General features: G+C 59.3%; 59 protein-coding genes (2 of these 59 running past the window's edge). 12 read left to right on the top strand and 47 right to left on the bottom strand.

Annotated elements, in window-relative coordinates; all coding sequences use genetic code 11:
• Together GS611_RS01425 and GS611_RS01420 are read right to left on the bottom strand one after the other, a co-directional pair.
• Positions 1–95: the start of an RNA polymerase sigma factor gene (locus GS611_RS01425; RefSeq protein ID WP_171631179.1), read on the bottom strand. Its footprint begins 523 nt before the window's first position; 95 of the gene's 618 nt are visible here — the first part of the coding sequence; its start codon is at positions 93–95; its stop codon lies off the left edge, out of view.
• Positions 96–101: 6 nt separating this feature from the next.
• On the bottom strand, positions 102–572 hold the full coding sequence (locus tag GS611_RS01420) for an EF-hand domain-containing protein (RefSeq protein ID WP_171631177.1): 471 nt from the start codon (positions 570–572) through the stop codon (positions 102–104).
• 220 nt (positions 573–792) lie between these two features.
• Between GS611_RS01420 and GS611_RS01415 the strand changes: the two genes are divergently transcribed.
• Both GS611_RS01415 and GS611_RS01410 read left to right on the top strand, forming a co-directional pair.
• Positions 793–1191 (top strand): DUF983 domain-containing protein, encoded by a 399-nt coding sequence (locus tag GS611_RS01415; RefSeq protein ID WP_171115058.1) that lies wholly within the window; start codon positions 793–795, stop codon positions 1189–1191.
• A gap of 25 nt (positions 1192–1216) precedes the next feature.
• On the top strand, positions 1217–1918 hold the full coding sequence (locus GS611_RS01410) for an NUDIX hydrolase (RefSeq protein ID WP_171633770.1): 702 nt from the start codon (positions 1217–1219) through the stop codon (positions 1916–1918).
• Between the two features lie 10 nt (positions 1919–1928).
• Here the strand turns inward: GS611_RS01410 and GS611_RS01405 are convergent, their stop codons facing one another.
• From GS611_RS01405 to GS611_RS01255, 32 genes are all read right to left on the bottom strand, one after another.
• Positions 1929–3596 (bottom strand): ribonuclease J, encoded by a 1668-nt coding sequence (locus GS611_RS01405; RefSeq protein ID WP_171631175.1) that lies wholly within the window; start codon positions 3594–3596, stop codon positions 1929–1931.
• Complete coding sequence (locus GS611_RS01400; RefSeq protein ID WP_171631173.1) at positions 3593–4372, bottom strand: type III pantothenate kinase; 780 nt, start codon at positions 4370–4372, stop codon at positions 3593–3595. The genes GS611_RS01405 and GS611_RS01400 overlap by 4 nt, the downstream gene beginning before the upstream one ends.
• Positions 4373–4383: 11 nt before the next feature.
• Entirely contained in the window at positions 4384–5133 is a 750-nt protein-coding gene (locus tag GS611_RS01395; RefSeq protein ID WP_171631171.1) for a biotin--[acetyl-CoA-carboxylase] ligase, read from the bottom strand.
• A gap of 54 nt (positions 5134–5187) precedes the next feature.
• A complete protein-coding gene (nuoN, locus tag GS611_RS01390) occupies positions 5188–6630 on the bottom strand; it encodes an NADH-quinone oxidoreductase subunit NuoN (protein ID WP_171631168.1) in 1443 nt (480 codons plus the stop codon).
• A 15-nt stretch (positions 6631–6645) separates the two neighbouring features.
• Positions 6646–8190, bottom strand: coding sequence for an NADH-quinone oxidoreductase subunit M (locus GS611_RS01385; RefSeq protein WP_171631166.1), 1545 nt, complete (start codon positions 8188–8190; stop codon positions 6646–6648).
• Positions 8190–10340, bottom strand: a complete 2151-nt coding sequence (gene nuoL / locus GS611_RS01380) for an NADH-quinone oxidoreductase subunit L (RefSeq protein WP_171631164.1) — start codon at positions 10338–10340, stop codon at positions 8190–8192. The genes GS611_RS01385 and nuoL overlap by 1 nt, the downstream gene beginning before the upstream one ends.
• A 7-nt stretch (positions 10341–10347) precedes the next feature.
• Entirely contained in the window at positions 10348–10653 is a 306-nt protein-coding gene (gene nuoK / locus GS611_RS01375; protein WP_005984024.1) for an NADH-quinone oxidoreductase subunit NuoK, read from the bottom strand.
• A gap of 544 nt (positions 10654–11197) precedes the next feature.
• On the bottom strand, positions 11198–11800 hold the full coding sequence (locus tag GS611_RS01370) for an NADH-quinone oxidoreductase subunit J (protein WP_171631162.1): 603 nt from the start codon (positions 11798–11800) through the stop codon (positions 11198–11200).
• Positions 11797–12207, bottom strand: a complete 411-nt coding sequence (locus tag GS611_RS01365) for a carboxymuconolactone decarboxylase family protein (RefSeq protein WP_010442761.1) — start codon at positions 12205–12207, stop codon at positions 11797–11799. Before GS611_RS01365 ends, GS611_RS01370 begins: the two co-directional genes overlap by 4 nt.
• A complete protein-coding gene (nuoI, locus tag GS611_RS01360) occupies positions 12204–12698 on the bottom strand; it encodes an NADH-quinone oxidoreductase subunit NuoI (protein ID WP_170397042.1) in 495 nt (164 codons plus the stop codon). Before nuoI ends, GS611_RS01365 begins: the two co-directional genes overlap by 4 nt.
• 1 nt (position 12699) lies before the next feature.
• Entirely contained in the window at positions 12700–13737 is a 1038-nt protein-coding gene (gene nuoH / locus GS611_RS01355; protein ID WP_152458581.1) for an NADH-quinone oxidoreductase subunit NuoH, read from the bottom strand.
• The gene (locus GS611_RS01350; RefSeq protein WP_171631160.1) at positions 13730–13948 is read right to left on the bottom strand and encodes a hypothetical protein; all 219 of its coding nucleotides are present in this window, start codon (positions 13946–13948) and stop codon (positions 13730–13732) included. Before GS611_RS01350 ends, nuoH begins: the two co-directional genes overlap by 8 nt.
• Positions 13945–15966, bottom strand: coding sequence for an NADH-quinone oxidoreductase subunit NuoG (nuoG, locus tag GS611_RS01345; RefSeq protein ID WP_171631157.1), 2022 nt, complete (start codon positions 15964–15966; stop codon positions 13945–13947). Before nuoG ends, GS611_RS01350 begins: the two co-directional genes overlap by 4 nt.
• 5 nt (positions 15967–15971) lie before the next feature.
• Positions 15972–16376 carry a DUF5333 domain-containing protein gene (locus tag GS611_RS01340; RefSeq protein ID WP_171631156.1) on the bottom strand — a complete coding sequence of 135 codons (405 nt, stop codon included), beginning with the start codon at positions 16374–16376 and terminating at the stop codon, positions 15972–15974.
• Positions 16377–16474: 98 nt separating this feature from the next.
• The gene (locus tag GS611_RS01335) at positions 16475–16825 is read right to left on the bottom strand and encodes a hypothetical protein (protein WP_171631153.1); all 351 of its coding nucleotides are present in this window, start codon (positions 16823–16825) and stop codon (positions 16475–16477) included.
• 37 nt (positions 16826–16862) lie between these two features.
• The gene (locus tag GS611_RS01330) at positions 16863–17279 is read right to left on the bottom strand and encodes an MAPEG family protein (protein WP_171115040.1); all 417 of its coding nucleotides are present in this window, start codon (positions 17277–17279) and stop codon (positions 16863–16865) included.
• 5 nt (positions 17280–17284) lie between these two features.
• On the bottom strand, positions 17285–18583 hold the full coding sequence (nuoF, locus tag GS611_RS01325) for an NADH-quinone oxidoreductase subunit NuoF (RefSeq protein ID WP_171631150.1): 1299 nt from the start codon (positions 18581–18583) through the stop codon (positions 17285–17287).
• Between the two features lie 12 nt (positions 18584–18595).
• Positions 18596–18817, bottom strand: a complete 222-nt coding sequence (locus tag GS611_RS01320) for a DUF5337 domain-containing protein (RefSeq protein WP_171115038.1) — start codon at positions 18815–18817, stop codon at positions 18596–18598.
• 30 nt (positions 18818–18847) lie between these two features.
• Positions 18848–20005, bottom strand: a complete 1158-nt coding sequence (locus tag GS611_RS01315; RefSeq protein WP_171631147.1) for an NADH-quinone oxidoreductase subunit E — start codon at positions 20003–20005, stop codon at positions 18848–18850.
• Positions 20005–20481 carry a hypothetical protein gene (locus tag GS611_RS01310; protein WP_171631143.1) on the bottom strand — a complete coding sequence of 159 codons (477 nt, stop codon included), beginning with the start codon at positions 20479–20481 and terminating at the stop codon, positions 20005–20007. The genes GS611_RS01315 and GS611_RS01310 overlap by 1 nt, the downstream gene beginning before the upstream one ends.
• Positions 20478–21701, bottom strand: coding sequence for an NADH-quinone oxidoreductase subunit D (locus tag GS611_RS01305; protein ID WP_171631140.1), 1224 nt, complete (start codon positions 21699–21701; stop codon positions 20478–20480). Before GS611_RS01305 ends, GS611_RS01310 begins: the two co-directional genes overlap by 4 nt.
• Positions 21701–21826, bottom strand: a complete 126-nt coding sequence (locus GS611_RS21240; RefSeq protein WP_256368965.1) for a hypothetical protein — start codon at positions 21824–21826, stop codon at positions 21701–21703. The genes GS611_RS01305 and GS611_RS21240 overlap by 1 nt, the downstream gene beginning before the upstream one ends.
• Entirely contained in the window at positions 21826–21999 is a 174-nt protein-coding gene (locus tag GS611_RS01300; RefSeq protein ID WP_010442775.1) for a hypothetical protein, read from the bottom strand. Before GS611_RS01300 ends, GS611_RS21240 begins: the two co-directional genes overlap by 1 nt.
• Positions 21999–22604: an NADH-quinone oxidoreductase subunit C gene (locus GS611_RS01295; protein WP_171631137.1), complete on the bottom strand. Its 606-nt coding sequence runs from the start codon at positions 22602–22604 to the stop codon at positions 21999–22001. The genes GS611_RS01300 and GS611_RS01295 overlap by 1 nt, the downstream gene beginning before the upstream one ends.
• A gap of 11 nt (positions 22605–22615) precedes the next feature.
• Positions 22616–23149: an NADH-quinone oxidoreductase subunit B family protein gene (locus tag GS611_RS01290; protein WP_010442777.1), complete on the bottom strand. Its 534-nt coding sequence runs from the start codon at positions 23147–23149 to the stop codon at positions 22616–22618.
• Positions 23140–23505, bottom strand: a complete 366-nt coding sequence (locus GS611_RS01285; RefSeq protein ID WP_050602775.1) for an NADH-quinone oxidoreductase subunit A — start codon at positions 23503–23505, stop codon at positions 23140–23142. The genes GS611_RS01290 and GS611_RS01285 overlap by 10 nt, the downstream gene beginning before the upstream one ends.
• Before the next feature lie 194 nt (positions 23506–23699).
• Positions 23700–24482, bottom strand: coding sequence for a crotonase/enoyl-CoA hydratase family protein (locus GS611_RS01280; RefSeq protein ID WP_171631133.1), 783 nt, complete (start codon positions 24480–24482; stop codon positions 23700–23702).
• 1 nt (position 24483) lies between these two features.
• Positions 24484–25335: a hydroxymethylglutaryl-CoA lyase gene (locus GS611_RS01275; protein ID WP_171631130.1), complete on the bottom strand. Its 852-nt coding sequence runs from the start codon at positions 25333–25335 to the stop codon at positions 24484–24486.
• A gap of 78 nt (positions 25336–25413) precedes the next feature.
• Positions 25414–27348: an acetyl/propionyl/methylcrotonyl-CoA carboxylase subunit alpha gene (locus GS611_RS01270; RefSeq protein WP_171631128.1), complete on the bottom strand. Its 1935-nt coding sequence runs from the start codon at positions 27346–27348 to the stop codon at positions 25414–25416.
• 5 nt (positions 27349–27353) lie between these two features.
• Positions 27354–27779: an ASCH domain-containing protein gene (locus GS611_RS01265; protein ID WP_171631125.1), complete on the bottom strand. Its 426-nt coding sequence runs from the start codon at positions 27777–27779 to the stop codon at positions 27354–27356.
• Between the two features lies 1 nt (position 27780).
• Positions 27781–29385 (bottom strand): carboxyl transferase domain-containing protein, encoded by a 1605-nt coding sequence (locus tag GS611_RS01260; protein ID WP_171631123.1) that lies wholly within the window; start codon positions 29383–29385, stop codon positions 27781–27783.
• Positions 29386–29746: 361 nt separating this feature from the next.
• On the bottom strand, positions 29747–31207 hold the full coding sequence (locus tag GS611_RS01255; RefSeq protein WP_253284941.1) for an AMP-binding protein: 1461 nt from the start codon (positions 31205–31207) through the stop codon (positions 29747–29749).
• A 205-nt stretch (positions 31208–31412) separates the two neighbouring features.
• On the opposite strand from GS611_RS01255, the gene GS611_RS01250 reads away from it, so the two are divergent.
• A complete protein-coding gene (locus GS611_RS01250) occupies positions 31413–32015 on the top strand; it encodes an OmpW family protein (RefSeq protein ID WP_171227945.1) in 603 nt (200 codons plus the stop codon).
• Between the two features lie 52 nt (positions 32016–32067).
• Here GS611_RS01250 and GS611_RS01245 read toward each other — a convergent pair whose 3' ends face one another.
• The 3 genes from GS611_RS01245 to GS611_RS01235 all read right to left on the bottom strand — a co-directional run bounded on the left by GS611_RS01245 (position 32068) and on the right by GS611_RS01235 (position 35297).
• Positions 32068–33231, bottom strand: coding sequence for an isovaleryl-CoA dehydrogenase (locus GS611_RS01245; protein WP_171115013.1), 1164 nt, complete (start codon positions 33229–33231; stop codon positions 32068–32070).
• A 164-nt stretch (positions 33232–33395) separates the two neighbouring features.
• Entirely contained in the window at positions 33396–34586 is a 1191-nt protein-coding gene (locus tag GS611_RS01240) for a DegT/DnrJ/EryC1/StrS aminotransferase family protein (protein WP_171631117.1), read from the bottom strand.
• A gap of 39 nt (positions 34587–34625) precedes the next feature.
• Positions 34626–35297, bottom strand: a complete 672-nt coding sequence (locus GS611_RS01235) for an HAD-IA family hydrolase (RefSeq protein WP_171631115.1) — start codon at positions 35295–35297, stop codon at positions 34626–34628.
• A 134-nt stretch (positions 35298–35431) separates the two neighbouring features.
• On the opposite strand from GS611_RS01235, the gene glmU reads away from it, so the two are divergent.
• From glmU to GS611_RS01215, 4 genes are read left to right on the top strand one after another with little or no spacing between them, the layout of a single operon-like run.
• On the top strand, positions 35432–36784 hold the full coding sequence (gene glmU / locus GS611_RS01230; RefSeq protein WP_171631112.1) for a bifunctional UDP-N-acetylglucosamine diphosphorylase/glucosamine-1-phosphate N-acetyltransferase GlmU: 1353 nt from the start codon (positions 35432–35434) through the stop codon (positions 36782–36784).
• A 3-nt stretch (positions 36785–36787) separates the two neighbouring features.
• Complete coding sequence (gene glmS, locus GS611_RS01225; protein WP_171631110.1) at positions 36788–38611, top strand: glutamine--fructose-6-phosphate transaminase (isomerizing); 1824 nt, start codon at positions 36788–36790, stop codon at positions 38609–38611.
• Positions 38612–38614: 3 nt separating this feature from the next.
• Positions 38615–39157, top strand: coding sequence for a pyridoxamine 5'-phosphate oxidase family protein (locus tag GS611_RS01220; RefSeq protein WP_171631107.1), 543 nt, complete (start codon positions 38615–38617; stop codon positions 39155–39157).
• A gap of 5 nt (positions 39158–39162) precedes the next feature.
• Positions 39163–39849: a DNA alkylation repair protein gene (locus tag GS611_RS01215; RefSeq protein WP_171631105.1), complete on the top strand. Its 687-nt coding sequence runs from the start codon at positions 39163–39165 to the stop codon at positions 39847–39849.
• Here the strand turns inward: GS611_RS01215 and GS611_RS01210 are convergent.
• Positions 39837–40217: a hypothetical protein gene (locus tag GS611_RS01210; RefSeq protein ID WP_371732209.1), complete on the bottom strand. Its 381-nt coding sequence runs from the start codon at positions 40215–40217 to the stop codon at positions 39837–39839. The genes GS611_RS01215 and GS611_RS01210 overlap by 13 nt on opposite strands.
• A 142-nt stretch (positions 40218–40359) precedes the next feature.
• Here GS611_RS01210 and moaA point away from each other — a divergent pair, with 142 nt between their 5' ends.
• On the top strand, positions 40360–41367 hold the full coding sequence (moaA, locus tag GS611_RS01205) for a GTP 3',8-cyclase MoaA (protein WP_171631101.1): 1008 nt from the start codon (positions 40360–40362) through the stop codon (positions 41365–41367).
• A gap of 1 nt (position 41368) precedes the next feature.
• Positions 41369–42667, top strand: a complete 1299-nt coding sequence (locus tag GS611_RS01200) for a 3-deoxy-D-manno-octulosonic acid transferase (protein ID WP_171631098.1) — start codon at positions 41369–41371, stop codon at positions 42665–42667.
• A 71-nt stretch (positions 42668–42738) separates the two neighbouring features.
• Here GS611_RS01200 and GS611_RS01195 read toward each other — a convergent pair whose 3' ends face one another.
• Genes GS611_RS01195 through GS611_RS01175 form a run of 5 tightly spaced genes read right to left on the bottom strand, consistent with a single transcriptional unit; the run spans position 42739 to position 49307 of the window.
• Complete coding sequence (locus tag GS611_RS01195; protein WP_171631096.1) at positions 42739–43902, bottom strand: M20 aminoacylase family protein; 1164 nt, start codon at positions 43900–43902, stop codon at positions 42739–42741.
• Between the two features lie 22 nt (positions 43903–43924).
• Complete coding sequence (locus tag GS611_RS01190; RefSeq protein ID WP_171631093.1) at positions 43925–45088, bottom strand: M20 aminoacylase family protein; 1164 nt, start codon at positions 45086–45088, stop codon at positions 43925–43927.
• Between the two features lie 16 nt (positions 45089–45104).
• Positions 45105–46271 carry a M20 aminoacylase family protein gene (locus tag GS611_RS01185; protein WP_171631091.1) on the bottom strand — a complete coding sequence of 389 codons (1167 nt, stop codon included), beginning with the start codon at positions 46269–46271 and terminating at the stop codon, positions 45105–45107.
• A 40-nt stretch (positions 46272–46311) separates the two neighbouring features.
• Entirely contained in the window at positions 46312–47481 is a 1170-nt protein-coding gene (gene argE, locus GS611_RS01180; RefSeq protein ID WP_171631089.1) for an acetylornithine deacetylase, read from the bottom strand.
• Positions 47482–47486: 5 nt separating this feature from the next.
• On the bottom strand, positions 47487–49307 hold the full coding sequence (locus GS611_RS01175; protein WP_171631087.1) for an ABC transporter ATP-binding protein: 1821 nt from the start codon (positions 49305–49307) through the stop codon (positions 47487–47489).
• A gap of 285 nt (positions 49308–49592) precedes the next feature.
• Here GS611_RS01175 and GS611_RS01170 point away from each other — a divergent pair, with 285 nt between their 5' ends.
• The 3 genes from GS611_RS01170 (at position 49593) to GS611_RS01160 (ending at position 53374) form a co-directional block, all read left to right on the top strand.
• Positions 49593–51299 carry a peptide ABC transporter substrate-binding protein gene (locus GS611_RS01170; protein WP_171631085.1) on the top strand — a complete coding sequence of 569 codons (1707 nt, stop codon included), beginning with the start codon at positions 49593–49595 and terminating at the stop codon, positions 51297–51299.
• Positions 51300–51393: 94 nt separating this feature from the next.
• Entirely contained in the window at positions 51394–52401 is a 1008-nt protein-coding gene (locus GS611_RS01165; RefSeq protein WP_171114986.1) for an ABC transporter permease, read from the top strand.
• Positions 52394–53374, top strand: coding sequence for an ABC transporter permease (locus GS611_RS01160; protein WP_171631083.1), 981 nt, complete (start codon positions 52394–52396; stop codon positions 53372–53374). The genes GS611_RS01165 and GS611_RS01160 overlap by 8 nt, the downstream gene beginning before the upstream one ends.
• A gap of 6 nt (positions 53375–53380) precedes the next feature.
• Here the strand turns inward: GS611_RS01160 and GS611_RS01155 are convergent, their stop codons facing one another.
• From GS611_RS01155 to GS611_RS01140, 4 genes are all read right to left on the bottom strand, one after another.
• Positions 53381–54517 (bottom strand): MFS transporter, encoded by a 1137-nt coding sequence (locus GS611_RS01155; RefSeq protein ID WP_171631080.1) that lies wholly within the window; start codon positions 54515–54517, stop codon positions 53381–53383.
• A 68-nt stretch (positions 54518–54585) separates the two neighbouring features.
• Positions 54586–55863: a DUF3422 family protein gene (locus GS611_RS01150; RefSeq protein ID WP_171631078.1), complete on the bottom strand. Its 1278-nt coding sequence runs from the start codon at positions 55861–55863 to the stop codon at positions 54586–54588.
• Between the two features lie 107 nt (positions 55864–55970).
• Positions 55971–56327, bottom strand: a complete 357-nt coding sequence (locus tag GS611_RS01145) for a VOC family protein (protein WP_171631075.1) — start codon at positions 56325–56327, stop codon at positions 55971–55973.
• Between the two features lie 162 nt (positions 56328–56489).
• On the bottom strand, positions 56490–57040 hold the final stretch of the coding sequence (locus tag GS611_RS01140; protein ID WP_171631073.1) for an NAD(P)(+) transhydrogenase (Re/Si-specific) subunit beta. Its footprint extends 904 nt past the window's final position; 551 of the gene's 1455 nt are visible here — the last part of the coding sequence; its start codon lies beyond the right edge, outside the window; it ends in the stop codon at positions 56490–56492.

Genomic DNA, 57040 nt, shown 5'->3' with positions numbered 1-57040 from the left:
TCAGCGAATTGCCTCAGCAACGCATCGTCGCTGAGTGTGTTCGCGGCGCAATCCGCGCCGCGAACATCTTGTGGGTGGGAGGTCAGATCCTCCATCCTGCATCAGTTATCGCTTGTATCCGATTTTTGATGCTTTTTCTTATGGTGCCGTCCCATCCGATCTTTGGCATCGGCAAATTCCTGTTCCGAGATTCCGCCACTGTTGTCCGCATCCATCCGATCAAACATCTTGTCAGCCCGGCGCGGTTTCGGCAACTCATCCTGGCTGAGGAAGCCATCTTTGTTCGCGTCGTTGTTTTCGAACATCCTGGCAACCCGATCACTGGCTTTCTTCTGGGCGGCAGCCTGCATTTCTTCCTGGCTCAGCTTTCCATCCCCATTGGTGTCCGCCTCGGTGAAACGAGCGGTTCGGTGCGCCTCCATCTCTTGTTGCGTAACCTGACCATCGCCATCGGCGTCCAGTTCCTGAAAGGACACCGGCTCGCGGCCACCCGAGCCAGCGGCCAAAACAGAAGTACCGGTAATCGCAACCGCCGACATGACAATGGCCGAGATGAATGTAACGTTTTTCATTTCCGTTTCCTTTTGTTGACGCGGCCCGAGTGCCGCCGCTCATACCCATTCAAACGGGTCGCGCCAGGAATTCCGTCGCTGAATTCGATATTATTTTTTGAAAGGTTCGGGACCGCCCCAAGACGAGGTGCCGGGCAGACGTTGCAAAGCGACGCACCCCCCTTTTAAATTTCCACGATCAGGCCCATTATCCGCAAAAGATTACTGCGCGAGTTACATTATGACGGATCAGACGATCGAGACGACCTCTGAAGATGAGCGTGAGACATGGCCAGCCCTGGTCAAGGGGTTTCGCTGCAAATGCCCCAACTGCGGGGAAGGCAAGCTGTTGCACAGCTATCTCAAGGTCAATGACTCCTGCTCGAACTGCGGGCAGGAGTTGTTTCACCATCGCGCAGATGATGGGCCCGCCTACCTGACAATCCTGCTGGTCGGCCACCTGCTGGCGCCTGCTCTGCACGTGTCGTACGTGCATTGGCGACCCGATCCGTGGACGATGGCCATCGGCTTTTCCGTCGCCTGCGTCGCCCTGTCCCTGTACCTGTTGCCACGCCTGAAAGGTGCAGTGGTGGCGTATCAGTGGGCACGCCGCATGCATGGCTTTGGAAAAACCGCGTGACCCGACCCAGTTGACCAGTTTGGACATGACACCCGACAAAACCGCCATCCGGGACGCAGCGACGGTTATCGTGCTGCGGGACAGATGGACAAACCCCTCGATCCTTATGGGGCAGCGCGGGTCCAAAGCGGCCTTCATGCCGAACAAGTTCGTCTTTCCCGGTGGCGCGGTTGATCCGGCTGACGCGGATGTTCCATTGGCAACGGATTTGCCGGATCTGTGCTTTGAACGTTTGGGCGAACAGGCCGAGCCGGGGATTCAACACGCCCTCGCCGCGGCCGCCATACGCGAGCTTTGGGAAGAAACCGGTCTTGTTCTCGGCCAGCCGGGCACATGGCCCGGTCAGGTACCTGGCGATTGGCAGAGCTTTGCCGCGTTGGGTTACCTGCCAACTGCGGCTGCGCTTCAGTTCGTCTTTCGCGCGGTAACTCCACCGGGCCGTCCCCGCCGGTTCGATGCGCGGTTCTTTCTGGTCGACGCCGACGCTCTGCAAGGTGATGTGGATGATTTCAGTCACGCCTCGGATGAGCTGTCGCACCTGCAATGGGTGCCACTGGATCGGGCACGGGATCTGGATCTGCCGTTTATCACCGAGGTCGTTCTGGCGGAAATAGCGGCCCGGGTTACGTCCCCCGAGCCGCCATCGTCAGTTCCATTCTACAAAAACAACGAAGAAGCCAACCTGTTCCTGCGTCTCAGGGGCTATCCGATGCCAACCCACGACTGACGGATCGGTTTCACCGCATCCGGCTGACCACCACCGTCACTTCGGGCTTTTTGCCAATTTCCGCTTTGGCTGTCTGCCGCACGATGCGGCGCATTTCATCTTCCAGCTTGTCGTCATCGCGCAGGGTCTTGGCAGCGGCCCGCATCAGGAACTGGTTCAGATCCTCTTCCAGCACTTCGACCAACGCGGCACGGGACGTGCCGGTTTCGGGCAGCCCCATGGTATCGCACCACGGCTCGCCCAGCGGTTCGTCTTCTTCGTCCAGAACCACCGTCACTGTAACATGGCCGTTCAAAGCCATGCGGATACGGTCCCGCACCACGCCGTCAAGGGCACCAATCTTCACGGTGCCGTCCAGATATGTGCGACCGGTTTCAACATAATCGACGACCACAGGCGCATTGCCGCTGAGATCCAGCATGGTGCCGTTCACCGCCAGCACTCCGGTTCTGCCGCCCTGCTCTGCCAGTTTGACATGCTCGCGCAGGTGCCGGTGTTCGCCGTGCATCGGGATCACGAATTGCGGATCAGTCAGTGCGTGCACTTTCTCGAGGTCCGGCCGGTTCGCATGGCCCGAGACATGATAAAGGCCCGAACTGTCATCAACGACATCCACGCCCTTTTCGCTGAGCTGGTTCATGATGAAGATCACGCCCCGCTCGTTCCCGGGAATGGTTTTCGAGGAAAACAGGAACAGATCGCCCTCGGCCAGTTCCAGACCACGGTACTTGCCACGGGCCAGTTGGGCGCTTGCGGCCCGTCGTTCCCCCTGGCTGCCGGTCACGATCAGCATCAGGTTCTGGCGCGGAAGGTCCAGAGCCTCTTCGGCGCTGATCACCTTTGGAAAATCCGCAAGAATACCGGTTTCGGTCGCGGCTTCGATCATCCGACGCATCGCGCGCCCCAGCAGAACGACGGAACGCCCGGCCCGCGCACCTGCTTCGGCCAGCGTTTTGACCCGCGCGACGTTTGACGCAAAGGTGGTCGCCACGACCATACCTTCCGCGCCTTCGACCAGCTTGACAATCTCGGGGCCAACTTCGGATTCTGAACGCCCCGGATGGGTCGAAAACACATTCGTACTGTCACAGACCAGCGCCTTGATGCCGGGCTTGGCAACCTCGGCCCACAGGTCAGGGTCAAAGGCCTCTCCAACGACGGGTGCAGCATCCAGCTTGAAGTCGCCCGAATGCACGACACGCCCTGCGGGTGTGTCGATGACCAGTGCGGCACTTTCGGGAATCGAGTGCGAAACAGGAAGGAAGCCAACCGTGAACGGCCCGACGGACACCTGTTCAGGCCAGGCGGAAACAGTCGTGACCGCCTCGGTCGGGTGCGCGTGTTCTTCCATCTTGCGGCGCGCGATATTGGCCGTGAAGGCGCGCGCATAGACCGGCGCGCCCAAAGCTTCATAACAATGGGCCACGGCACCGACGTGGTCTTCATGGGCGTGCGTGATGAAAACACCATCCAGCCGGTCGGCACGCTCTTTCAGCCAAAAGATATCGGCATGGATAAGGTCAACGCCCGGCGTTGTGTCCATATCAGGAAAAGTGACGCCCAGATCCACAAGGATCAGGCGTTCCTTTCCCGGTTCACCGTAGCCGTACACATAGGCGTTCATGCCAATTTCGCCCGCGCCACCCAGCGGCAGGTAGATCAATCTTTCACTGCTCATACGGAGCCATTATCCTTGTTGTAGCGATGGATCACGGTCAGGCCGTGCATCGTCAGATCATCTTCGATTGCGTCGAACCCCACGTCGGCCTGATCGAACAAGGGGGCCAGCCCTCCGGTTCCAACGACTTTCATCGGCATTCCATACTCGGCCTTGATCCGGGCGATCAGCCCCTCGATCAAACCGGAATATCCCCAATACACGCCCGATTGAATACAACCAACCGTATTTGTACCGATCACCTTCTCGGGACGCGTGATGTCGATATGCGGCAGTGCGGCTGCGCCCTGATGCAAAGCCTCAAGGCTGAGGTTCACACCCGGAGCGATAACGCCCCCCACATAGGCACCGTCCGCGGCGACAACGTCGAAATTTGTTGCGGTACCAAAGTCCACGACAACCACATTGCCACCATGGCGGTCAAAAGCGCCCACGGCATTGGCCAGTCGATCCGGGCCGGGCACCGTGCCTTCATCCACACGCGGAGGGACAGGCAACAGGCAATCGGGCTTGCCCACAACCAATGGTCTGCAACCAAAAAAGCGATCGGCAAAGATGCGCAGGTTGAACACGACACGTGGCACGGTCGAGGCAATGATGACATCCGAGATATTCGCCTCGATCCCATAATGTTTCACCAGCGTCGAATACCAGGTGAAATACGCGTCTGCCGTGCGCGCATGGTGGGTCGAGGTGCGCAGGGTGCACAGAAATTCCTCACCGTCCCAGATCGAGAAGACGGTATTGGTATTGCCGCAATCGATGGCCAGAAGCATCCGCGCCCCTCTCAGAAATAGACATCCGCCGCAGGAATGCTCACGCGGCCTTTGGCGGTGTTTAAGACAAGGTTACCACCTGCGTCCACCGTTTCGAAGGTTCCAACCGTTTCCGACGTACCGGTCCGCGCAGTGATGACCTCGCCCAACCGGGCCGCGCGGGACAGCCAGGCAGTGCGGATCGGTTCGAACCCATAGGTGACGAATTGGGTTTCATACCCGGCATAGGCCGCGGCCAGTTCGGTCAGAAAATCCTCGGGCGAGACATGTGCCCCGGTTTCCGAAAGAAGTGAGACGGGACGAACCGCGCCGGGCTCTACCGCGTCCGCATCCGGGGCATTGGCCAGATTCACTCCGATGCCGATGGACAGATGCGCCACGCCATGCCCCTGCCCCGTGCTTTCCAGCAGGATACCGGCAAGCTTGCCGCCGTTCAGCAGCACGTCATTGGGCCATTTCAGCGACAGTCCGGCAGCCCGCCCGGTAACGGCGACACACGCGTCAAAAAGGGCCAGCGCCGCCACGAAACTGCGCAAAGCCGCCTGTTCCGGCGCGCCCTGAGGACGCATCAGCAAGGTCGCCGCCAGGTTGCCCATCGGGTTGGCCCAGCTTCGTCCGCGCCGCCCGCGCGCCGCCGTCTGGTGATGCGCCATGATCCAGACGGGACCACGCGCATTCGGAGCAATCCGCGCCGCTTCATTCAGCGTGCTGTCGACTTCCTGCACCTCGTGCAGGCCATAGCCTTGGGGCCATTTTGTCATATCAAAAAGGCCCGGTCGCGCGACCGAGCCCCTCTTTCCGGATGTGTGAAACGATCAATTGACAAGCGTGGCCGCCGCGGCAGCTGCCGCGCCCTCGACGCCGAACTGATAGAAGATGCCGACCAGCATTAGGGCCGCAGACCCCATCAATGCCACCCACAGAACAGGGGTCGACCGGGTTTCGATCGGCTCTTCGTTCTCGGCCCCGAAATACATGTAGAACACGATCCGCAGGTAATAGAAGGCACCGATGACCGAAGCGATGGCCGAGACGACGACCAGACCGGTCAGACCCGCACTGACGCCCGCCTGCCAGACGCCGAATTTCGCAAAGAAACCAAGCATCGGAGGCACGCCCGCCAGGCTGAACATCAGGATCAGCACCGCCAGCGCCTTGCCCGGATCACGCTTGGAGTATTGCCGCAGAGCGTCAATATCGGTGATGGGTTTGCCGTCACGTTCCATCATCAGAATGAAGGCGAAGGTGCCGATATTCATGGTCACGTAGATGGCCAGATACATGAGCATGGCCTTGATACCCAGCTCGGTACCAGCGGCCAGGCCAATCAGCGCATAGCCCATATGGGCAATCGACGAAAACGCCATCAGTCGCTTGATGTCGCGCTGCCCGATCGCGGCCACGGCCCCCAGCAACATCGACAGCACGGACAGCAGGACAATCACTTGCTGCCAGTCTTGGACAATGCCGCCAAACGCGTCATGCAACAGGCGCGCGAACAACGCCATCGCCGCAACCTTGGGTGCCGTGGCAAAGAAAGCCGTGATCGGTGTCGGAGACCCCTCGTAAACGTCCGGCGTCCACATATGGAACGGTACGGCCGAGACCTTGAAGGCCAGACCCGAGATCAGGAAGATCAGGCCAAACAGCAGCCCCAACGAAACATCGCCATGGTGAACTGTCTGGATGATGCCCGAGAACAACGTGGTGCCGGTGAAGCCATAGACCAGCGACGCGCCATAAAGCAGCAGACCCGAGCTCAGCGCACCCAGCACAAAATACTTCAGACCTGCCTCGGTCGATTTCGCGCTGTCACGACGCAGAGCGGCCACGACATAGAGCGACAGCGATTGCAGCTCGAGCCCCATGTAAAGCGACATCAGATCGCCTGCGCTGACCATCATCATCATCCCCACGGCGGCCAGTGCCACCAGCAAAGGATATTCAAAACGCAGCAGATCGCGGCGCGCCATGTATTCCTGGCTCATGACCAGTACTGCACCCGCCGACAAAAGGATAGCAACCTTGGCAAAGCGGGCAAAGCCGTCATCGACGAACATGCCGTTGAAGGCCACGTTTGTACCCCCGCCCTGAGTTGCAATCCAGATTGCCAGAAGGGCCATAAGACCTGCCGTGGTCCAGACCAGCAAAGGCGCCAGTCCGTCCTTTGTCGTGTAGACAGCCCCCAGCAGCGCCGCCATCGCATAAAGCGCCAGAACGATTTCCGGCAGGATGATTGTCAGATCAGCCTGGATCATGTCTCCAAAGCTCCCTTAATGCGAAGCGGCTGTCTGGGTCGCAGCCTCAGCCGCGGCCAGAGCCGTGTCATAGTTCGAAATCAGAGCCGCTGTGGATTGCCCGATTACATCGGTCACCAGCGACGGGTAGACACCCAGCAGGATGGTCATCACGATCAGCGGGGCGAAGATCAATCGCTCGCGCGAGCTCATGTCGGTCATCGCCTTAAGGCTTTCCTTGATCAGATCGCCAAACACGACCCGGCGGTAGAGCCACAGCGCATAACCCGCCGAGAAGATCACACCGGTCGCTGCCACCGCCGTTACCCAGGTGTTGACCTGGAACGCGCCCATCAGGGTCAGGAATTCACCGATGAAGCCACTGGTGCCCGGCAGGCCCACATTGGCCATGGTAAACAACATGAAGACCAGCGCGTAGGCTGGCATCCGGATCACCAGACCGCCATAAGCCTCGATATCGCGGGTGTGCATCCGGTCATAGATCACGCCAACGCACAGGAACAGCGCGGCCGAGATGAACCCGTGGCTGAGCATCTGGAAGATCGCGCCATCGATGCCCTGCTGGTTTGCCGCGAAAATACCCATGGTCACAAAGCCCATATGCGCGACCGAGGAATAGGCGATCAGTTTCTTCATATCCTCCTGCACCAGCGCCACCAAAGAGGTATAGACAACCGCGATGGCAGACATCCACAGCACCAGATCGGTCATCACGGCCGAACCCACCGGGAACATCGGCAGGCTGAACCGCAGGAAGCCATAGCCGCCCATCTTCAGAAGGATCGCGGCCAGTACGACCGATCCCGCCGTGGGCGCCTGAACGTGGGCGTCCGGCAACCAGGTATGCACCGGCCACATCGGCATTTTCACTGCGAACGAGGCAAAGAAGGCCAGGAACATCAGGGTCTGCATGCCACCGACAACATAGATGCCCAGCACGCTGAAGCCCTCGGACGAGAACTGGTGCGTCATCAGCGCGGCAATATCCGTAGTGCCCGCATCCGCATACATTGCAACCATGGCGACCAGCATCAAGACCGAGCCGAGGAAGGTGTAGAGGAAGAACTTGAAGCTGGCGTAGATCCGATCCTTGCCGCCCCATATCCCGATGATCAGGAACATCGGAATAAGACCTGCTTCGAAGAACAGGTAGAACAGTACCAGATCAAGCGCCATGAAGACGCCCAGCATCAGCGTTTCCAGCAGCAGGAAGGCAACCATGTATTCCTTGACACGGTCCGTGACATTCCAGCTGGCCAGAATGGTCAGCGGCATGATGAAGGTCGTCAGCAGAACGAACAGGACACTGATGCCATCAACACCCATCTTGTATTTGAGGCCCATCAGCCACTCACCCTCTTCCACCATCTGGAAACCGGGGTTCGACGGGTCAAAGCCTGTATAGATGCCGATGGAAACCAGGAAGGTCACAGTGGTGGCCAGCAGAGCAATCCACTTGGCGTTCCGCTGTGCCGCCGCATCGTCACCTTGCAGGAACAAGGCCAGAATGCCTGCGGCGATGGCGGGGATAAACGTGACGATCGAAAGGATATAATCCATTACTGGGCCCCTCCGCCGATCGACATCCAGGTGACAAGGGCCGCGATGCCCAGCACCATCCAGAAGGCATAGGTAAAGATGTACCCGGTCTGCGCCTTGCCGGCGAGGCGGGTGAAGAAGGGAACAACGCCCATTGCTACTCCGTTCAGGAAGCCATCGATTGTATTGCCGTCACCGCGTTTCCACAGGAAGCGGCCAAGCGCCACAGTGGGTTTTACGAAGACCGCATCGTAGATTTCGTCGAAATACCACTTGTTCAGAAGGAACAGGTACAGCGGACGCTGATTTGCAGCCAGACGTGCCGGCAGCGACGTATTCACGATGTAGAACCAATAGGCCACGACAAAGCCAAGCAACATGGCGACGAAGGGTGAAACCTTGACCCATTTCGGAGCCGCATGCGCATCGTCCAGAACATGGTTGTCCGGCGCCATGTAAAGCGCGCCCTCGCCGGGCTGGCCCGCAAAGACATAGTGATGATCGCCACCCTTTGCATCCTTCTCACCATGACCTTCATCGGCATGACTGTCAGCCGCGTGGCTTTCATCCGCATGGCTGTCTTCACCGTGCGAAGCATCCGCCGCCGCATGATCACCGGCCTCGGCATGTTCTGACGCTTCGGCAACCGGAATACCGTAGAACTTGCCGACCTTGTCCGCATGGCCAAAGAAATTGCCATACCAGATCATCCCGGCAAACACCGCACCCAGCGACAGAACGCCAAGCGGCACCAGCATGGTCATCGGGCTTTCATGTGCGTGGTCATGCGTATGCTTGTCGCCACGCGGTTTGCCATAGAAGGTCAGGAAAATCAGACGCCAGCTATAGAACGAGGTGAACATCGCCGCGATCACCAGCATCCAGAAGGCGTAGCCGGTTCCGCCCGCATAGGCGCTTTCGATGATCGCGTCTTTAGACAGGAACCCGGCAAAACCGATTGTGGTAAGCGGAATGCCGACACCCGTGATGGCCAGCGTTCCGATCATCATTGCCCAGAAGGTGTAAGGGATCTTTTTGCGCAGACCGCCATATTCCGTCATCTCCTGCTCGTGATGCATGGCGTGGATTACGGAACCGGCACCGAGGAACAGCAGCGCCTTGAAGAAAGCGTGCGTGAACAGGTGGAACATCGCCGCCGAATACATGCCGACGCCCGCGGCCACGAACATGTATCCCAGCTGGGAACAGGTCGAATACGCAATGACGCGCTTGATGTCGGTCTGTACCAGACCCACGGTCGCCGCGAAGAACGCTGTCGAGGCCCCAAGGAAAGTGATGAACCCGGTCGCACCCGGCGCGAACTCCATCAGCGGCGACATGCGGCAGACAAGGAACACGCCCGCTGTCACCATGGTGGCCGCGTGGATCAGGGCCGACACCGGCGTCGGGCCTTCCATCGCGTCCGGCAACCAGGTGTGCAGGATCAGCTGCGCGGATTTACCCATCGCACCGATGAACAGCAGAACACAGATCACCTCGACCGCGGTCCATTCGCCCCACAGGAAATGCAGCTTTTCTTCTGCAAGCGCGGGTGCCGATGCGAAAATGTCCGAAAAGTTGATGCTGTCGGTCAGGAAGAACAGCGCGAAGATGCCCAGAGCAAAGCCGAAATCGCCCACACGGTTGACGATGAACGCTTTCATCGCCGCCGCATTTGCCGACGGCTTGCGATAGTAGAAGCCGATCAGCAGATACGAGGCAACACCCACACCTTCCCAGCCAAAGAACATCTGCACAAGGTTGTCCGCCGTCACCAGCATCAGCATCGCGAAGGTAAAGAAGGACAGATAGGCAAAGAAACGCGGCTTATAGCTTTCGCCTTCGCGCCATTGCGGGTCGTGATCCATGTAGCCAAAGCTGTAGAGATGCACGAGCGCCGAAACCGTGGTGACCACGATCAGCATGATGGCGGTCAGCCGGTCCAGACGGATGGCCCACGAGGTCGAGAGCGACCCGCTTTCGATCCAGCGCATGATCTCGATCTGTTGTGTGTGCCCGTCGAACGAGAAGAACACGAGCCATGACAGCAGACAAGCCAGAAACAGCAGGCCCGTGGCCGTCCACATGGCGGCCTTCTCGCCAATGAACTTCCAGCCGAACCCGCAGAGCAGCGCGCCCACCAGCGGGGCAAAGAGGATGGTGGTTTCCATGGTTCTCTTAGCCCTTCATCATATTGACGTCTTCAACCGCGATGGTGCCGCGGTTGCGGAAGAAGCAGACCAGAATGGCCAACCCGATCGCCGCCTCGGCCGCCGCCACGGTCAGAACGAACAGCGTAAACACCTGCCCGACCAGATCGCCGAGGAAACTGGAAAACGCCACGAGGTTGATATTCACCGCCAGCAGCATCAGTTCGATGCTCATCAGCAGGATGATGACGTTCTTGCGGTTCAGGAAGAGACCGAAGATGCCGATGACGAACAGCGTCGCCGCGACCGTAAGATAGTGTTCAAGTCCGATCATAGCTTCGCTCCTGGCGAGTCGGGGTAGTAGAGTTTGCAGCCGCAAGTGGGTTCGGGCCGTCGATGGCGAGGAATTTCACTCAATTGATCCTCAATCCTCCCAGCTTTGGCCGTAATCCCATTCTTCTCTGCTGATGCGATCAATTGAGAAAGCGTGGAAGACTGCGTCATCTCCAGCAATCCATCCGGGCCATCGAAGCAACCAACGGACGTGTGAGGTATTGTTAGTGCAGCACCGCCACAAAGTGTTCCGTGGAAAGTCGCCGTATCGCCCGTTGCGCAGTCGGCCACCCAGAGTTCATTAACAGCTCCGCATGACAAATCAGTAATTGGCTGAGCGACAAGTGAATCCGAGAACGCGGTGACCGGACCACCTTCAACCGGTGCCTTCCATGAACCCGCGTTTTCAAACTCGCAACGTTCCCCAATCGTTAAAGGCGCGCGACCTAAGGCATCTTGGAACCAATTTGGCTGAAGGCACTCACCAGCCGCTGCGGCTCCTGCACCAAGAACCGCGGCGACGGCAGTTATAGTAACCAAAAGCTTCACAACCCCTGCCCCGGTTTTACGTCTTTCAATTCCATCGCCTTGGCCGGGTTGCGCATCATCTGGCCGACGATGTCCTGACGCTTGATGTCCTGACGGTGGCGCAGCGTCAGAACGATGGCGCCGATCATGGCCACCAGCAGGATCAGACCCGCAAGCTGGAACAGAAGGAAGTATTGATCATAAAGGATGACGCCAAGCGCCTCGGTGTTGTGGCGGTCCGCTGGCACTGGTTGTGCCAGATTGGCCGCGGCACCCTGTGCGCTATCCCATGCCCCGAAGGCCATGACGAACTGCATCAGGATGACCAGACCGATCAGCAGGGCCAGGGGCATATAGCGCGCCATTTCGGCCTTGAGCTCGGCAAAGTCCACGTCCAGCATCATCACCACGAACAGGAACAGCACCGCGACCGCGCCCACATAGACGATGATCAGCAGCATCGCCACGAACTCGGCCCCCAGCAGCACGAACAGCCCCGCCGAGGACAAGAAGGACAGGATCAGCCACAGCACCGAGTGCACTGGCTGGCGGCTGATCACCGTAAACAGCCCGCCGGTGATGGCGCTGATGGCAAACAGGTAGAAGGCAAAGACGGTCATTGATCCTCATCCTCGTTGTCGCCCATGACCTCTTGCGCCAGATCCAGCGCGCGGGTCATGGCCGGAATGCCGGCAAAGACCGACATCTGACCGATCGTTTCCACGATCTCTTGTTTCTTGGCACCCGCCTCCAAAGCGTGGCGCACGGTCTGACGCACCGCCGAATCCGCCTGCGCGCCCTGGCAGGTCAGCCCGGCCAGCGTCAGCAGCAGGCGGGTCTTGGCATCCAGACCGTCCTTGTTGACGGTGTTGCCGAACATCATCTCCATGACCTCTTTCGGCATGGTCGGCCACAGCGCCTCGAACCCCTTGGGCGAGAAATTCTCCATCGCCGGGTTCATCGCCTTGGCCATGTCCTGAGCCTGCTTCATCATCAGCTCGAACGGATTTGTCGGGCTGTCACTCATCGGTAAGGCGCGTCCATTTCCAGATTGCGGGCAATCTCGGCCTCCCAGCGTTCGCCGTTGTCCAGCAGTTTCTGCTTGTCATAGAACAGCTCTTCGCGGGTTTCCGTTGCGAATTCGAAATTCGGGCCTTCGACGATGGCATCGACCGGGCAGGCTTCCTGACAGAAGCCGCAATAGATGCACTTGGTCATGTCGATGTCATAGCGCGTGGTGCGGCGGCTGCCGTCCTCACGCGGTTCAGCGTCGATGGTGATGGCTTGGGCCGGGCAGATCGCCTCGCAGAGTTTGCAGGCGATGCAGCGTTCTTCACCATTCGGATAGCGGCGCAGAGCGTGTTCGCCGCGGAAACGTGGGGACAGAGGCCCCTTTTCGTGCGGATAGTTCACCGTGGCCTTGGGCGCGAAGAAATACTTCAGCCCCAGCTTCATGCCGACCCAGAAGTCTTGCAGAAGGAAGTATTTGGCAGCGCGGGTATAGTCGATTTGGGTCATATCAGCCTCCTACGCTCCAACGGGCAAATGCGCCCCAGAACCAGTCGAATTTCGCCGCAAAGGCCACGAAAACCACCCAAGCCAGCGAGAATGGCAGGAACACTTTCCAGCCCAGCCGCATCAGCTGGTCATAGCGGTAGCGGGGTGTGATCGCCTTGACCATTGCGAAGATGAAGAAGAAGAACGCCATCTTGGCCACCATCCACAGAACGCCGTCCGGCAGGCCAGGGATCGGGGACAGCCAGCCGCCGAAGAACAGCAGAGAGGTCAGCGCGCACATCAGGAAGATGGCGATGTATTCGCCTGCCATGAACAGCAGGAAAGGCGTGGCCGAATATTCGACCTGATAACCGGCGACCAGTTCCGATTCCGCCTCGGGTAAGTCAAACGGTGGTCGGTTGGTTTCGGCCAGGGCCGAGATGAAGAACAGGAACACCATCGGGAAATGCGGCAGCCAGTACCAGCTGAAGAAGCCGAACGAGCCGTCCTGAGCGCGCACGATGTCGCCAAAATTCATCGAGCCGGTCGAAATGATCACACCGATGATGATCAGGCCGATCGAAACCTCGTAGGAAATCATCTGCGCGGCCGAGCGCAGCGAGCCCAAGAACGGGTACTTTGAGTTCGACGCCCAACCGCCCATGATCACGCCATAAACCTCGAGCGAGGACACCGCGAATACATAGAGGATCGCGACGTTGATATCCGACAGAACCCAGCCATCGTTGAACGGGATCACCGCCCAGGCGATCATCGCCAGAACGAAGGATGTCAGCGGTGCGAGGATAAAGACCGTCCGGTCGGCGCCCGCAGGAATGACGACCTCTTTCACCACATATTTCAGGGCATCCGCCACCGATTGCAGCAGGCCATAGACGCCCACCACGTTAGGGCCGCGACGCATCTGGACAGCGGCCCAGATCTTGCGGTCCCCGTAAACAAGGAACAACAGTGAAATCATCACAAAGGCAACAACGGCAAGCACTTGCGCCAGAATGATGATGGCTATTCCGCCTGGGGTGTTAAAGAATTCAGCCATTGGTCCTCACACCGTGGGTATTCCGTTTTCCGCGCGCGATGCAAAGGCCAGAAGCCTGCGCAAACTGCGGCTGGGTCGGCGCGTTGGTGTAAACAGCATCTGCCGCCATTGCGCCACCCTTAATATTCGGTTTCACACGCAAATCAGGCGCGGCCAACTGCCGCCCGGCACCGGATGCGCCGATCTGCGATATGAAAATGGTCTGGGTCATTCCGCCGCGATCTTCTCGGATTTGCGGGCCTGCGCCTGTGCCGAAAGCTCGGCCATCAACTGTGAAGCCCGTGCGATCGGGTTGGTCAGGTAGAAGTCCTTGATCGCATAGCGGAAAGTTGCGTTGCCCAGAGTACCGGCATCGAGAACTTTCACTTCGTTCTCAATCACTTCGTCGATGCGGGCCAGATGCGGAACCGCCTCGATCAAGGCCGTGCGCAACTGTGCCAGAGAGTCGTAGGGCAGTGTTGCACCCAGTTCGGCCGACAAGGCGCGCAGGATGGCCCAGTTTTCCTTCGCCTCACCCGGCGCAAAACCGGCCCGCATCGCCAGTTGAGGGCGACCTTCGGTGTTTACGAACACGCCGTTTTCCTCGGTATAGGCCGCGCCTGGCAGGATCACATCGGCGCGGTGTGCACCCCGGTCACCATGGCTGCCCTGATAGATCACAAAGGCGCCTTCGCCGATCTCGACCTCATCCGCACCAAGGTTGTAGATCACGTCGGCGGCGCTGATCGCGTCCATTCCGCCTTCGTTCGTGGCACCCACATCCATCGCACCAACGCGCGATGCCGCAGTGTGCAAAACGATCAGACCACTTTCTGTATTGGCCGCGATGGCTTGCGCAGCAGCCAGCACGGCGGCGCCGTCCGCTTCCTGCAAAGCGCCCTGACCGATGATGACCAACGACCGTTTTCCCTTGATCTCATCATCTCCGCCCATGTCGACAACTTTTTGCAGCGCTGTTCGATCATCGCCAACATGTTGATACTCATATGTCAGATCGACCGCAGGACCGACCAAAGCGACTTCGGCCCCATGCGCCCACGCCTTGCGGATGCGCGCGTTCAGGACAGGCGCTTCGTCACGTGGGTTGGTACCGATCAGCAGGATACGTTCCGCGGTGTCGATATCTTCAATCGCGGCGGTGCCAGCGTAAGCGCCACGATTGCCCGCCGGAAGCTTTGCGCCATCGGTACGGCATTCGACAACACCACCCTGCCCTTCGATCATCTGTTTCAGCGCAAACGCCGCCTCGACCGGAGCCAGATCGCCCACGATACCGGCGGGTTTCTCGGCGCCTTTCAGCGCCTCTGCTACCTTGGTCAGCGCCTCGGACCATGAGGCCGGGCGCAGCTTGCCGTTTTTACGGACATAGGGCTTGTCCAAACGCTGACGGCGCAGGCCATCCCAGACAAAGCGGGTCTTGTCGCTGATCCATTCCTCGTTCACGCCGTCATGATTGCGCGGCAGGAAACGCATGACTTCACGGCCTTTGGTATCGACGCGTATGTTCGATCCCAACGCATCCATCACATCGATGCTTTCGGTTTTGGTCAATTCCCACGGACGTGCAGTAAAGGCGTAGGGCTTGGAGGTCAGCGCCCCGACAGGGCACAGATCGATGATGTTGCCCTGCAAATTCGAATCCAGCGTCTGGTTCAGATACGAGGTGATCTCGGCATCCTCACCGCGCCCGGTCTGACCCATCTGAGTTATCCCGGCAACTTCGGTGGTGAAGCGCACGCAGCGCGTGCAGCTGATGCAGCGGGTCATTGCGGTGCCAACCAGCGGGCCAAGATCCAGATCATCGACCGCCCGCTTTGCTTCCTTGAAGCGGGATCCGGACATGCCATAGGCCATCGCCTGATCCTGAAGGTCGCATTCGCCACCCTGATCACAGATCGGGCAATCCAGCGGATGGTTGATCAGCAGGAACTCCATCACGCCTTCGCGGGCCTTTTTGACCATGGGCGAGTTCGTCTTGACCACCGGGGGTTGACCTTCAGGCCCCGGACGCAGGTCACGCACCTGCATCGCGCAGGAGGCCGCAGGTTTCGGCGGCCCGCCGACGACCTCGACCAGGCACATCCGGCAATTGCCAGCAATCGACAGACGCTCGTGATAACAAAAGCGCGGCACTTCGACCCCGGCTTGTTCACAAGCCTGGATCAGGGTCATCGCGCCATCGACTTCGATTTCCTGTCCGTCGATATTGATCTTGCGGAGGTCAGACATGGCTTTCAATTCGCCCTCAAATAAACGCCAATGGCGCTGTTTCTTTGGATTTCCTTCTGCCCCAGAGTGCAGAATGTGTTGGGGTTGTCATAGGTCACGCCATTCGAAGCCAGATACGCCTCGCCCTTGGCGCGCATCCGGTCTTTTTCAGCATCCGATTCGACGTAAGTGCGGATTTCGGTGTCCGAATACCCCAGTTTGTTCGCCTTGGAGCGCAGCCCCCACATCACACTGATCGCTTTCAATCGACGCCCGCTGATCGAGGGGCAATATTCCGAAATTTCATTTGCGATCGCGATGTAATAGAGTTCGTCGTCGATCTCTTTGACATCCCTCAAGGGCGGCTTCGCATTTGCAACGGCAGGCAATGTGACCAAGGTAGCCAGCGCAAGTGTTTTGGCAATAGACATGGATTTTCCCTTCGTTTTGGACGCACCAAAACGAACCGGTCCGGTCTTGCTAGGCAATAGCGGCCGGCAATCCGTGTCGTGATATGCAAAACCGCGCGTCATGGCCGTTGGCATTTTCCCGCAAAGGTCAATTGATCATCACTGATGCGCAGGTTTTGCGGTTCGGTGTCCGGCCCCACTTTCCAATCGATCCGCGAAGACCCGAAATTCTGCACGCAAAACTTGGTTCCTTCATGACGGCCGGCCTCACGTGCGCCGTCCAGCGATGCGGACGCACCCTTTACCACAACGGTAAAGTCCGTTGGCGATGCTTTCTTGTCGACCGCCTTCGCCTTTGCCTTGAACGCTTTTCCATCGAACAGAATACGATCTTCCGACGGCTTGATGATGCCGCAGGCGGACACGCTTGCCAGTGCCAGCAGGACTACAAGGGTTCTTGAGGCCTTCATACTATCCCTCTTCGTGTTCTCATCTGCCGAGACGCCATCAGAAAGCCGCCACCAATGCCATAAGCCCAATCACAAACATGCAGGCCCAGCCCAATACATACAGCACGGACCGAAGGCCACTGTTCGGCTTGCCTATGCCTTTGATGTGCACCACCAGCATCACCAACCGCGCAACCAATGCGACAGACGCCAGCAGATTGACCCAGAACGGGCTGGCGCCCAGCAATACCGCCGCAGTCACAACAGCCACAAACGCCGGAAGCGTTTCCGTTCCGTTCAGATAGGCCCGGTTCAGTCGATAGGCCTGGTCGGAATAGTCCTGCTCAGGGGTCGCCCCAGGCGCGAGGCCTTTGCCCTGCTTGGCCAGCGCTGAAAACGGGGCCAGGAACAGAACCACCAGCGTGAAAAGCACAACCGATGAAATCGCGTGGCTGTATTCTGCAAACATGTCCATCCCGATCACTCCGCCGCCATCGCACCCATACGGCCCGATTTCTGAGCCTTGATGCGGTCTTCGATTTCTTCACGGAAATTCCGGATCAGGCCCTGGATCGGCCAGGCGGCCGCATCGCCGAGCGCGCAGATCGTGTGACCTTCCACCTGTTTGGTCACATCAAACAGCATGTCAATCTCTTCCAGCTCGGCCTCGCCACGCACCAGGCGGTCCATGACCCGCATCATCCAGCCAGTGCCTTCGCGGCAGGGCGTGCACTGGCCGCAGCTTTCGTGTTTGTAGAATTTTGACAGGCGCCAGATCGCCTTGATGATGTCGGTGGACCTGTCCATCACGATCACCGCCGCCGTTCCAAGCCCCGAGCCGAGATCGTTGCGCAGATAATCGAAATCCATGATCGCGTCGCGCATGTTCTCACCGCGCACACACGGAACCGAGGATCCTCCGGGGATCACGGCCAGCAGATTGTCCCAGCCACCGCGAATGCCGCCGCAATGGGTCTCGATCAGCTCCTCGAAGGAAATTGACATCGCCTCTTCCACGACGCAGGGGTTGTTGACGTGACCCGAGATCGCAAACAGCTTGGTGCCCGCGTTGTTCTGGCGGCCGAAACCTGCGAACCAATCCGCCCCACGGCGCAGGATCGTAGGTACGACGGCGATGGATTCGACGTTGTTCACGGTCGTCGGGCAGCCATACAAACCCGCACCTGCCGGGAACGGCGGCTTCATCCGCGGCATGCCCTTTTTACCTTCGAGGCTTTCAATCAGCGCGGTTTCCTCGCCACAGATATAGGCGCCCGCCCCGTGGTGCAGAAATAGGTCGAAATCCCAGCCCGAGCCCGCAGCATTCTTGCCCAGCAGACCCGCGTCATAGGCCTCGTCAATCGCGGCCTGCAACGCCTCGCGTTCGCGGATGTACTCACCACGCAGGTAGATGTAGCAGGTGTGGGCATTCATGGCGAAAGACGCGATCAGGCAGCCCTCGATCAGCGTATGCGGATCATGGCGCATGATCTCGCGGTCTTTGCAGGTGCCGGGTTCGGATTCGTCCGCGTTGACCACCAGATAGGACGGGCGCCCGTCGCTTTCCTTGGGCATGAACGACCATTTGAGACCGGTCGGGAAACCCGCGCCGCCGCGTCCGCGCAGCCCGGAATCCTTCATCGTCTGGATGATCCAGTCGCGCCCTTTATCAATCAGGCCAGCAGTGCCGTCCCAATGCCCGCGGGCCTGCGCACCTTTCAGCGTGCGCTCATGCATCCCGTAGATGTTGGTAAAGATCCGGTCCTGATCCTTCAGCATCGCGTGTTACCTTCAGCTGTCCTGACGCATGCGCCAGAGTTGAAAAATGTTGACGCCCGCATAGATGAATCCCGCCAGAGCGGCGAAATCAAACAGCAGCGCATGCCGGGTTGTCAAACCCAGCGCGGGGCCAATGAACAGGTTCATCGCAAGCCAGATCAGCATGGTCACGGCGATGACCACCCCGATATGTCGGCCCTTGCGGGCTATGGCCTGTTCCTTGTCCTTGTCCATCTTCCCCCGAAGCCCGGAACGGGCATCCGTCTAGTCTTCGTATGTGCCCTCGGATTTGGCACGTTTGGCGAATTCGGTTTCCTCACCGGCAGCAAGCTTGGTCGCCTGCTCGATCCAGCCATCGCGTTCGATCCGGCCTTTGAATTTCAATCGCGCATCGACCCAGGCCACATGTTCGGGCGTCCAGGCCGCGATCTGGTCATAGTGATAGAAACCCAGCTCGTTTAGCGTTTCTTCCAGCTTGGGGCCGACGCCTTTCAACAACTTAAGGTCATCCGCCTTGCCGTCACGTGCCGCGGTTAGAGTGTTAGGCTGGGTCTCCTGAACGTCCGGGCCATCCGTCTTTGCCGCAGCGCCCTCGGGAGATGCCGGTTCGGTATGGGTCGATTTTTTGGTTGCACTCTGTTGTGCCGCCGTCTTGCCGGGCTCCGGCTTTTTCGGCGGTTGAGGAGCGGAACCGGAAGCTTCGGCTTTGCCATCCTTACCAAGCCAAGGAGTCAGGATCGGAACTTCGGTTCCGTCGATACGCTTGACCGTGTCCCCAAGCTCTGTCGCCAGTTCAACACTCGCGTTGTATTTCGGCTTGCCGGCTTCATATTCGGACAGGCTGGAAAGCCCTTTCAACGGCTCGGCCGCGTAACGCCCATTCTGAGGACCGGGCGTCGGCACCTTGCCCGCCACCAGATCGTCGAGGATCCTGCCAAAGCTCTCGGCGGTCAGGTCCTCATAGTAATCCTTGCCGATCTGCGCCATCGGCGCATTGGTGCACGATCCCAGGCACTCGACCTCTTCCCAGCTCAGCTTGCCATCGGCAGAAAGTTCATGCGGTTTCGCCGCGATCTTTTCCTTGCAGACCGCGATCAGATCCTCGGCCCCGCAGATCATGCAGGACGTCGTGCCGCAGACCTGAATATGCGCCACAGATCCTACTGGTTGCAGCTGGAACATGAAGTAGAACGAGGCGACCTCGAGCACGCGGATATAGGCCATGCCCAGCATATCCGCGACCGATTCAATCGCCGGACGGCTCAGCCATCCCTCTTGTTCCTGCGCACGCCAGAGTAGCGGGATCACCGCGCTGGCCTGACGCCCCTCGGGGTATTTGGTAATCTGCGCTTTGGCCCATTGCTGGTTGGCAGCGGTGAAGGCAAAGCTTTCGGGTTGTTCGGGGTGCAGACGGCGCAGCATTAGCAGGCATCTCCGATCACGATGATATAGGGGGCGTCCTGATGCGCGCGACCTTGTTCGACAAGGAAGGCAATCAGATCAGGCGTTTCGGCCTGTGTAAAACCGGCGGGGCGCAATTTTATCTCGGCTTCTTCTTCGACCATACGGCACCCATTCAAACGCACGAAGTCAAATAAGGCGTCGGCACGCCTTGCCGTATCCTCGGGCGCAAGTCCATGCGCACCGCAAATCGCAGGCGCAATCTCGAATACGGGACCGTCCAGACCAGCCAACCCCCGTTCGGCCCAGGAATTGATCACGGCGCTGACATCCTCGGGGCGCAGGTCACGCGCAGAAAAAGCCTCCTCGGTTTGCGAAATATCCAGCCGACAGCCGTTTTCCCGCATAACCTCCAGCACTTTTGCCGTCGGGTGAGTCGATGCGGCCTGCGCTGGTAGGGCAGCCACGAGGGCCAGAATCAGGGCAAAGCATCTCACCGATCAATCTCCCCAAACACAACGTCCATGGTGCCGATGATGGCGGCGACGTCGGCCAGTTGGTGGCCTTTGGCAACGTGGTCCATGGCTTGCAGGTGCAGGAAACCGGGCGCGCGCAGTTTGGCGCGATAAGGCTTGTTGGTGCCGTCGGCGACCAGATAGACGCCGAACTCGCCCTTGGGGGCCTCGACGGCGGCATAGACCTCACCAGCCGGCACGTGGAAGCCTTCGGTATACAGTTTGAAGTGATGTATCAGGCTTTCCATCGAGGTCTTCATGTCCGAGCGTTTTGGCGGGGTGATCTTGCCGCGCGCCAGAACGTCACCGGGGCACTCGCGGATTTTGGCGATGGCCTGACGGATGATCAGCAGCGACTGGCGCATTTCCTCCATGCGGACAAGGTAGCGGTCATAACAGTCGCCGTTCTTGCCGACGGGGATCTGGAATTCGAACTCGTCGTAGCACTCGTAGGGCTGCGCGCGACGCAGGTCCCAGGCCAGACCCGATCCACGCACCATCACGCCCGAGAAGCCGTATTTCTGGATGTCATCTTCGGTCACCACGCCGATATCGGCGTTGCGCTGCTTGAAGATGCGGTTTTCGGTCAGCAGCCCGTCAATGTCATCAAGGACGCTTGGGAACTCGTGACTCCAGGCCTCGATATCGTCCAGCAGTTCCGGCGGCAGGTCCTGATGCACACCGCCGGGGCGGAAATAAGCCGCGTGAAGGCGGGCCCCGCAGGCACGCTCATAGAACACCATCAGCTTTTCGCGCTCTTCAAAGCCCCAAAGCGGCGGGGTCAACGCGCCCACATCCATCGCCTGCGTGGTCACGTTCAGCAGGTGGTTGAGGATGCGGCCGATCTCGGAATACAGAACCCGGATCAGCGAACCCCTACGCGGTACTTCAACCCCGGTCAGCTTTTCGATGGCCAGACACCAGGCATGTTCCTGGTTCATCGGCGCCACGTAATCCAGACGGTCGAAATAGGGCAGGTTTTGCAGATACGTCCGGCTTTCCATCAGCTTTTCGGTGCCGCGGTGCAGCAGGCCGATATGCGGGTCGCAGCGCTCGACAATCTCGCCGTCCAGTTCAAGCACCAAACGCAGAACCCCGTGCGCCGCAGGGTGTTGCGGGCCGAAGTTAATGTTAAAGTTGCGGATCTTCTGTTCTCCGCTCAGCGCGTCCGTGCTGCCGTCATCGTATCTTGAGCCGTCCATCAACGCCCTCGTTTCTTTTTCGCATCGGCCCGAACCCGAACCTTTTCCGCCTCGGCCGCTTTGGCAGCAGCCCCGGCCAGCAGAACCCCCAGCGCCCCCAACGCGATCAGTTCCCCCAGACCCATCAGCGGCGCTCCAGCTCTTGCAGTTTAAGCCCGACCCACCACAGCAGGGCGATCGTGCCAAAGGGAACCAGACACAGCAGGCACCAGTATTTGTTGATCCCGAAGAACGGCAATATCTTCACCATCGGAATGATGGTCAGCGCAGACAGGATCAGCCACCAGATGCCACCCATTATTCGGTCTCCTGTTTCTCATCCCCCGGCAGAATGTAGTTCGCACCTTCCCATGGGGACATGAAATCAAACTGACGGTACTCCTGCACGAGACTGACCGGCTCGTAGACGACGCGTTTCTGCGCCTCGTCATAGCGGACCTCGGTATAGCCAGTGGTCGGAAAATCCTTGCGCAGCGGATGACCGCGAAAGCCATAGTCGGTCAGGATGCGGCGCAGATCTGGGTGGCCCGAGAACAGGATGCCGAACATGTCGTACACCTCACGCTCGAACCAGTTGGCCGAGGGGTGAACATCGACGATCGAGGGCACCATGTCATCCTCGCGGATCGACACCCGCAGCCGGATGCGCTGGTTCTGGTACATCGACAGGAAGTGATAGACCACATCGAACCGTTTGGCGCGTTCGGGGTAATCCACACCGGTGATATCCACCAGCGACGAGAATTTGCAGCTCTGGTCGGATTTCAGGAATTCGACGAATTCCACAAGGTTTGACGGCGCCACATCCACGTTCAGTTCGCCATGGGTCACGTCCCATGACAGAACACAATCAGATCGTTTGATTTCCAGCTGCGCGCCGAGTTCCTTGAGTGCTTCGCTCATCAGCTCTCTCCTCAGCGGACAATTGTGCCGGTACGGCGGATTTTGCGTTGCAACTGCATCAGACCGTAAAGCAGTGCCTCAGCAGTCGGAGGGCATCCGGGCACGTAGATGTCCACCGGAACAACCCGGTCACAGCCACGTACGACGGAATAGGAATAGTGGTAATACCCACCGCCATTCGCGCAAGACCCCATCGAGATCACATAGCGCGGCTCGGGCATCTGGTCATAGACCTTGCGCAGCGCGGGCGCCATCTTGTTGGTCAGGGTTCCGGCCACGATCATCACATCCGACTGACGCGGAGACGCTCGGGGGGCAATGCCAAACCGTTCCGCATCATAACGCGGCATCGAGGTATGCATCATCTCAACTGCGCAGCAGGCCAGACCAAAGGTCATCCAGTGCAGCGAGCCGGTACGGGCCCAGTTGATGATGTCTTCGGTCGAGGTCAGCAGGAACCCTTTGTCCTGCAGCTCGGCATTCAGGGCCTGGGTGGCGACTTCTTTGTCGACGCCAGCGGTGTTTGCACCTGTCATCACTCCCATTCCAGCGCCCCTTTCTTCCATTCATAGGCAAAGCCGATGGTCAGAACACCCAGGAACACCATCATGGACCAGAACCCGACATCGCTGATGTCCTTGAAGCCGACGGCCCAGGGAAACAGGAAGGCAATTTCAAGATCGAAGATGATGAACAGAATCGAAACCAGATAGAATCGGACGTCGAATTTCATCCGCGCATCGTCGAAGGCATTGAAACCACATTCATATGCGCTGACCTTTTCGGGGTCGGGATTGCGGACGGCCAGTACGACGGCGGCCAGAATCAAGACGATCCCAAGGCCAACGGCAACGGCCAGAAACACCAGAATCGGGAGGTACTCCCGCAGCAGGTCTTCCACGAATAGCTCCTTTCCTGCGCATGCCCCGATCCGGGTGCGCCGTCAATTGGCGTGTTGACTGGACATTCTCTATCCCCGCGGGGTCAGAGGGTCAACCGAACACAGCCCCCTTCGCGATCAAACCTGCGCTTGACAGCGCGGCATAGAATCGCAGCACCGGCGTTTGGCACTGGCATGGCGGAACCTTGTAAAACCTACTTATTCCATGCAGGTTTTCGTTTTTCAAAAAACGCCGCGATCCCTTCGCGTGCCTCGTGTGTTTCCCACCGTTCGACCAGCTCGCCTATGGTCTGATCGATCACGGCATCGTCGATGCGCGGCCCCAAAGCGCGCACCAGCGCCTTGGCAGAGGCAACCGCCCCGGGAGCGCAAGACAAATAGGGGCGAATTTCGTCCTCAACGGCCTCCGAAAGCCGATCTGCCGACACGGTTTTCGCCAGCAGGCCCAGATCAACGGCCTCGGACGCATCGAACAGACGGGCCGACATGAAGACCCGGCGCGCGCGGGCTTCGCCCATGCGGGCGATGACATAGGGGCCAATTGTTGCGGGGATCAGCCCCAGGCGCGTTTCGGTCAACCCCATCATCAGACCGTCGACCCCGATCGCGACATCGCACACGGCCGCCATGCCCACCCCGCCCCCAAAGGCATTGCCCTGCAACGCCCCGATCAGAGGCTTTGGCATCGTGTTCAGAGCCTGCAACATCTCGGCCAGTTTGCGCGCCTCGACAAAACGCGTCTTTTTGTCAGCCGCCATCTGGTCCTGCATCCACCCCAGATCACCGCCGGCACAAAACGTCCTGCCCGCCGCGGCCAGAACGACCGCCCGGACCGCGTCATCCTGACCAAGTTGCGATGCGGCGTCGGTCAATTCCGTGATCATCTGCCCCGACATGGCATTGTGTTTTTCCGGCCGGTTCAGGGTGAGCGTCGCGACACCACGCCTATCCGTCGAGATCGTGATCGTTTCAAACATGTCAGCCCCGCAAAGCCCTGGCCATCTGCGCGGCCTCTTCAACAACGTCGATATCCAGGCCAGTTTCGTATCCCAGCCGATGCAAATGTGCCGCAACCTCCTCGGTCGCCACGTTACCGGCCGCACCCGGGGCGTAGGGGCAACCGCCCAACCCTCCCACTGCTGCATCGAACACCCGCACGCCCAGCGCCAATGCCGCATCGATGTTGTCGATCGCGCGCCCGTTGGTGTCATGGAAATGCCCCGCCAGCCGCGTCACTGGAACCCTCTCGCGCACTGCCAGAAGCATATGTGCAACCTTGTCCGGAGTCCCCTGCCCTATCGTGTCGCCCAGCGAAACCTCGTAACAGCCCAGCGCGAAAAGCCGATCAGCAACCTCAGCCACTTTTTCGGGCGGCGTCGGACCGTCATATGGGCAATCCGTAACGCATGAGACATAGCCACGAACCGGCAGGTCGATATGGCGCGCCGCCTCCAGAATCGGCGTGAACCGCTCGATCGACTCGGCGATGGAGGCATTGATATTGGCCTTCGAGAATCCTTCGGAGGCCGAGGCAAACACGGCAATCTCGTCCGCCCTGGCCGCCAGCGCGTCGCCATAGCCATGCATGTTCGGCGTCAGCGCGGCATAGCGCACCCCATTCGCACGCGTGATCCCCCCCAGCACCTGAGCGGAACCCGCCATCTGCGGCACCCATTTCGGGGACACGAAGCTTGCAACTTCGATCCGGCGAAACCCCGCCCGGCTGAGACAGTCGATCAAGGCGATCTTGTCCGCGACCGGTATTTCGCGTTTTTCGTTTTGCAGCCCGTCGCGCGGCCCGACCTCATAGATTTCGACCAGCTCACCCATGTCCGCCCCCCTTCTGGATTGTCGTCGTTTCAAGCAAATATCGTCTGACCTTGGCACGCCGCGTTGCGCGGGTACAGATCAAGCTTCTTCCTCCAACCTCACCAAGGCAGCCCCGGCTTCGACCTGCGAACCATCCCCGACCAGCACTTCGGCAACGATCCCGTCCCGCGCCGCAAGCAGCGAATGCTCCATCTTCATCGCTTCCAAAATTGCCAGACGATCGCCTTTCTGTACGGTTTGTCCCGCTGTGGCAAAGACGGCTTTGACCAGACCGGGCATAGGCGCCTCGATCACATTGGTGTCGCCGGTCGCGCTGGTATCGCGGTCCAGCGGATCGATGACGTCAAAGCTCTGACCGTAATCGGTGAAAACCGTCAGGGTCCCGTTATGTGCAGCAACGCGAGGCATCGACGTGTCGTTCAACATCCAGCGCCCGGCGGTGCGGTCCGCAACGACGCGGTTTTTGCCAATCTGCCAAATCTGGCGATCCGGCCCATCGACCTGCACATCCAGATCCAGCACGTCGTCGCGACGGGACAAATGCACGGCACGATGCAGCGGCGCCCACAGCGAAAACCCGGTTTCCGGATCGACATCCAACAGATCCAATGCCGTCATCGCAGCCGCGACCGCGGTAACATCCGACGGCTCGGGTTCCTGCACCAACGTTTCAAGGTCTCGCCCGATCAGCCCCGTATCGACATCGCCCGAGGCAAATCCTTCGTGACGCGTCAACGCGCCCAGAAAGGCCAGATTGGTAACAGTACCCGCAACTTCGGTCTGTTGCAGCACCCGGTTTAACGTCTCAAGTGCAATGGCACGCGTCGATCCATGCACCACCACCTTGGCGATCATCGGGTCATACCACGGGCTGATCGTGTCCCCGGCGCGAACGCCGCTATCGGCGCGACACGTGCCGGGGAAAACCAGATGAGTCAGCGTTCCCGTCGCGGGCAGGAACCCTTTCGGCACATCCTCGGCATACAGACGAGCCTCGAAGGCATGGCCAGAGATCGCAAGATCATCCTGTTTCTTGGGAAGGCTCTCGCCTGCGGCCACGCGAAGCTGCCACTCGACCAGGTCGATCCCCGTGATCGCCTCTGTCACCGGGTGCTCCACCTGAAGGCGCGTGTTCATTTCCATGAACCAGAACCTGTCGGGGCGCAGCCCGTCCGAGGCATCGACGATGAATTCGACCGTGCCCGCGCCTTTATAGCCGATCGCCTCGGCGGCCCGCACGCCGGCCTGACCCATAGCCTCGCGCATCTCAGACGTCATGCCCGGGGCGGGGGCTTCTTCGATCACCTTCTGATGGCGGCGCTGCAACGAGCAGTCCCTTTCGAACAGATGCACGGCATGAGTACCATCGCCGAACACCTGCACTTCGATATGGCGGGGTTTGGCCACGAATTTTTCGACCAGCACGGCATCATTGCCGAAGGCGGTCCGGGCCTCGCCCCGCGCGCTGTCGAGCGCGGCCTCGAAATCCTCGGGGCGTTCGACAAGGCGCATCCCCTTGCCGCCGCCGCCCGCAACGGCCTTGATCAGAACCGGATAGCCGATGGCATCCGCCGCACCTGCCAGATGCTCGGGGTCCTGATTGTCGCCGTGATAGCCGGGCACGACCGGAACACCGGCCTTCTCCATCAGAACCTTGGCCGCGTCCTTGAGGCCCATCTTGCGGATCGCATCCGCCGAGGGGCCGATGAACGTCAGCCCCGCCGCCTGCACGGCATCCACGAAATCGGGGTTCTCGGACAGAAAGCCATACCCCGGATGGATCGCCTGCGCGCCGGTGTCCAGCGCGGCCTGAATGATCACATCACCCTTCAAATAGCTGTCCGCCGGGGCCGGGCCGCCAATATGAACCGCCTCATCCGCCATCTGAACATGTTTTGCGGCTGCATCCGCATCGGAATAAACAGCAACGCAGGACACGCCCATGCTCTGAGCCGTTTCCATCACTCGGCAGGCGATCTCACCCCGGTTGGCAATCAGAATTTTGTTGAACATAGCCTTCACCCTTCCAATGCCAGATCTTCGACGAGACGGAACCGTTCGCACACGAGTTTCATCTCGGGATCAAAGCCGCCGTTTCGTTGGAAATATCGACGATGATCTTCCCGCCATCCTTCAAGCGTTTCATTTTCACCTTCCGCCAAGGCGAATTCCTCGGTCACATCGCAGTAACGCTGGATCGAAATATCAATGGTTTCAATGACCAACGCCGGAGTGTCATCCCAGTTCAGCGCAATATCACGGCGACCGGACTTGGGCATCTCAAGGCTGTCATCAGGATAGTTTCTGAGCGCGTCGCAGGTCGCTGTTTTACGGCCAGAACGGACCAAGGCCAGAAGCTCAGAACTCAGCACGGGGTTGTCGCCGAATTTGAAGGTTTGTGCACCGGGATAACGGGCTATTATGTCTTTCAAACTCTCGCTCATCTCACATCCTGAACACGCCGAAACGTGTCTCCTCGATCGGGGCATTCAGAGCGGCGCTGAGCGACAGGGCCAGCACATCGCGGCTCTTGCGCGGGTCAATGATGCCGTCATCCCACAGTCGGGCCGAGGCATAGAGTGGATGCGACTGTTCCTCGAACATATCCAGCGTCGGGCGTTTGAACTCGACCTCCTCTTCGGCGGACCACGTGCCACCCTGCCGTTCTATCCCGTCGCGTTTGACGGTGGCCAGAACGCCAGCGGCCTGCTCGCCGCCCATCACCGAAATGCGCGAATTCGGCCAGGTCCACAGAAAGCGCGGCTGATAGGCGCGACCGGCCATGCCGTAGTTTCCAGCACCAAACGAGCCGCCGACCAGCATCGTGATCTTGGGCACCGAAGTGGTCGCCACCGCCGTCACCATCTTGGCCCCATGCCGCGCGATGCCTTCGTTCTCGTATTTGCGGCCCACCATGAAGCCGGTGATGTTTTGCAGGAACACAAGCGGGATTTTGCGTTGCGAACACAGCTCGACGAAATGGGCGCCCTTCTGCGCGGCTTCGGAAAACAGCACGCCGTTATTGGCGATGATCCCAACCGGACAGCCTTTGACATGGGCAAACCCCGTGACCAGCGTTTCGCCGAAGCGCGGTTTGAATTCGTCGAACCGAGACCCATCGACCAGACGCGCAATCACTTCACGGATGTCATAGGGCGTGCGCAGATCAGCAGGGACAACGCCCAGGATTTCCTCGGGGTCATAGGCCGGATCTTCGGGGCTGGCCCAGTCCACCGTCTGCGGCTTGCGGCGGTTGAGTGACTTAACCGCCCGACGGGCCAAGGCCAGCGCGTGCGCATCATCCTCGGCCAGATAATCGGCCACGCCGGACAGGCGCGTGTGCACATCGCCGCCGCCCAGATCTTCGGCGCTGACGACCTCTCCCGTTGCTGCCTTGACCAGCGGCGGGCCGGCCAAAAAAATTGTGCCCTGTTCCTTGACGATGATCGTCACATCCGACATCGCCGGCACATAGGCGCCACCGGCCGTGCATGACCCCATGACCACGGCGATCTGAGCGATCCCCTTCGCGCTCATCCGCGCCTGGTTGTAGAAAATGCGGCCAAAGTGATCGCGGTCGGGAAAGACCTCATCCTGATTGGGCAGGTTCGCGCCACCGCTGTCGACCAGATAGATACAGGGCAGATGGTTTTCCTCGGCAATCTCCTGCGCCCGCAGGTGTTTTTTGACCGTCATCGGATAGTAGGTGCCGCCTTTCACGGTGGCATCATTGCACACAACCATAACCTGCTGCCCCTGCACAAGGCCAATGCCCGCAATCACCCCAGCACAGGGCGCGGCACCGCCATACATCCCATGCGCCGCTGTTGCCCCGATTTCGAGGAACGGAGACCCCGGATCCAGCAGGTTCGCCACCCTTCGGCGGGGGAGCATCTTGCCGCGGGATTCATGCCGCGCGCGGGACTTCTCTCCTCCGCCCATGCGGGCTGCTTCGGCTGCGGCAGAGATTTGCGCCAGCGCGTCGAGGTGGGCTGCGCGGTTGGCCGTGAAGCCCTCAGAGGCGGGCATAGCTTTGGATGTGAGTTTCATTTGCATACCTCTATTTTCAAAGACCGATTGGCAATTGGAAGAGCTATGAAAACCACAGCAATGCCAAACAATATTGATTTTCCTAATAGTCCAATCGGCACCCAACTTGGGAACAGTGACACGCCGTCGACGCCGAACAAGCCCATCATTCCAAAGGCGAACCAAAAAACGGTCACGAGGGTGCAAGCTATTATTGCGTGGATGAGACCAGAACCGCTCGCGACTCTGAGCTTCTCATTGCATTTTCCACATTCGACGAAAGGTATGTAGCCCTCACTGCCCTTCGCTGTGTTTGCGATATTCCACGTGACAGGTGCGTCGCAACAAGGACATCGGAGCCCACTAATTCTATCGAGTACTTTCATTCCCCTATATCTTCCCCCGCCGCCCGCGCCTTCAACTCCTTGCGGATCACCTTCCCGGTCACGGTCATCGGCAGATCCTCCAGAAATGCCACCTCGCGCGGGTACGAATAATGCGCCAGACGGTCCTTGACCCAACCCTGCAACTCGGCACCCGTGGCCTCGGCCCCCGGTTTCAACACCACATAGGCCTTGACGATCTCGGTCCGCAGCGGGTCGGGCTTGCCGACCACGCCCACGGTGGCCACAGCCGGATGGGTCAGCAGGCAATCCTCGATCTCGGCCGGACCGATGCGGTAACCGGCCGAGGTGATCACGTCATCATCCCGACCGACAAAGCGCAGATAGTCGCCTTCCCACACGCCGCGGTCTCCGGTGATCAGCCAGTCACTCCGGAACTTCTCGGCCGTTGCGTGCGGATTGTTCCAGTATTCCAGCAGCATCGAGGCCGAACCCCGCCGGATGGCAACATCGCCTTCCTCGCTGGTCGGGATGCCATCCTCGTCGATCACCGCGACTTCATGCCCAGGCACCGGCTTTCCGATACAGCCGGGTTGAACAGGGAAATCCTCGGCGCAGGAGGATACGACCATATTGCATTCGGTCTGGCCGTAGAATTCGTTGATCGTCAGACCAAACGCACCGTGGCCCCAGGCCAGCATCTCGGCCCCCAGCGGCTCACCCCCGGACGCAACCGAGCGCAAACCCGGGATCGCCTGATCCGCCGCCTTGAGCATCCGCAGGGCGGTCGGCGGAAAGAACACATTCCGCACCCCGCCCCGCGCAATGATCTCGGCGCAGGCTTCGGGAGTGAACTTTTCAAGCCGTGCCGCGACAACCGGAATGCCCAGCGCAAGGCCCGGCATCAGCACATCGAACAACCCGCCAATCCACGCCCAATCCGCCGGGGTCCACAGGCAGTCTCCTTCGCGCAGGTGATTGTGGCTGATCGAGACACCCGGCACATGCCCGGTCAGAACCCGATGCCCGTGCAGTGCGCCTTTGGGGCTGCCGGTTGTACCAGAGGTGTAGATCAATACGGCAGGATCCTCGGGCCCTGTCGCGGCATAGGGCAGCGCAGGACCGGCCACGCCAATTTCGGATGCGATCAGAGGTTCAGCCAGATCGCCCAGCAAATCCACCCCTTCAGCATCAGTCAGCACGATCTGAACGCCTGCATCGCCCGCCCGCGACCGCAGCGCATCCCGTTTGAATAACTTGAACAAGGGCACCGAAATCGCGCCGATCTTCCAGATCGCCAGATGAGCTGCCGCACACCAGGGTGACTGGCTCAGCAGCACTCCGACCCGATCACCGGGCCGGACGCGGGCCAGCAGGGCGCGGGCAATCCCATCAGCCATTTGCGCCAGTTGCCCATAGGTTGTCAGCCGCTGCCCTGATCCGGTCAGATCAATAAGCGCCACCTGATCACCCGGATGGTTCAGACATTGCTGCGCCATGTTCAGCCGGTCCGGTATGTCCCAGCCTCCTCCTGAGCGCAAACCCGGTATGCGCTCAGCGTGCAACAACGCGAATTCCCCTTGTTTTCCTGATGCTTCGCGACCTGACCTTGGGCGGACACATCACACAAACTTGATGCAGATCAGAGTGGCCGGACACCGCCTTTGCGAAACCAAGAGCATCAACATAACCAAAGGCAAGAATATGACAAAGAAACTCGCCGCTTTGACACTGTCTACCGCGCTGGTCGCCCTGGCGGCTCCGGCTTTGGCCCAGTCGCAAGGGGACTGGACGCTGGGTATCGGTGTTGGCTATCTGGATCCGAAATCCGACAACGGCACGCTGGCCGGTGCGGCAGCGACGATCGACGCGGACACCCGCCCGATTTTCACCGCCGAATACTTTATTCGCGACAACCTGGGCATTGAGCTTCTGGCGGCGACCCCGTTCAAACACACCGTGGCCCTTGGCGGTACGGACGCGGCCACGGTCAAGCACCTGCCGCCCACCCTGTCGCTGAATTATCACTTCCCGACCAACAGCGCCTGGAAACCCTATGTCGGCGCCGGTCTCAACTATACGATCTTCTTCGACGAGCAATCGCCCCTGGGCAACATCAAGGTCGATGACTCCTTCGGCGTCTCGTTGCAGGCCGGTCTGGATTACATGGTCACCGACAACGGGGCGATCCGCCTGAACGTGCGCTGGTTCGACATTGACTCGGACGTCTCGCTCAACGGCGCCCCCATCGGCACCGCGGAAATCGATCCCTGGCTGGTCGGTGTTTCCTACGTCCATCGGTTCTGATCTCGTTTCCAAAGCGCCCTGCGGTTACCTCGTCCGCAGGGTGTTTTTTCTTTCAGAGCATTTCATTCATCATTTCGCGGCCGATCAGCATCCGGCGAATCTCGCTGGTGCCTGCACCGATCTCCATCAGCTTGGCATCCCGGAAAATCCGGCTGACCGGCGCATCCGACAGGAAGCCCGCCCCGCCCAGCGCCTGAACCGCCTGATGGGCCTGAACCATCGCCTGTTCCGACGCGTAAAGGCAACACGCTGCCGCATCCTGCCGGGTCACGTCACCGCGGTCACACGCCTTGGCGACTTCGTAAACATAGGCCCGCGCCGAGTTCATCGCGGTGTACATGTCGGCAATCTTGCCCTGCATCAACTGAAAGCTGCCGATGGGTTTGCCGAACTGCTTGCGTTCAGCCAGATAAGGCATCACTTCGTCCAGACAGGCGGCCATGATGCCGGTCCCGATGCCTGCCAGCACGACCCGTTCATAATCCAGCCCCGACATGAGCACGGCAACACCCTTGCCCTCTTCGCCCAACACGTTCTCGAACGGAACCTCTACATCTTCAAAGATCAGCTCAGCCGTGTTCGACCCGCGCATACCCAGCTTGTCGAAATGGGGCGAGGTTGAAAAACCCTTCATCTCTTTTTCGATCAGAAATGCGGTAATACCCTTTGATCCGGCATCGGGGTCCGTCTTGGCATAAACCACCAGAGTATCCGCATCCGGCCCGTTGGTGATCCAGTATTTGTTGCCGTTCAGACGGTAATGGTCGTTCCGCTTTTCGGCGCGCAGCTTCATCGACACCACATCCGACCCGGCCGAAGGTTCCGACATGGCCAGCGCCCCCACATGCTCGCCCGAGATAAGCCTCGGCAGGTACTTTTGCTTCTGTTCTTCATTGCCGTTCAGCTTGATCTGGTTCACGCACAGGTTCGAATGCGCCCCGTATGACAAAGAAACCGAAGCTGAAGCGCGCGCGACCTCTTCGACGGCGATCGTATGCGCCAGATAAGACATGCCTGCACCGCCGTACTCTTCCGGCACGGTAACACCCAGCAGACCAAGCTCTCCCATCTCTTTCCACAGCTCATTCGGAAAGGCATTGGTGGCGTCGATCTCGGCCGCCATCGGCTTGACTCGCTCCTGCGCCCAGCGATGCACCATCTCGCGCAGGGCATTCACATCCTCACCCAGATCGAATTTCATCGTGGCCATGAACATCTGCGTCTTCCCTCCGCTTTAATGAACAAGTGTTCAATAAATCTCTAGCAGCGAATCTGCCGCCGGTCAATCTTTGTGGCAGCGCGTCCGAAACAGAAAACGCCGCCCCGAAAAGGGCGGCGTTTCAAAAGATCGAGCGTGCGCCGCAGGCGCACTCCGCTTGGTCAAGACTGATAAACCGCGCTCACCTCAGCCCGGATGATCCGGGCGATCAATCGACAATCCTCCAGGGAAAACGTCAAAGGCACGCGCATATCCATAATGCCGGCCAGAACGCGGTCACTTTCAGGCATCCGCTCGCTATCGAAATATCGCCAACTGTCATAGCGCGACGTGAAACCTGTCGGTTCGGCACCGCCGAACCACTTCAGCTCAACCCCACGCGCGGCGCAACGGCTGATGACTTCGGCTATCCGTTCAGGCACCCAATCCAGCAGCAAGAACTGAATCGAAGACCCGACATAGGTTTCTTCTTCGGGCCGTTCGACGATCGTCAGACCCGGCGTGCCCCGCAACCCGGCTTCGATCTCGCGATAACGTTCGTTCCACCGTTCCACCTGCCGGTCCAGATCCCGCAATTGCGGGCGCAGGATGGCGGCGCGCAAATTGTCCATCCGGCCCGAGACGTTGGGCGTGGTGTATTTGATCCGTTCGAACACGTCCGGCCCCGGCGCCGCAAGATGGCGTTCGTACAACATGTAGGACCCCGACAACATCGTAGCCTTGGCCGCCAGTTCCTCGTCATCGGTGACCAGCAAGCCCCCTTCGCCCGAATTGACATGCTTGTAGGTCTGGCAGGAATAACACCCGATCGCGCCCTGCCGTCCTGACAACTGACCGCGCCAGGCTGCACCCATCGTGTGTGCGCAATCCTCGATCACGATCACCCCGGCCGCGTCACACATCTGCATCAGCCGGTCCATATCACACAGATGCCCACGCATATGGCTGAGCATCAGAACACGCGCTTGATCTAGCTTGCCCTCTAGATCATCCAGATCGATGGTCAGCTCTTCCGTCACTCCGACAAAAATTGCCTGCCCTCCGACCGAGGCAATCGACCCCGGCACCGGCGCCAGCGTAAACGCATTGGTCAAAACCGGGTCGCCCGGCTGCACGCCAACCGCACGCAGGGCCGTGGCCAGAGCGTAACCGCCAGACGAAACCGCCAGACAGTATTTGGCCCCCATCTGCGCCGCAAATTCCTGTTCCAGCAGGGCCGTTTCCCCCAACTCTCCGGGGACGACATTGTAACGATGCAGACGTCCATGGCGCAGAACGGCCAGTGCCGCTTCGATTGCTTCTTCCGGAAGGGGTTCCTGCTGCGTAAAGCTGCCAGAGAATACGTCGGTCATGGTCTTGTTCTGAGGCTCCGAAAGGGTCCGGTCAAGGTTTCAGGCTGCCGCACCGATCAGATCAGGCACGAGGCCGGGCAAGTCATCAAAATGATGCAGAAGGGCTTCGGGTTCCAGCGCCGCCATGTCATCCCCCGATGGCCCGAAGGTAACCAGTACCGAAGGAACGCCCGCCGCCCTGGCGGTGTTGCGGTCGGTATCCGAGTCTCCGACCAGCACGCACAAGTCCGGATCGCCCCCGGCACGGCGCGCGGCTTCACGCAACGGCGCCGGGTCCGGTTTGCGGACCGGCAGCGTATCTGCCCCGACCAAAGATGCAAAACGGTCCCGCACCCCCATGCGTGTCAGCAACAATTCGGCCAGATGTTCCGGTTTGTTCGTGCAAATGCCCACACCGTAACCCGCGTCACTCAGCATCTCGACCGCCTGTAGTGCGCCGGGATAGAAACTGGTGTGGGTGTCGATGTCCTGCGCGTAGACCTCAAGAAGAACCGGGTAATAGGCCTGCACCGTATCTTCGTCATAGGCCCCGACTCGTTTCAGCCCGTGGGTCAGCATCATGCGTCCACCTCGCAGCGCCACACCGGAATCCGGCCCGTGGACCAGTACATCCCCGTGCCCCATCTTGCGGAAACAATGGTTCGCGGCCGCCAGCAAGTCGCCGGATGTATCCGCCAAAGTGCCGTCCAGATCGAAGATGACGGTGCGCATTTCGCCCCCTTGCTCGGCAGGTTTTCGCCGTGTCCTGTTTCAATCGGCAATCTTGTTTGATGGCCGAACGGCTTGCGCCTTTGACCTCAGCGGATAAAACGGACGGCAACAAAACACAAAGAGAAAACGAATTCATGACCACTGCCCTTGTCATCCTTGCCGCCGGAAAAGGCACCAGGATGAATTCGGACCTTCCCAAAGTTCTGCATCCCATCGCTCAGGTTCCGATGCTGATCCATGCGATGCGCGCCGGATCTGTCCTGTCGCCCGAACATACCGTGATCGTCACCGGCCATGGGTCCGAAGCCGTGGCAAAGGTTGCACGGGCCGAGGATGAAGGGACGCAGATCGCCGTGCAGGAAGACCAGTTGGGTACGGCCCATGCGGTCGCCCAGGCCCGAAGCGCATTCAGCGGGTTCGAAGGTGATGTGGTTGTTCTTTACGGCGACACCCCGTTCCTGCAGCCCGACACGCTGGAAAGGATGATCGAGGCACGGTCCGGGAATGACCTTGTTATTCTTGGCTTTGAAGCAGCCGATCCTGCCCGTTATGGCCGGCTGGTCATGAATGGCGACGTGCTGGAACGCATTGTCGAATTCAAGGATGCGTCGGATGAAGAACGATCCATAACATTTTGCAACTCAGGGCTTTTGGCCTGCAATGCGCAGCTGCTGTTTTCGCTGATCGACGAGGTCGGAAACGACAACGCTTCGGGCGAATACTATTTGACCGACGTGGTTGAAATTGCGCGCCGCCGTGGGCTGAACGTGACCGCAGTCGCGTGCGACGAAGCGCAGACGCTGGGCGTGAACTCTCGCGCTGATCTGGCGGCCGCCGATGCCGTATTTCAGACGCGCGCCCGTGCCGAGCTGCTTGACCTGGGTGTCACCTTGATGGCGCCTGACACGGTGTATCTGGCCGCGGATACGGTAGTCGGGCGCGATACGGTGATCGAGCCAAATGTGGTGTTCGGACCGGGCGTCACGGTCGAAAGCGGCGCAACGATCCGCGCCTTTTCGCATCTTGAGGGCTGCCATGTCAGCCGGGGCGCTGTCGTCGGCCCCTACGCGCGCCTGCGCCCTGGTGCCGAACTGGCCGAAAACACGCGGGTCGGCAATTTTGTCGAGATCAAGAATGCCGAAATCGCCGAAGGCGCGAAGGTCAATCACCTCAGCTATATCGGGGACGCTTCGGTTGGCGCTGCGACCAACATCGGCGCAGGCACGATCACCTGCAACTATGACGGCGTGATGAAGCACAAGACCACGATTGGGGAGAATGTCTTTGTCGGCTCGAACACCATGCTGGTGGCGCCGGTCACAGTGGGCGACGGCGCGATGACCGCGACGGGCACTGTCGTGACCAGGGATGTGGACCCTGATGCGCTGGCTGTTGCGCGGGCCAAGCAGGAAAACAAGCCCGGATATGCACGTAAATTGTTTGATATGTTGAAGGCGAAAAAGGCTCGCCGCGATAAAAAGGCCTGAGATATGTGTGGAATAGTAGGTGTTTTGGGGCAGCACGAGGCCGCCCCTATTCTGGTAGAAGCCCTGAAACGGCTTGAATATCGCGGCTATGACAGCGCCGGGATTGCAACCGTCAACGACGGCGCATTGGGCCGGCGGCGCGCGGTTGGCAAGCTGGTCAACCTCAGCGATCTTCTGGTGCATGATCCTCTTCCCGGAAAATCCGGCATCGGCCATACCCGCTGGGCCACGCATGGCGCCCCGTCGGTCAACAATGCACATCCGCACAAGGCGGGCCCGGTGGCCGTCGTTCATAACGGCATCGTCGAAAACTATCGCGACCTGAGGGCCGAACTGGCCGAACATGGTGTTGATTTCCAAACCGAAACCGACACGGAAACGGTCGCCCTCATGACGGAACACCACCTGAACTCGGGCCTGTCCCCGGTTGAGGCCGCGTTCAAGACGATCGACCAGTTGGAAGGCGCCTTTGCGCTGGCCTTTCTGTTCGACGGAGAGGACGACCTGATCGTGGCGGCCCGCAAGGGATCACCGCTGGCCATCGGACATGGGGATGGTGAGATGTATGTGGGCTCTGACGCCATCGCCTTGGCGCCTCTGACCAACCAGATCACATATCTGGAAGAAGGCGACCGCGCGGTTCTGACGCGAACGTCGCTTGAAATCCGCAACGAATCCGGTGAGCTGGCCAACCGGGAAAAGCGCAAGATCAAGCTGGATCATACGCGCGCGGACAAGGGCGAGCACAAGCATTTCATGGCCAAGGAAATCGCTGAACAGCCCATCGTTGTGGCAGAGGCGATCCGGTCCTACCTGCCCACGGGTGGTGACCGCGTGGCACTGCCCGATGCCGATCTGGATTTCAGCAAGCTGGACCGTCTGACCATGGTGGCCTGCGGCACCGCGTTTTACGCCTGCCTGACCGCGAAATACTGGTTCGAGCAACTGGCCAAGATGCCGGTAGAGGTCGATATCGCCAGCGAGTTCCGCTATCGCGAGCCTCCGATCACGGATCGAACACTGGCGCTTTTCGTCAGCCAGTCGGGCGAAACCGCCGACACGCTGGCCGCGTTGCGGTACTGTGAGGGCAAGGCAGACAAGATCGTTTCGGTCGTCAATGTCCCCGAAAGCTCGATTGCAAGGGAAAGCGATATCGCCTTGCCAATCCATGCCGGTGTCGAAATCGGCGTGGCTTCGACCAAAGCCTTCACCTGTCAGCTGAGCGTGCTGCTGATGCTGGCGCTCAAGGCCGCAGCAGACCGGGGCACGATGACGGGTGAGGACATCGCCGATCATGCCGCCGCTCTGCGCGGGTTGCCGACCGTGCTGAACGCCGCGCTCGATCAGAACCGGGCGATCCGCAAAGCCGCCCAACGCCTGTCCGAGGCGCGCGACGTCCTGTTTCTGGGCCGTGGCCTGATGTATCCGCTGGCAATGGAAGGCGCGCTGAAGCTCAAGGAAATCAGCTATATCCACGCCGAAGGTTATGCGTCAGGAGAGTTGAAACACGGCCCCATCGCCCTGATCGACAAGCATATGCCCGTGGTCGTCATGGCACCCCGTGACACCGTGTTCGACAAGACCGTGTCGAACATGCAGGAAGTGATGGCGCGCAAGGGCAAGGTGATCCTGGTCTCTGATGATGACGGCATTGACGAGGCCGGCGACGGAGTCTGGAGCACCATCCGCATGCCGCATGTTCACACCAGTCTTGCACCGATCCTGTATTCGGTTCCCGCGCAATTGCTGGCCTATCACACGGCGGTTGCCAAGGGCACCGATGTGGATCAGCCGCGCAATCTGGCCAAGTCGGTCACGGTGGAGTGAATTATGGCCAAGCAGTTCCCGCAGCTTGAGGAAGCGCATCAAAAGTTCATTGAAGATCAGCATATGTTCTTCGTCGGCACCGCCGGGGCCGAAGGTCGTGTCAATATTTCCCCCAAGGGAATGGATTCGCTGCGGATATTGGGGCCGAACCGCATCGTCTGGATGAACCTGACCGGCAGTGGCAATGAAACGGCGGGGCATCTTTTGCAGGTCAACAGGATGACGCTGATGTGGTGTTCCTTCACCACGCGCCCGATGATCCTGCGCACCTACGGCACGGCACGTTGCCTGCATGTCGGGGATGATGGATGGGACGACTTTGCCGGCCTGTTCCCAAATCACCGAAGCGCACGGCAGATCTATGACCAGACGATCGACATGGTGCAGACCTCTTGCGGCTATGCCGTGCCTTTCATGGAATTCCAATCCGACCGCGATACGATGCAGAAATGGGTGGATGGAAAATCAGACGAGGACATCCGCTCGTATTGGGTGGAAAGGAACAGCCATACGATTGATGGAAAGCCAACCGGCGTACCGATGTGAGCCCGATGCTGAGTGGATATCTAGATCAGATCAAAGCGCATGGTGACCCCGAGCGCGCGACCCAGATGGCCAGCTACCACAAGGCGGATCGCATATATCTGGGCGTCGCGAACCCGGTTCTCAACGACCTGACCAAGGCGTGGCGGAAAGAATTGGACGTACCGGCGCGGGTCGCATTGGCGGACGGGCTATGGCAAAGCAACATCCACGAAGGGCGGCTTGCTGCATCCAAGCTTTTGACTCAGGCACGCATCCGACCGGATGGGGCCGTTTGGAATTTGCTTCAAAGCTGGCTGCCGGATTTCGATGCCTGGGCCGTTGCGGACCATGCGTGCATGGCGATGCAAAAACGGCTTTCAGCAGATCCCGAACGGTTGGACGAGGTTGAACTGTGGACCCGGTCCGATCACATGTGGACCCGGCGCGCGGCCTTGGTCGCAACCCTGCCCTGGACCAAACAGAACCACCCCAAGCCTGACGATCTGCACCGCCGTGACCGCATCCTTGGCTGGGCTGCGGGATATGTTTCGGACCGCAACTGGTTCATCCAGAAATCCATAGCCTGGTGGCTGCGCGAACTGTCCAAACATGACCCAGAACGCGTGATCGCCTTTCTGAACCAGAACGGTGATGCCATGAAGCCGTTTGCCCGCCGTGAAGCAGGCAAATACCTGAAAAATCAGTCCACATAGACCTCAAGCTCGACAAGTTCGTCGAAGGGCACCAACAGGGCCCTCATGGCGTCCAGTGACAAGCGGCTGCCGCTGCTGTCCGGACCGGGAACCGGGACCAACGTAATATAGGCCTGCGCCCCGGTTCGTGGCACGACGACACGTGCCGTAACTTCGCTGTCCACCAGCGGTGTCTGCATCCAACGCCCCGGAGTGGTCGGATCCCCAAGCCCGGCGATGGTGGTTTTCGCCCCAACCCAGTTCGGGCGCGCGGAAACCGGTTCGGGCTGCAACACCTCTTCGGCAACTGCGGTGCCGGCTTCCGTGTCAGGCACCGTTTGGGCGGGCGCGTCGCCCCCGCCGAACACTCGGTCAGTCGTTGACTGCACGGCATCGCATCCGGCCGTCATTACGCATGTCAAAACAAGTATTTTCTTCATGCCGGAAACCTACAACCCTGCGCCCAGCTGTTCCAGCGCAAAGCACAGTTCGCCCTTGTCGCGAGCATGTTCCAGCTTTACCTATAATGGCATGACAGCTCCGCTAATCGACCCGTTTGCCCGCGCCATCACGTATCTCCGCGTCTCCGTCACGGACCGCTGCGACTTCCGCTGCGTGTATTGCATGTCCGAGAACATGACCTTTCTGCCCAAGAAAGACCTGCTGACTTTGGAGGAACTGGACCGGATGTGTTCGACCTTCGTCAGAATGGGGGTCGAAAAGCTGCGCATTACGGGTGGTGAGCCTTTGGTGCGTCGCAACATCATGACGTTCTTCAATTCGATGACACGTCATCTGGACAGCGGTGCATTGAAGGAGTTGACGCTGACAACCAACGGATCGCAACTGCACCGATTTTCCGATGATCTGTATGCGGCCGGTGTGCGTCGGGTGAATGTCTCGCTGGACACTCTGGATGATGACAAGTTCGCCAAGGTGACGCGCTGGGGTCGCCTGAAACAGGTTTTAAACGGAATCGACGCCGCGCAAAAAGCTGGCCTGCGGATCAAGATAAACGCCGTTGCCCTGAAAGGGTTCAACGAGCCCGAACTTCCCAAAATCACGGAATGGTGTGCCCAGCGGGATATGGATCTGACCTGGATCGAAGTCATGCCCATGGGTGATATTGGCAACGAAGACCGCCTGGATCAATACTGGTCGCTCAAGGACGTCCGGAAAGAATACGAAAACCACTATTCGGTCACCGATCTGGCCGAACGCAGCGGTGGCCCGGCCCGTTACGTGCGGCTCGAGGAAACCGGCCAAAAAATTGGCTTCATAACGCCGCTGTCGCACAATTTCTGTGAAAGCTGCAACAGGGTTCGCCTGACTTGCACGGGCGAGCTTTACATGTGCCTGGGTCAGGAAGACATGGCCGACCTGCGCGGCGCCCTGCGCGATCATCCCGATACCGAACAGCCACTTGAAGACGCAATCCGATCTGCGATCAATCTCAAACCCAAAGGGCATGACTTCGACTATTCCCGCCAAGCCGTCGATGGCCGGATGAGCCGTCACATGAGCCATACAGGCGGCTGATATGCCGGATCATGACGGCCGCCCCACGGCGTTGTACCATGTGTACTGCGCCCTCACGTCTCTGGCCGCGCCTCTGATATGGCGGGTCGTTCGGAACAAGCTGCGTGCAGCAAACGTACCTGATAAGCGGCAACAAGAACGCCTTGGCCATGCCAGCCTGCCCAGGCCAAATGGGCGTTTGATCTGGTTCCACGCCGCCAGCGTCGGTGAAAGCCTTTCGGTCCTCAGCCTGATCAGACGGCTGGCAGACCGCCTGCCCGAGGCCGAGTTTCTGATCACCTCCGGCACCCCGACTTCAGCGACTCTGATCGAAAAACGCCTGCCGCCCCGTACACGGCATCAATTCCCACCGCTTGACACGGCAGGCCCGGTCCGGCGCTTTCTGAACCATTGGCAACCAGAGGGCGGGGTTTTCGTCGAAAGTGAGATTTGGCCGCGTTTGATCGTCGAAAGCGCCAGACACGCCGTTCCGCTGGCCCTTCTGAATGCACGACTGTCGGACAAGTCCGTTGCCGGTTGGAAAAAACGCCCCAGAACAGCGCGGTTCGTATTGAACAAGTTCAACCTGTTCCTGACGCAAAACGACAAAACCGCAGCCAACCTGACAGCCATGGGTGCCCCTGCCGGCCGCGTCCGGCCCGGCACCAATCTCAAGGCCATGTCAGACCCTCTTCCCATAGACCACGGCACGCTGGATGACATCGGTTCTCGGATTTCTGGCAGACCTGTGTGGATCGCCAGTTCAACCCATGCCGGTGAAGAGGAAATCGTTCTGGCCGCGCATCAATCACTTCTGGAACGCTGGCCCGATCTGCTGCTGCTGCTGATCCCCCGCCACCCAGAGCGCCGTTGCGATGTCGCAAAACTACTGGACACCTCCGATCTTAGCGCCGCGTTCCGATCAGATAGTTCCCCGATCGAAACCGAAACCCAGGTATATGTCGCCGATACATTGGGCGAGACCGGCACATGGTACGCTCTGTCTCCCATCGTGTTCCTGGGCGGTTCCCTGAAAAACATCGGCGGCCACAACCCTTTCGAACCGGCCCAGGCCGGAGCCGCCGTGATAACCGGCCCTGGATACTTCAATTTTGCTGAAACTTTCGCGCCGATGATCAAAGCCGGTGGCGCCATCGAGGTTCGAACCGAAACAGATCTCTCTGCGGCGGTCGACCTTTGGCTTTCAGACGATCAAGCCCTGACCCGGGCCCGCAGCGCCGCCCAATCCTGCGTCCAGACGCAAAGCAACGCACTGGACTCCGTCGTGGAAACGCTTTGCTGTTCGCTCAACCTGACGTGATCAGGCGGGATCCCTCTTCATCTGGCCAAAAATATCCCGGGGGTGTGGGGGCAGAGCCCCCACCCGCCCCATCAGGCCGCCGGCATCCGCTGCTCGACGATCTCTGCCCACCAGCTGCACCCGGCGGGAATCGCCTCATCGTTGAAGTTGTATTCCGGGTGGTGAACCATGGCCGTATCGCCGTTACCCACGAGAATATAGGCGCCAGGGCGCTCCTCCAGCATAAAGGCAAAATCCTCGCCGCCCATGACCAAAGGCGCATCGTCGCAATCGCCGGATACCGACCGGGCAACAGCTGCGGCAAACTCAGTCTGCTCTTCACTGTTCACCATCACCGGATACCCACGGATGTAGGTCACATCGGCGGTGCCTCCGAACGTTGCCGCCACACCATTGCAGATCTCATTGATCCGCTTTTCGGCCAGATCCCGCATATCCTTGCTCATGGTGCGCACGGTACCCTTGATCTGAACAGTCTGCGGGATCACGTTGAACGCTTTCGACGAGGTCTCGAACGACGTCACCGACACCACGACCTGATCGATCGGATCGGCATTGCGCGAGGAAATCGTCTGAAGCGCCAACACCGCCTGCGCGGCCAGTACCGTGGTATCTACTGTTTCATGCGGCTTGGCAGCATGACCGCCGCGCCCTTCAAAAGTGATGTCGAACTGATCGGTTGCGGCAAAGAAAGAACCGGGGCGGATGGCGAACTTGCCCACAGGTTGACCCGGCCAATTGTGCATGCCGTAGACTTCCTGAATATTCCAGCGGTCCATCATGCCATCTTCACACATTTCACGACCACCGCCGCCGCCCTCTTCGGCAGGCTGGAAGATCACAACAACCGTGCCATCGAAATTGCGGGTTTCAGACAGGTACTTCGCCGCACCAAGCAGCATCGCCGTGTGGCCATCGTGGCCGCAGGCATGCATTGCGCCCGGCGTTTTCGAGGCATAGTCCAACCCCGTCGCCTCATGGATCGGCAGCGCATCCATATCTGCGCGCAGGCCGATCACCTTTCCCTTGCTGTCCGACTTGCCTTTGATCACCCCCACGACACCGGTACGTCCGATACCGGTCACCACCTCATCGCAGCCGAACTCCTTCAGCTTCTCGGCCACCTTCGCGCTGGTGCGGTGGGTCTCAAACAGGATCTCTGGATTTTCGTGCAGATCCCTTCTCCATTCCGTGATTTCATTCTGCAATTCGGCAAAGCGGTTTTTGACTGGCATGTCTGTTCTCTCCTAATTCAGTTCAAGCCGCCGGCATTCGGCGCTCGACCATTTCTGCGAACCACGAACATCCGATCGGGATGATCTCGTCGTTGAAATCGTATTCAGGGTGGTGCAACCCGGCGCTGTCTCCGTTGCCCAGAACGATGAAAGCTCCGGGCCGTTCCTCCAGCATGAACGAGAAATCCTCGCCCCCCATCACCATCGGCGCCTCGATGCAGCTGCCCCCGACCGAGACTGCGGCTTCTGCCGCGTATCCCGTCTGAGTTTCGGCATTGATCGTCACCGGAACGCCGCGCGAGTAATTGACGTTCACGGAACCACCGAATGTTGCTGCAATCCCTTCGGCGACCTCTTCGAGGCGCTGTTCGATCAGATCTCGCATCTGGTTGGAATGGGTTCGGACCGTGCCGCGTATCTGCGCCGATTGCGGGATCACGTTGAACGCTTTCGATGACGTCTCGACAGACGTCACCGAAAGCACGGCTTGCAGGATCGGATCGGCATTGCGCGACACGATCGTCTGCAACGCCACGATCAGTTGTGACAGCATCACCGTCGTATCGACCGTTTCATGGGGTTTTGCAGCGTGACCGCCGCGCCCTTCAAGATGGATATCAAACTCGTCCGCTGCGGCCAGCAAAGGGCCCGAACGGATCGCGAACTGCCCGGTCGGCAGGCCCGGTACGTTGTGCATCGCATAGACTTCCTGAATGCCGAACCGGTCCATCAGACCGTCCTTGCACATGGCCTCGGCGCCATTCCCGCCCTCTTCGGCAGGCTGAAAGATCACGATTGCAGTGCCATCGAAATTGCGCGTCTCAGAGAGGTACTTTGCCGCCCCCAAAACCATGGCGGTATGCCCGTCATGCCCGCAGGCATGCATCGCGCCTGATGTCTTCGAGGCATAGTCCAGCCCGGTCTGTTCCTGCATCGGCAGCGCATCCATGTCGGCGCGCAGGCCAATCACCCGGCCCTGCGTGTCGCTCTTTCCCCGAATGACCCCGACCACGCCGGTGCGACCGATGCCTGTAACGACCTCATCACAGCCGAATTCCTTCAGCTTTTCCGCCACCAGCGCGCTGGTGCGATGCGTGTCGTACAGAATTTCCGGATGTTGGTGAATGTCACGCCGCCAGCCTGTGATCTCTTCGTGCATCTCTGCAAGGCGGTTTTTGATCGGCATGTCACTCTCCCTCAAATTAAGCCACGGGCAATCGTCGTTCCACGATCTCGGCAAACCAACTGCAACCGGCGGGAATCGCATTGTCGTCAAAATTGTATTCCGGGTGATGGCACATGGCCGTGTCCCCGTTCCCGATAAAGATGTAAGCTCCGGGCCGTTCTTCAAGCATGTAGGCGAAATCTTCCGACGGCATGATCGGATCAGTGCTGTCATTGACCTTGCCCGCCACGGCCTCGGCCGCCTCGGCAGCGTATACCGTCTCAGCCTCGGAATTCACAGTCACAGGATAGCCGGGCGACCAGACGACATCTGCCTTTGCGCCGAAGGCCGAGGCCGTATCCTCGGCGATCCTGCGAACGCGCTCTTCTGCAATGGCGCGGTATTCGGGGTCGAGCGTCCGGACGGTCCCCTGCAAGCGGACGGTATGCGCGATCACGTTCGACGCGACACTGTCCGTTTCAAACGTACCCACCGTCAGCACCACGCGTTTGATCGGATCGACGGTGCGCGCCACGACGGATTGCAACGACACGACGATATGCGAGGCCACCAGCGTGGTGTCTACCGCGTCATGCGGTGCAGCCGCGTGTCCGCCCTTGCCGGTGATCGTGATTTCGAATTCATCAGATGAAGCCAGCAATGCGCCGGGTCGGATCGCGAATTCGCCCACCGGCAACCCCGGCATATTGTGCATGCCATAGACCTCATCAATGCCCCAGCGGTCCATCAGGCCGTCCTGACACATGGCCAGACCGCCTGCGCCACCTTCTTCGGCGGGCTGAAAAATCAGAACAACGGTGCCATCGAAGTTTCGGGTTTCAGCCAGATACTGGGCGGCCCCAAGCAGCATCGAGGTATGCCCGTCATGCCCGCAGGCGTGCATCTTGCCCGATACGGTCGAGGCATAGTCCAACCCCGTCGCTTCTTCGATCGGCAATGCGTCCATGTCAGCGCGCAATCCGATCACGCGCCCGGTCGTATCCTGCCGTCCCCGGATCACAGCCACGACACCCGTCCGGCCAATTCCCGGCGTGATCTCATCCACACCAAATTTCTTGAGACGCTCGACAACGAAAGCAGCCGTTTCATGCACGTCATACATCAGTTCAGGATGTGCGTGCAGGTGGCGGCGCCACTTGGTAATATCACCATGCATCTCTGCAAGTCTGTTTTTGACTGGCATCTCAAGACCCTCCCCTGAACCACTGAGGCCACGTTGAATGTTACGCCGCGCTCAGCCTTTCAACCAATCGTTGCATGAACCCATGCCCAGCTTCGAATTGCGCGATCGATATGAACTCGTTCGGCTGATGAGCCTGCGCGATATCGCCGGGGCCGCAAATCACGGCTGAATACCCGGCCGCCTGAAACTGCCCTGCCTCGGTCCCATAGCTGACGACGTGACTTGCGTTGTCCCCGGTCAGGGCGCGCACCAAAGCTTCGGCTTCTCCGTCCTGTTCGGGCACCAGCCCCGGGATCGCGAAATGTTCAGACAGTTCGATGCGCGTATCGGGGTGAACGGCCTGCATCCGAGCTTCGACCTGGCGGACCTGTTCGATATAGGCATCGCGCCATTCAGCCTGCGTTTCGTCCGGCACCGTGCGGAAATCCATCATGAAAGTGCAGTCTTTGGCGGTGATGTTATGGGCTGTCCCGCCTTCAATCATGCCGACATGACAGGTTGTCCACGGCGGGTCAAATACGGCTGCGATTTCGCTCGGCTCAGCAGCCATGCTTTCGGCATTTCGGTGATTTGCCCAATCAATCAAAGGCGCCGCCGCCATGATCGCGTTCACGCCAGTGTGCATGATCGAGCTGTGCACTTCGAACCCGACGATATGTGTATCAATGCCGAACCCGCCCTTATGCCCCGTCACCGCCTGCATCATCGACGGCTCACCCACTATCACTGCCGATCCCTTGGGCAGAACCTGTTGCATTGCTTCAATCATCGGCGGCGCACCGGTGCATCCGACCTCTTCGTCAAAGCTGAGCGCCAGCTGAAGCGGCCGGCTGATATTGGCATAGTGTGCTTCGACCAGAGCCCAGATGGCCAGGGCGTCAAACCCCTTCATGTCGCAGGTGCCGCGACCGAAGTACTTGCCGTCTTTCTCGGTCACCGTGAAAGGATCAGTGTCCCACGGCTGACCGTCCACCGGCACGACATCCGTGTGACCGGACAGAACCACCGCACCTTCTTCCAATGGACCAACATGCGCAAAGATCGCGGCCTTGTGCGGTTGGTCCGGATCTGGCCAGCGGTGGCTTTCGATTCCGTGGCCTTGCAAGTAGTCCTGAACCCAATCCACCAGCGGCAGATTGGAATCACGGCTTACGGTCGGAAATGAGATCAGCTGTGTCATGATCTCAAGCGGAGTCAGGCGTTTCGCCATTTGGGTCAATACCCGCTGTCTGTGGTCAGAATGAAGTGCCCTGCCTCAACCTCTTGATATTGCGAAGGTTCCGGCGTGTAATTGGTGGGATGAATAGGAGAAGGGATCGGTTTGAAATTCAGATCCTTTTCCGATTTCCGCTTGTTCGGGTCTGCGATCGGAACCGCCTTCATCAGCGCCTGCGTATAGGGATGTTGCGGGTTCTCGAACACCCGCGCCCGGGGCCCGAGTTCGACAATGCGCCCCAGATACATGACCCCGACATAGTGGCTGACGCGTTCGACAACGGCCATGTCGTGGCTGATGAACAGGTATGACAGGCCCAGCTCGGACTGCAATTCCATCATCAGGTTCAGAACCTGCGCCTGCACCGACACGTCAAGGGCCGAGACCGCCTCATCCGCAATGATCAGCTTGGGGTTCAGGGCCAAAGCGCGGGCAATTGCAATCCGCTGACGCTGACCGCCCGACATTTCATGCGGGAAGCGACGCATGAAGCTGCGCGGCAATTGCACCTTGTCGAACAATTGTGCCACGCGATCCTGAAGTTCGGATCCCGATGCCACACCATAATTGCGCATCGGCTCGGCCACTTGGTCGACCAGCTGCATCTGCGGGTTCAGCGACGCGAACGGGTCCTGGAAAATCATCTGCATGTCCAGCCGCGCCTTGCGCAAACCAGATGGATCAAGCTTCATGATATCGACACCGTCCAGATCAATCTCGCCCGCCAAAGGCTCAACCAGCCGCAGGATCGAGCGCCCAGCCGAAGACTTGCCGCACCCGGATTCCCCTACAAGACTGAGCGTCTGACCTTTGTTCAGAGTGAACGAGACATCCTCGACCGCATGAACGTTCGAAATCGTGCGCCGCAAAAGCCCGCCTTTGACCGGGAACCGTGTTGTCAGGTTCTTGACGGTCAGCAGAACCTCTTCCGTACCCGGAATTGGTGCAATTTTCTGCCCTTCGACCCCCAGTAGCTTCATCGGCTCCGGCGCAGATTTACCCTGCATCTCGCCCAGTTTCGGCACCGCGGCCAGAAGCGCCTTGGTATAGTCGTGCTGCGGGTTTTCAAAGATTTCCTTGACCGTGCCTTCTTCGACCTTGTTGCCGCGGAACATCACCACCACGCGGTCAGCCATCTGGGCAACCACGGCCATGTCGTGGGTGATGAACATCACCGCAGTTCCGGTTTCCCGCTTGAGGCGGTCCATCAAGGCCAGGATCTCGGCCTGAATGGTCACATCCAGCGCCGTGGTGGGTTCGTCGGCGATCAACAGGCGCGGCTCACAGGCCATCGCCATCGCAATGACAACACGTTGGCGCATCCCGCCCGACAACTCGTGAGGGTATTGTTTCAGACGGCGCTCGGGCTCTGGGATACGGACCTGACGCAGCAGTTCCAGCGCCCGTTGCTCGGCCTGCGCCTTCGTCATGTCCTTGTGGATGCGCAGACCTTCGGTTAACTGCCGGCCCACGGTGAAAACGGGGTTCAGCGCGGTCATCGGCTCTTGAAAGATCATCCCGATCTCGTTGCCGCGAATCTGTTTCATCAGATCCTGATCGGCCTTGGCCAGGTTCATTTTTTCGCCATCGCGGCGATCAAACAGCAGTTCGCCGCCCGCGATTTCGCCGCCACCAAACTCGACCAGACGCATCAAAGACAAAGATGAAACCGACTTCCCCGAGCCCGATTCGCCAACGATACAAACGGTTTCGCCTGGTTTGACCTCGAACGAGACGTCCTCAACACCAACAACGGGACCGTCCTTTGTCTGAAACTCCACCCGCAGTTTTTTGATTTGAGCAATAGGCTGATCCAGCACGTGCGCGCTCCCTTGACGAGGTAATTCTTGTTCTGAGTGCCGAACGCTACGGCGGGCCACCGGGAAAAGTCAAACCCATTACACATTTTCGCGACGGCACCACTTGCATTTTTCTCAAGTTCTGTTTCGATACCCAACGTAACCGCCTTGGGGAAGCAGCGCCGACGGAATCCGTTAGCGCTATTATCGTGAATGATCAAAATCTTACCCCGAAGCGGCAACGCCAAACCCGCAGGCCTTGCGGAGATAATCGAGACACGAACGTGTCCAATTCGGGAGTGACTTATGAAAATCAAAACCCTTTTGCTTGGTGCGATCGCAAGCACGGCAATGGCCCCGATGGCCTTTGCCGAGCGCGGTTCGGACGGCAATGTCAGCATCATCTATTGGCAGGCTCCGTCGATCCTGAACCCGTTCCTGTCCGGCGGTACGAAAGACGTGGAATCAGCCTCGCTGGTGATCGAGCCACTTGCACGCTACGACCAGGACGGCAACATGGTGCCATTTCTGGCGTCTGAAATCCCGACCGTGGAAAATGGCGGTGTCAGCGAAGACCTGACGTCGATCACATGGAAAATCGCGCCGGGAATCACGTGGTCTGACGGCTCTCCGTTCACCGCTGCTGACGTGAAGTTCACCGCTGATTACTGCATGCACCCGGAAGGTGGCTGCGCACAGGTCACCAAGTTCGAAGGCGTCACCTCGGTCGAAGCTGTTGATGACCTGACCGTCAAGGTCACTTTCGACGCACCGACCCCCTTCCCCTATGGCCCGTTCGTCGGCGGTGAAAGCCCGATCCTACAAAAGGCCCAGTTCGAAAACTGCATGGGCGCCAAAGCCCCCGAATGCACCGAGCAGAACTTCAACCCGATCGGCACCGGCCCCTTTGTCGTCACCGAGTTCAAGCCGAACGACGTGATCACCTTCAAGGCCAACGACAACTATCGTGATCCGGCAAAACCTGCCTTTGCGACCGTGACCTTCAAAGGCGGCGGTGACGCGACAGCTGCTGGTCGTGCTGTCATGGAAACTGGTGAGTTTGATTATGCCTGGAACCTGCAACTGGCTCCGGAAGTGATCGCTCAGATGCAGGAAGGTGGCAAAGGTACGCCGGTTGCAGGCTTCGGCCCGCTGGTCGAGCGCATCATGCTGAACCAGACCAACCCGTCGCCTGAGCTGCCTGAAGGCGAGCGTTCGACGGCCAAGCATCCGCACCCATTCCTGAAGGACCCGGCCGTTTACAAAGCCATGTCGATGGCCATCGACCGTCCGCTGCTGGTGGAAATCGGCTATGGTCAGGCTGGTAAAGTGACCTGCAACTGGGTTCCGGCCCCTGCTGCGTTCAACTCGACCTCGATGACCTGTGACACCCAGGATATCGAAGGCGCCAAGAAACTGCTGGATGATGCCGGCATCGTCGACACCGATGGCGACGGCGTCCGCGAGAAGGATGGCGTTCCGCTGAAGATCGTCTATCAGACCTCGACCAACGCCGTCCGTCAGGACTTCCAGGCGCTGATCAAGGAATGGTGGAGCCAGATCGGCATCGAAACCGAACTGCGCAACATCAACGCATCGGTCTTCTTCGGTGGTGACCCGGGCTCGCCCGACACGTTCCAGAAGTTCTATGCCGACGTTGAAATGTACGCCAACACCTTCAACGGCACCGACCCGCAGTCCTATCTGGGCAACGGCCTGTGCGACAAAGCTCCGCGTCCTGACTCGCAGTGGCAGGGCGAAAACATCAGCCGCTTCTGCAACGAAGAGTTCGACAAGCTGCACGCTCAATTGGCCGAAACCGCTGGTCTGGAAGCGCGTGCGGAAATCGCCAAGCAGCTGAATGACATCATGGTTCAGAATGGTGGTATGATCCCGCTGGTTCACCGTGGTCGCCTGTCGGCGCATGCAAACACCCTGGGTGGCGTTGTCCTGAACGTTTGGGACAGCGAGCTGTGGAACATTGCGGACTGGTACCGCAAGACCGGTTCCTAAGCACTGACCTTGCAAAACCGCGCCCCGATCGTTATCGGGGCGCGGTCATTTGCAACCCACCCCAACAAGAAGACGCATATAAAGGCGCCTCTTAATGCTTAATTTCACAATCAGACGACTGGTGCTGGCCGTTCCAACGCTGCTGTTCATCAGCCTCGTCATCTTCCTGCTCCTCGAACTCGCACCCGGCGATCCGATGGCGCAGGTTCCGCTCACCGTTCCCCCCGAAGTCAAGGAAAAGATGCGCGAGGCGCTTGGCCTTGGCCAGCCGATGCATATCCGGTTCTGGAAGTGGATCGTGCAATTCTTCTGGATCGAACCGCAGGTTCTGATAGACCACATCTTCGGCACCAGTTTTTCCGCAGGCGACCTGCGTGTAATATCCTGGCAGACCCGCTCGCCCGTCATGGACATCGTCGTTCAGCGTATCCCGCAGACCCTGTGGGTTGTCGGCACCGCCTATGTTGTCGCCATCCTGATCGCGCTGCCCATCGGCATCTATTCGGCCTATCGCCAGTATTCCTGGTTCGACCAGATGGGCACCTTCGTGTCGATGGTCGGCTTCTCGGTCCCTCCGTTTTTCTCGGGCGTTCTGGTGATCGTGATCTTCTCGGTCCAGTTGGGCTGGTTCCCTTCGATCTATGACACGACCCATGTGGTCAACAGCTGGGACAGCTTCGTCGTGCAGCTGAAGCAGATGATCATGCCGGTCATGGTGCTGGCGTTGCAGATCACGGCACAGCTCAGCCGTTTCATGCGCGCCTCGATGCTGGACAATCTCAACCAGGATTACGTTCGCACCGCCCGCGCCAAGGGGCTCAGCGAATACACGGTCGTCATGGTCCACGTCCTGCGGAACTCGATGATCCCTGTGGTCACGGTCATTGCACTGGGCATTCCGGCCATCTTCGGCGGCGCCATCATCACCGAGCAGGTATTCAAGGTGAATGGCATCGGCCAGTTGCTGATTGGCGCCATTCAGGCCAATGACCTGCCAATGGTGCAAACCCTGACCTTCATCTTTGCCGTGCTGATCGTGTTGTTCAACCTGATCGCCGACGTCCTGTATGGCATTCTGGACCCGAGGATTCGCTATGACTGATCACGACAAATCAGACACGCTGATCCCCGACGAAGGTCTGGCCCCGGCATCCACCGCGCTGCCAACCGCTGATGTGATGGAGGAACTCACGACCCCGCCGCGCAGCCAATGGCGCGACGTCTGGGATCAGTTCAAGACGCACAAGGGCGCCATGGTGGGTGCGGTGCTGTTCATCCTGATCGTGGCGGGCGTCTATCTGGGCCCCTATCTCTGGAGCATCGATCCAACGCAGATCGATATCCGGGCCCGCAATCAGGGGCCAAGCTGGGCGCATCCCTTCGGCACCGACCAGTTGGGCCGGGATATTCTGGCGCGCATGATGTCGGGCGGTCAAACCTCGGTATCGGTGGGCATCACCGCGATGCTGCTGGCACTGTTCCTGGGATCGTTCATCGGCGTTCTGGCCGGGTTCTTCAAACGGCTGGATGGTCCGCTCATGCGTCTGACAGACCTGTTTCTGGCCCTGCCCCTGCTGCCCTTGCTGCTGGTCATGATGCTGCTGTTCCGCGAGCCCCTGTCGGCCGCGTTCGGGTTGGAGCGTGGGATCTTCATCCTGATCGTCTGCGCCATCGGCATCACCTCATGGATGCCGACCGCACGGATCGTGCGCGGTGATGTGCTGGCCATCAAGGAACGCGAATTCGTTCTGGCGGCACGCTCCATCGGCACCAGTAACAGTCAGATCATCACGCGGCACATTCTGCCCAACGTGCTTTCACCGATCATGGTGTCCGCGACGCTGGGGATTGCCACGGCGATCATTACCGAAAGCGCGCTTTCCTTCCTGGGTCTGGGCTTTCCGCCCGACTTCCCGACATGGGGCCGCCTGCTGTTCGACGGAGTCGATTACCTACAGCAATACCCCGAGCGTGTGTTCTGGCCTGGTCTGGCAATCTCGCTGACCGTCCTGAGCGTCAACTATCTGGGTGACGGTCTGCGCGATGCGCTGGATCCGCGGATCCGCGGTCGTTGAACATTCTCAGCCGGCGCGTTTCATCGCGCCGGCCAACAGCACGATCAGAACGGCCAATGGCAGCAGCACGGCGAAGGCCAGACGCAGGCCGAACACTTCCGCCAAAAAGCCGATCAAAGGCGGACCGATCAACAGCCCCCCATACCCCAATGTCGCAACACTTGCGATCGCTTGCCCCGGCGGCACGTTCGGATCGCTGGCCGCCCGGCTGAATGCCAGCGGCATAATCACGGCATAACCAGTTCCCATCAAGGCAAAGCCGGCCAGCACGGGCAGGATCGTTGCTGTTGAAACCACCGTAAAAACACCAAACGCCGCGCAAATACCGCCGAACCGGGCGGAAACGACTGGACCGAACCGGATAATAACAAGCGCGCCTGCAAGTCGAAACGCCACCATGGTTACTGAAAACACCGCATAGCCCAAGGCAGCGACGCTTTCCGACGCCCCCGTAATGTCACGCAGATATATCGCGCTCCAGTCTGCCACGGCCCCTTCGCCCAACGCTCCGCACAAGGCGGCTATGCCAACCAGTATCAACGCGCCGGATGGCAAGGCGAAGACCGTACTCTGAGGCTCTTGGGATTGGCGCGAGGTCCAGCTTACCCAGGATGACGCAAGCGCAAGGCCAACAACCACGCCACCCGCCAACAGGAAGTGCACAAGAACCGTCAGCCCCATCTGAACCGCGGCATAACCGCTGAGCGCGCCAAGACCTGCACCAAGGCTCCACATTGCATGGAACGAGGACATAACGGGTTTGTCATATGCCTGCTCTACCTCGGCGGCCCATGCATTCATCGCAACATCCATCGACCCGTGGAAGGCGCCAAAGACAAACAGGAACACTGCCAGCCCCCAAAGCCCATCCGCCATGGCCAGCAAGATCAGCGACCCCGTATACAGAATCGCAATGATCCGGGTGATTGCAACAGCGCCGAAACGATCCGTAAGCCGCCCGGTTATCGGGAAAGAGCAGACAGCCCCTGCAGCCATGAACAACAGGCCGAACCCGAGCGCATCATGGGACAGTTCCAAGCGGTCGCGTAAGGCGGGAATGCGCGACGCCCAGATTCCGAACAGGGCACCATTCAGAATGAACATGGCGGCGACAGCGCGCCATGCTGCAACTATGCTTGCCATCCCATGCCCTCGCTCAGCTTACCCAATGCCACCGTTCTACAGGTCAGAAAAAACTTGGCAATTGCTGCTCAACCGAGCCGTTTGCGAATGCGTCGCACCGAGTACCACACCGCGGCGACAACCGGGATCGTAACCGCCGCCGTCAGCATGCCCTTGCTGATGCCAGAGGCCGTCAGCGGATACAAAAGATAGCTGACCAGCGAAACCGCGTAATAGCTGATGGCAACCACGGAAAGCCCCTCGACCGTATGTTGCAAGCGCAGCGCCAGATCAGCCCGACGGTCCATGCTTTCCAGCAACGCCTGATTTTGCGCACTTCTTTCCACATCCACTCTTGTCCGCAGCAACTCACCCGCGCGGATCGCCCGGTCCGACAAGGCCTCAAGGCGGCGTTCCGTGGATTTCACGGTGCGAATTGCAGGGTCATATCGGCGCATCATAAAATCGGCGAAATTCTGACCACCCTCGAAACGTTCTTCTCGCAACACTTCGATCCGCTGGTTGACGATGGCCTCATACGCCCCGGTGGCTCCGAACCGGAAAGAACACCGTGCCGACAATGTTTCGAGCTCGATCGACGTTGCCAGCAAATCCTGCAACAGCGCGTCAGGCTGCGCCGAGTTGCCTGTCATCTGCCCCATCAATCGGGTGAGTTGCCCATCCAGCTCTCCGATACGCGGCATCAGCTGCTTGACGCGCGCAAAACCCAGCATCGACATCGCCTTATACGTTTCAATTTCGCAAAGACGCTGAATAATCCGTCCCGTCCGACGCCGTCCGGTGCCCTCGGCCACGAACAAGGCAAAGCGCATGTGACCTGCCGGATCGATCCGAAAATCACTGGCACAAACCGCTGCATCGTCCAACACCCTGGACACGGCCAGGCTTTCCGGCTCGAACCAATCCAGCAGTTTCGATTTCACCACGTCGTCACTTTCGCGTTCAACCACGCGCACCAGAACCGACGTAACCCTTTGACCCGGACTGGCCATCAACCAATCGGGCGGAAAGACCTCAAAGTCAGCCGGGTCAAAGGCGCGTTCACTCACATTCTGCGCGATCGCCGTATAAGTCACGAATTCGGTATGCTGCTCCCACTTCAACCAGTGGCGTCCAATCTGGCCCGCGTAATGCGTGGCGTCCGGCCGAGGGTGCTGCGCACCGTGGCGATCCAGCAGGTCGATCAAATGAGCCAAATCCTCACGTCGATCGCGCGCCACGGCGGCCTCAGGCTTTTTGATCGCAAGAAAGACCACCGTACAGGGCATTGACGCGACCGGAAACGGTCGAGCATGCAGTTCATTGGCTAGCGCATAGCGAAGGGGATGGTCATCTATCGGTGTCATGTGAGGCTCCGCATCGTCACGCGCACTATACGGCACATAATTGACACATCAATTCTCTTTTTATTTCACGTACTTACAGGGGTACAACGGTATACAACCCTGCTATCTCATTGATTTGGCTGCCACAGCTCGATGGGGTTGCCTTCAGGATCATGGATGCGGGCAAATTTTCCAACTTCGCTGTCCCAGTCAGGATTGGTTTCCACCGTGATTCCAGCCTGCTCAAGCTGCGCCGTCAGCGCGCCCAGATCATCGACACGAAAATTGATCATCCACTGCTGATCGGCCCGCCCGAAATACGCGGTGTCCTCCGCGAATGGCGCAAAGACCGTATAGCCTTCACGCTGCTTCCAAGGCACGGGGTCATAATGATTGACGCCCAGGTGCTTCTCATACCAGGCGCTCAGCGCTTTAGGGTCGCGGGCGCGAAAGAACACTCCGCCAATACCATTCACTTTCTCCATCCTCGACCTCCTGCCATCTGTGCCGCCACCCCAGACTACCACACTCCGCCTGCTTCATCTGGCTGGAAATATCCTGGGGGTTTGGGGGCAACGCCCCCATACAAACTCAAAAAAGAAAAGGGCGCCCAAAGGCGCCCTTTGCAATCGGATCAAACGCGACGATCAATCGATCATCGGCAGCAACTTGTCCAGCGACTCCTTGGCGTCGCCGTAGAACATGCGGGTGTTCTCTTTGAAGAACAGCGGGTTTTCGATGCCAGAATACCCGGTGCCCTGACCACGTTTCGAGACAAAGACCTGCTTGGCTTTCCAGCATTCCAGAACCGGCATGCCGGCGATGGGACTGTTGGGATCTTCCTGTGCCGCAGGGTTCACGATGTCGTTCGAGCCGATGACGATTGCCACATCCGTGTCCGGAAAGTCGTCGTTGATCTCGTCCATTTCCAGAACGATATCATACGGCACCTTCGCTTCGGCCAGCAAAACGTTCATGTGGCCCGGCAAGCGACCCGCCACAGGGTGGATTGCGAAACGAACGTTCTTGCCCTTGGCCCGCAGCTTGCGCACCAGTTCGGAAACCGATTGCTGCGCCTGTGCCACAGCCATGCCATAGCCCGGAATGATGATCACGCTGTCAGCGTCGTTCAAGGCTGCAGCAACGCCATCGGCCTCGATTGCGATCTGTTCGCCTTCAACGGCCATCTGTTCGCCCT

Origin of the sequence: Ruegeria sp. HKCCD6119 (assembly GCF_013110585.1) — a bacterium.
Lineage (GTDB): Bacteria > Pseudomonadota > Alphaproteobacteria > Rhodobacterales > Rhodobacteraceae > Ruegeria.
This window is presented reverse-complemented; position numbering and strand designations above follow the sequence as displayed.

Coding starts and splice junctions, on each gene's coding strand:
- GS611_RS01145 (WP_171631075.1), bottom strand. CDS start 56,327: ATGGAGAAAGTGAATGGTATTGGCGGAGTGTTCTTTCGCGCCCGCGAC.
- GS611_RS01385 (WP_171631166.1), bottom strand. CDS start 8,190: ATGGATTATATCCTTTCGATCGTCACGTTTATCCCCGCCATCGCCGCA.
- GS611_RS01410 (WP_171633770.1), top strand. CDS start 1,217: ATGACACCCGACAAAACCGCCATCCGGGACGCAGCGACGGTTATCGTG.
- GS611_RS01320 (WP_171115038.1), bottom strand. CDS start 18,817: ATGGACAAGGACAAGGAACAGGCCATAGCCCGCAAGGGCCGACATATC.
- GS611_RS01290 (WP_010442777.1), bottom strand. CDS start 23,149: ATGGGAGTGATGACAGGTGCAAACACCGCTGGCGTCGACAAAGAAGTC.
- argE (WP_171631089.1), bottom strand. CDS start 47,481: ATGGCGAAACGCCTGACTCCGCTTGAGATCATGACACAGCTGATCTCA.
- moaA (WP_171631101.1), top strand. CDS start 40,360: ATGACAGCTCCGCTAATCGACCCGTTTGCCCGCGCCATCACGTATCTC.
- nuoI (WP_170397042.1), bottom strand. CDS start 12,698: ATGACCCAAATCGACTATACCCGCGCTGCCAAATACTTCCTTCTGCAA.
- GS611_RS01275 (WP_171631130.1), bottom strand. CDS start 25,335: ATGGGTGAGCTGGTCGAAATCTATGAGGTCGGGCCGCGCGACGGGCTG.
- glmS (WP_171631110.1), top strand. CDS start 36,788: ATGTGTGGAATAGTAGGTGTTTTGGGGCAGCACGAGGCCGCCCCTATT.
- GS611_RS01335 (WP_171631153.1), bottom strand. CDS start 16,825: ATGAAGGCCTCAAGAACCCTTGTAGTCCTGCTGGCACTGGCAAGCGTG.
- GS611_RS01255 (WP_253284941.1), bottom strand. CDS start 31,207: ATGGCGCAGCAATGTCTGAACCATCCGGGTGATCAGGTGGCGCTTATT.
- GS611_RS01170 (WP_171631085.1), top strand. CDS start 49,593: ATGAAAATCAAAACCCTTTTGCTTGGTGCGATCGCAAGCACGGCAATG.
- GS611_RS01280 (WP_171631133.1), bottom strand. CDS start 24,482: ATGTTTGAAACGATCACGATCTCGACGGATAGGCGTGGTGTCGCGACG.
- GS611_RS01330 (WP_171115040.1), bottom strand. CDS start 17,279: ATGGACATGTTTGCAGAATACAGCCACGCGATTTCATCGGTTGTGCTT.
- GS611_RS01240 (WP_171631117.1), bottom strand. CDS start 34,586: ATGACCGACGTATTCTCTGGCAGCTTTACGCAGCAGGAACCCCTTCCG.
- nuoK (WP_005984024.1), bottom strand. CDS start 10,653: ATGATCGGACTTGAACACTATCTTACGGTCGCGGCGACGCTGTTCGTC.
- GS611_RS01350 (WP_171631160.1), bottom strand. CDS start 13,948: ATGACCCAGACCATTTTCATATCGCAGATCGGCGCATCCGGTGCCGGG.
- GS611_RS01235 (WP_171631115.1), bottom strand. CDS start 35,297: ATGCGCACCGTCATCTTCGATCTGGACGGCACTTTGGCGGATACATCC.
- GS611_RS01405 (WP_171631175.1), bottom strand. CDS start 3,596: ATGAGCAGTGAAAGATTGATCTACCTGCCGCTGGGTGGCGCGGGCGAA.
- GS611_RS01395 (WP_171631171.1), bottom strand. CDS start 5,133: ATGACAAAATGGCCCCAAGGCTATGGCCTGCACGAGGTGCAGGAAGTC.
- GS611_RS01190 (WP_171631093.1), bottom strand. CDS start 45,088: ATGCCGATCAAAAACCGCCTTGCAGAGATGCACGAAGAGATCACAGGC.
- GS611_RS01245 (WP_171115013.1), bottom strand. CDS start 33,231: ATGTTCATGGCCACGATGAAATTCGATCTGGGTGAGGATGTGAATGCC.
- GS611_RS01305 (WP_171631140.1), bottom strand. CDS start 21,701: ATGGACGGCTCAAGATACGATGACGGCAGCACGGACGCGCTGAGCGGA.
- GS611_RS01200 (WP_171631098.1), top strand. CDS start 41,369: ATGCCGGATCATGACGGCCGCCCCACGGCGTTGTACCATGTGTACTGC.
- GS611_RS01315 (WP_171631147.1), bottom strand. CDS start 20,005: ATGCTGCGCCGTCTGCACCCCGAACAACCCGAAAGCTTTGCCTTCACC.
- GS611_RS01155 (WP_171631080.1), bottom strand. CDS start 54,517: ATGGCAAGCATAGTTGCAGCATGGCGCGCTGTCGCCGCCATGTTCATT.
- GS611_RS01415 (WP_171115058.1), top strand. CDS start 793: ATGACGGATCAGACGATCGAGACGACCTCTGAAGATGAGCGTGAGACA.
- GS611_RS01270 (WP_171631128.1), bottom strand. CDS start 27,348: ATGTTCAACAAAATTCTGATTGCCAACCGGGGTGAGATCGCCTGCCGA.
- GS611_RS01260 (WP_171631123.1), bottom strand. CDS start 29,385: ATGAAACTCACATCCAAAGCTATGCCCGCCTCTGAGGGCTTCACGGCC.
- GS611_RS01220 (WP_171631107.1), top strand. CDS start 38,615: ATGGCCAAGCAGTTCCCGCAGCTTGAGGAAGCGCATCAAAAGTTCATT.
- GS611_RS01300 (WP_010442775.1), bottom strand. CDS start 21,999: ATGGGTGGCATCTGGTGGCTGATCCTGTCTGCGCTGACCATCATTCCG.
- nuoF (WP_171631150.1), bottom strand. CDS start 18,583: ATGCTGAAGGATCAGGACCGGATCTTTACCAACATCTACGGGATGCAT.
- nuoL (WP_171631164.1), bottom strand. CDS start 10,340: ATGGAAACCACCATCCTCTTTGCCCCGCTGGTGGGCGCGCTGCTCTGC.
- nuoH (WP_152458581.1), bottom strand. CDS start 13,737: ATGGCTGAATTCTTTAACACCCCAGGCGGAATAGCCATCATCATTCTG.
- nuoG (WP_171631157.1), bottom strand. CDS start 15,966: ATGTCTGACCTCCGCAAGATCAATATCGACGGACAGGAAATCGAAGTC.
- GS611_RS01185 (WP_171631091.1), bottom strand. CDS start 46,271: ATGCCAGTCAAAAACAGACTTGCAGAGATGCATGGTGATATTACCAAG.
- GS611_RS01400 (WP_171631173.1), bottom strand. CDS start 4,372: ATGCTTCTGGCCATCGATTGCGGCAATACCAATACCGTCTTCTCGATC.
- nuoN (WP_171631168.1), bottom strand. CDS start 6,630: ATGATCCAGGCTGATCTGACAATCATCCTGCCGGAAATCGTTCTGGCG.
- GS611_RS21240 (WP_256368965.1), bottom strand. CDS start 21,826: ATGGGTCTGGGGGAACTGATCGCGTTGGGGGCGCTGGGGGTTCTGCTG.
- GS611_RS01420 (WP_171631177.1), bottom strand. CDS start 572: ATGAAAAACGTTACATTCATCTCGGCCATTGTCATGTCGGCGGTTGCG.
- GS611_RS01265 (WP_171631125.1), bottom strand. CDS start 27,779: ATGAGCGAGAGTTTGAAAGACATAATAGCCCGTTATCCCGGTGCACAA.
- GS611_RS01215 (WP_171631105.1), top strand. CDS start 39,163: ATGCTGAGTGGATATCTAGATCAGATCAAAGCGCATGGTGACCCCGAG.
- glmU (WP_171631112.1), top strand. CDS start 35,432: ATGACCACTGCCCTTGTCATCCTTGCCGCCGGAAAAGGCACCAGGATG.
- GS611_RS01160 (WP_171631083.1), top strand. CDS start 52,394: ATGACTGATCACGACAAATCAGACACGCTGATCCCCGACGAAGGTCTG.
- GS611_RS01365 (WP_010442761.1), bottom strand. CDS start 12,207: ATGAGTGACAGCCCGACAAATCCGTTCGAGCTGATGATGAAGCAGGCT.
- GS611_RS01370 (WP_171631162.1), bottom strand. CDS start 11,800: ATGACCGTCTTTGCCTTCTACCTGTTTGCCATCAGCGCCATCACCGGC.
- GS611_RS01250 (WP_171227945.1), top strand. CDS start 31,413: ATGACAAAGAAACTCGCCGCTTTGACACTGTCTACCGCGCTGGTCGCC.
- GS611_RS01340 (WP_171631156.1), bottom strand. CDS start 16,376: ATGTCTATTGCCAAAACACTTGCGCTGGCTACCTTGGTCACATTGCCT.
- GS611_RS01195 (WP_171631096.1), bottom strand. CDS start 43,902: ATGCCAGTCAAAAACCGCTTTGCCGAATTGCAGAATGAAATCACGGAA.
- GS611_RS01165 (WP_171114986.1), top strand. CDS start 51,394: ATGCTTAATTTCACAATCAGACGACTGGTGCTGGCCGTTCCAACGCTG.
- GS611_RS01150 (WP_171631078.1), bottom strand. CDS start 55,863: ATGACACCGATAGATGACCATCCCCTTCGCTATGCGCTAGCCAATGAA.
- GS611_RS01295 (WP_171631137.1), bottom strand. CDS start 22,604: ATGAGCGAAGCACTCAAGGAACTCGGCGCGCAGCTGGAAATCAAACGA.